44 protein-coding genes, 3 tRNA genes and 2 pseudogenes (1 of these 49 only partly in view) are annotated in these 56,922 nt (G+C 74.2%); 22 read left to right on the top strand and 27 right to left on the bottom strand.

The window, feature by feature from the left end; translation table 11 throughout:
• Window positions 1-521, bottom strand: the 5' portion of a protein-coding gene (locus ACZ52R_RS17905; RefSeq protein ID WP_360497099.1) for a LysR family transcriptional regulator. Its footprint begins 454 nt before the window's first position; the window shows 521 of its 975 coding nt (coding positions 1-521); its start codon is at window positions 519-521; its stop codon lies beyond the left edge, outside the window.
• A gap of 342 nt (window positions 522-863) precedes the next feature.
• Here ACZ52R_RS17905 and snpA (ACZ52R_RS17900) point away from each other — a divergent pair, with 342 nt between their 5' ends.
• The 4 genes from snpA (ACZ52R_RS17900) to ACZ52R_RS17885 all read left to right on the top strand — a co-directional run bounded on the left by snpA (ACZ52R_RS17900) (window position 864) and on the right by ACZ52R_RS17885 (window position 5,563).
• Window positions 864-1,541: a snapalysin gene (gene snpA, locus ACZ52R_RS17900; RefSeq protein WP_465753710.1), complete on the top strand. Its 678-nt coding sequence runs from the start codon at window positions 864-866 to the stop codon at window positions 1,539-1,541.
• Window positions 1,542-1,843: 302 nt separating this feature from the next.
• Window positions 1,844-2,467 (top strand): snapalysin, encoded by a 624-nt coding sequence (snpA, locus tag ACZ52R_RS17895; protein ID WP_360497105.1) that lies wholly within the window; start codon window positions 1,844-1,846, stop codon window positions 2,465-2,467.
• Between the two features lie 163 nt (window positions 2,468-2,630).
• Entirely contained in the window at window positions 2,631-3,290 is a 660-nt protein-coding gene (locus ACZ52R_RS17890; protein ID WP_465620534.1) for a pentapeptide repeat-containing protein, read from the top strand.
• 197 nt (window positions 3,291-3,487) lie between these two features.
• Window positions 3,488-5,563 carry a phosphocholine-specific phospholipase C gene (locus ACZ52R_RS17885; RefSeq protein WP_465620536.1) on the top strand — a complete coding sequence of 692 codons (2,076 nt, stop codon included), beginning with the start codon at window positions 3,488-3,490 and terminating at the stop codon, window positions 5,561-5,563.
• An 87-nt stretch (window positions 5,564-5,650) separates the two neighbouring features.
• Here ACZ52R_RS17885 and ACZ52R_RS17880 read toward each other — a convergent pair.
• Window positions 5,651-5,805: pseudogene (locus ACZ52R_RS17880) on the bottom strand (dihydrofolate reductase family protein); the annotation flags it as partial.
• A gap of 68 nt (window positions 5,806-5,873) precedes the next feature.
• Window positions 5,874-6,356, bottom strand: coding sequence for a MarR family winged helix-turn-helix transcriptional regulator (locus tag ACZ52R_RS17875; protein WP_465663481.1), 483 nt, complete (start codon window positions 6,354-6,356; stop codon window positions 5,874-5,876).
• A 127-nt stretch (window positions 6,357-6,483) separates the two neighbouring features.
• Here ACZ52R_RS17875 and ACZ52R_RS17870 point away from each other — a divergent pair, with 127 nt between their 5' ends.
• Window positions 6,484-7,740 (top strand): alpha/beta hydrolase, encoded by a 1,257-nt coding sequence (locus ACZ52R_RS17870; protein ID WP_465663480.1) that lies wholly within the window; start codon window positions 6,484-6,486, stop codon window positions 7,738-7,740.
• 9 nt (window positions 7,741-7,749) lie between these two features.
• On the opposite strand, the gene ACZ52R_RS17865 is transcribed toward ACZ52R_RS17870, so the two are convergent.
• On the bottom strand, window positions 7,750-7,998 hold the full coding sequence (locus ACZ52R_RS17865) for a hypothetical protein (protein WP_465620542.1): 249 nt from the start codon (window positions 7,996-7,998) through the stop codon (window positions 7,750-7,752).
• Window positions 7,999-8,237: 239 nt separating this feature from the next.
• Here ACZ52R_RS17865 and ACZ52R_RS17860 point away from each other — a divergent pair, with 239 nt between their 5' ends.
• Window positions 8,238-8,465, top strand: coding sequence for a hypothetical protein (locus ACZ52R_RS17860; RefSeq protein WP_465620544.1), 228 nt, complete (start codon window positions 8,238-8,240; stop codon window positions 8,463-8,465).
• 42 nt (window positions 8,466-8,507) lie between these two features.
• On the opposite strand, the gene ACZ52R_RS17855 is transcribed toward ACZ52R_RS17860, so the two are convergent.
• A complete protein-coding gene (locus tag ACZ52R_RS17855) occupies window positions 8,508-11,747 on the bottom strand; it encodes a S41 family peptidase (RefSeq protein WP_465663479.1) in 3,240 nt (1,079 codons plus the stop codon).
• 131 nt (window positions 11,748-11,878) lie between these two features.
• Here ACZ52R_RS17855 and ACZ52R_RS17850 point away from each other — a divergent pair, with 131 nt between their 5' ends.
• Window positions 11,879-13,069, top strand: coding sequence for an MFS transporter (locus tag ACZ52R_RS17850; protein WP_465753709.1), 1,191 nt, complete (start codon window positions 11,879-11,881; stop codon window positions 13,067-13,069).
• A 120-nt stretch (window positions 13,070-13,189) separates the two neighbouring features.
• Here the strand turns inward: ACZ52R_RS17850 and ACZ52R_RS17845 are convergent.
• A tRNA-Lys gene (locus ACZ52R_RS17845) sits at window positions 13,190-13,263 on the bottom strand.
• Between the two features lie 93 nt (window positions 13,264-13,356).
• On the bottom strand, window positions 13,357-14,265 hold the full coding sequence (locus tag ACZ52R_RS17840) for an NADP-dependent oxidoreductase (protein WP_465620550.1): 909 nt from the start codon (window positions 14,263-14,265) through the stop codon (window positions 13,357-13,359).
• Window positions 14,266-14,480: 215 nt separating this feature from the next.
• On the opposite strand from ACZ52R_RS17840, the gene ACZ52R_RS17835 reads away from it, so the two are divergent.
• Window positions 14,481-16,064 (top strand): Na+/H+ antiporter, encoded by a 1,584-nt coding sequence (locus ACZ52R_RS17835; RefSeq protein WP_465620552.1) that lies wholly within the window; start codon window positions 14,481-14,483, stop codon window positions 16,062-16,064.
• Window positions 16,065-16,240: 176 nt separating this feature from the next.
• Window positions 16,241-17,902, top strand: coding sequence for a glucose-6-phosphate isomerase (gene pgi, locus ACZ52R_RS17830; protein ID WP_465620553.1), 1,662 nt, complete (start codon window positions 16,241-16,243; stop codon window positions 17,900-17,902).
• Window positions 17,903-18,012: 110 nt separating this feature from the next.
• Here the strand turns inward: pgi and ACZ52R_RS17825 are convergent.
• The 3 genes from ACZ52R_RS17825 to ACZ52R_RS17815 form a co-directional block, all read right to left on the bottom strand.
• Window positions 18,013-18,086 (bottom strand) — tRNA-Lys (locus ACZ52R_RS17825).
• 68 nt (window positions 18,087-18,154) lie between these two features.
• Window positions 18,155-18,712 (bottom strand): bifunctional DNA primase/polymerase, encoded by a 558-nt coding sequence (locus ACZ52R_RS17820; RefSeq protein ID WP_465663477.1) that lies wholly within the window; start codon window positions 18,710-18,712, stop codon window positions 18,155-18,157.
• Between the two features lie 115 nt (window positions 18,713-18,827).
• Window positions 18,828-19,184, bottom strand: a complete 357-nt coding sequence (locus tag ACZ52R_RS17815) for a hypothetical protein (protein WP_465620555.1) — start codon at window positions 19,182-19,184, stop codon at window positions 18,828-18,830.
• A gap of 240 nt (window positions 19,185-19,424) precedes the next feature.
• Here ACZ52R_RS17815 and ACZ52R_RS17810 point away from each other — a divergent pair, with 240 nt between their 5' ends.
• Window positions 19,425-19,736: a hypothetical protein gene (locus tag ACZ52R_RS17810; RefSeq protein ID WP_360497147.1), complete on the top strand. Its 312-nt coding sequence runs from the start codon at window positions 19,425-19,427 to the stop codon at window positions 19,734-19,736.
• A 12-nt stretch (window positions 19,737-19,748) separates the two neighbouring features.
• Here the strand turns inward: ACZ52R_RS17810 and ACZ52R_RS17805 are convergent, their stop codons facing one another.
• From ACZ52R_RS17805 to ACZ52R_RS17795, 3 genes are read right to left on the bottom strand one after another with little or no spacing between them, the layout of a single operon-like run.
• A complete protein-coding gene (locus tag ACZ52R_RS17805; RefSeq protein WP_465620559.1) occupies window positions 19,749-21,140 on the bottom strand; it encodes an AAA family ATPase in 1,392 nt (463 codons plus the stop codon).
• Entirely contained in the window at window positions 21,140-22,768 is a 1,629-nt protein-coding gene (locus ACZ52R_RS17800) for a hypothetical protein (protein WP_465663476.1), read from the bottom strand. The genes ACZ52R_RS17805 and ACZ52R_RS17800 overlap by 1 nt, the downstream gene beginning before the upstream one ends.
• Window positions 22,765-23,994 (bottom strand): hypothetical protein, encoded by a 1,230-nt coding sequence (locus ACZ52R_RS17795; protein ID WP_465663475.1) that lies wholly within the window; start codon window positions 23,992-23,994, stop codon window positions 22,765-22,767. The genes ACZ52R_RS17800 and ACZ52R_RS17795 overlap by 4 nt, the downstream gene beginning before the upstream one ends.
• Window positions 23,995-24,191: 197 nt before the next feature.
• Between ACZ52R_RS17795 and ACZ52R_RS17790 the strand changes: the two genes are divergently transcribed.
• Window positions 24,192-24,848 (top strand): histidine phosphatase family protein, encoded by a 657-nt coding sequence (locus ACZ52R_RS17790; protein WP_465620562.1) that lies wholly within the window; start codon window positions 24,192-24,194, stop codon window positions 24,846-24,848.
• A 121-nt stretch (window positions 24,849-24,969) separates the two neighbouring features.
• On the opposite strand, the gene ACZ52R_RS17785 is transcribed toward ACZ52R_RS17790, so the two are convergent.
• Window positions 24,970-26,589 (bottom strand): tetratricopeptide repeat protein, encoded by a 1,620-nt coding sequence (locus tag ACZ52R_RS17785; RefSeq protein ID WP_465663474.1) that lies wholly within the window; start codon window positions 26,587-26,589, stop codon window positions 24,970-24,972.
• 260 nt (window positions 26,590-26,849) lie between these two features.
• On the opposite strand from ACZ52R_RS17785, the gene ACZ52R_RS17780 reads away from it, so the two are divergent.
• Both ACZ52R_RS17780 and ACZ52R_RS17775 read left to right on the top strand, forming a co-directional pair.
• Window positions 26,850-27,365, top strand: a complete 516-nt coding sequence (locus ACZ52R_RS17780) for a hypothetical protein (protein ID WP_360497164.1) — start codon at window positions 26,850-26,852, stop codon at window positions 27,363-27,365.
• Window positions 27,366-27,654: 289 nt separating this feature from the next.
• Window positions 27,655-28,560: a spermidine synthase gene (locus tag ACZ52R_RS17775; protein WP_360497167.1), complete on the top strand. Its 906-nt coding sequence runs from the start codon at window positions 27,655-27,657 to the stop codon at window positions 28,558-28,560.
• A gap of 213 nt (window positions 28,561-28,773) precedes the next feature.
• Here ACZ52R_RS17775 and ACZ52R_RS17770 read toward each other — a convergent pair whose 3' ends face one another.
• The 5 genes and pseudogenes from ACZ52R_RS17770 to ACZ52R_RS17750 all read right to left on the bottom strand — a co-directional run.
• Complete coding sequence (locus tag ACZ52R_RS17770; RefSeq protein WP_465620568.1) at window positions 28,774-29,712, bottom strand: hypothetical protein; 939 nt, start codon at window positions 29,710-29,712, stop codon at window positions 28,774-28,776.
• A gap of 110 nt (window positions 29,713-29,822) precedes the next feature.
• Complete coding sequence (locus ACZ52R_RS17765; RefSeq protein WP_360497173.1) at window positions 29,823-30,269, bottom strand: DUF4442 domain-containing protein; 447 nt, start codon at window positions 30,267-30,269, stop codon at window positions 29,823-29,825.
• A gap of 148 nt (window positions 30,270-30,417) precedes the next feature.
• Window positions 30,418-30,493, bottom strand: a tRNA-His gene (locus ACZ52R_RS17760).
• A 157-nt stretch (window positions 30,494-30,650) separates the two neighbouring features.
• Window positions 30,651-31,253, bottom strand: a complete 603-nt coding sequence (gene orn / locus ACZ52R_RS17755; RefSeq protein ID WP_360497176.1) for an oligoribonuclease — start codon at window positions 31,251-31,253, stop codon at window positions 30,651-30,653.
• Window positions 31,254-31,987: 734 nt separating this feature from the next.
• Window positions 31,988-33,118, bottom strand: a pseudogene (locus ACZ52R_RS17750) (helix-turn-helix domain-containing protein); the annotation flags it as partial.
• 953 nt (window positions 33,119-34,071) lie between these two features.
• Here ACZ52R_RS17750 and ACZ52R_RS17745 point away from each other — a divergent pair.
• Window positions 34,072-34,872, top strand: coding sequence for a GNAT family N-acetyltransferase (locus tag ACZ52R_RS17745; protein WP_465620573.1), 801 nt, complete (start codon window positions 34,072-34,074; stop codon window positions 34,870-34,872).
• A 57-nt stretch (window positions 34,873-34,929) separates the two neighbouring features.
• On the opposite strand, the gene ACZ52R_RS17740 is transcribed toward ACZ52R_RS17745, so the two are convergent.
• Complete coding sequence (locus ACZ52R_RS17740; protein WP_465753708.1) at window positions 34,930-36,045, bottom strand: HAD family hydrolase; 1,116 nt, start codon at window positions 36,043-36,045, stop codon at window positions 34,930-34,932.
• A gap of 734 nt (window positions 36,046-36,779) precedes the next feature.
• Between ACZ52R_RS17740 and ACZ52R_RS17735 the strand changes: the two genes are divergently transcribed.
• Window positions 36,780-37,319, top strand: a complete 540-nt coding sequence (locus tag ACZ52R_RS17735; RefSeq protein ID WP_465753707.1) for a universal stress protein — start codon at window positions 36,780-36,782, stop codon at window positions 37,317-37,319.
• 211 nt (window positions 37,320-37,530) lie between these two features.
• Here the strand turns inward: ACZ52R_RS17735 and ACZ52R_RS17730 are convergent, their stop codons facing one another.
• The 4 genes from ACZ52R_RS17730 to ACZ52R_RS17715 form a co-directional block, all read right to left on the bottom strand.
• Window positions 37,531-38,721 (bottom strand): acyl-CoA dehydrogenase family protein, encoded by a 1,191-nt coding sequence (locus ACZ52R_RS17730; protein WP_360497184.1) that lies wholly within the window; start codon window positions 38,719-38,721, stop codon window positions 37,531-37,533.
• Between the two features lie 184 nt (window positions 38,722-38,905).
• Window positions 38,906-39,898 (bottom strand): hydroxymethylglutaryl-CoA lyase, encoded by a 993-nt coding sequence (locus ACZ52R_RS17725; RefSeq protein ID WP_465753706.1) that lies wholly within the window; start codon window positions 39,896-39,898, stop codon window positions 38,906-38,908.
• Window positions 39,895-42,195 carry an acetyl/propionyl/methylcrotonyl-CoA carboxylase subunit alpha gene (locus tag ACZ52R_RS17720; protein WP_465753705.1) on the bottom strand — a complete coding sequence of 767 codons (2,301 nt, stop codon included), beginning with the start codon at window positions 42,193-42,195 and terminating at the stop codon, window positions 39,895-39,897. Before ACZ52R_RS17720 ends, ACZ52R_RS17725 begins: the two co-directional genes overlap by 4 nt.
• Window positions 42,196-42,335: 140 nt before the next feature.
• The gene (locus tag ACZ52R_RS17715) at window positions 42,336-44,048 is read right to left on the bottom strand and encodes a carboxyl transferase domain-containing protein (RefSeq protein WP_465753704.1); all 1,713 of its coding nucleotides are present in this window, start codon (window positions 44,046-44,048) and stop codon (window positions 42,336-42,338) included.
• Window positions 44,049-44,181: 133 nt separating this feature from the next.
• Between ACZ52R_RS17715 and ACZ52R_RS17710 the strand changes: the two genes are divergently transcribed.
• Window positions 44,182-44,868, top strand: coding sequence for an SACE_7040 family transcriptional regulator (locus ACZ52R_RS17710; protein WP_465663469.1), 687 nt, complete (start codon window positions 44,182-44,184; stop codon window positions 44,866-44,868).
• A gap of 291 nt (window positions 44,869-45,159) precedes the next feature.
• Window positions 45,160-49,218: an ABC transporter ATP-binding protein gene (locus tag ACZ52R_RS17705; RefSeq protein ID WP_465753703.1), complete on the top strand. Its 4,059-nt coding sequence runs from the start codon at window positions 45,160-45,162 to the stop codon at window positions 49,216-49,218.
• Between the two features lie 112 nt (window positions 49,219-49,330).
• Here ACZ52R_RS17705 and ACZ52R_RS17700 read toward each other — a convergent pair whose 3' ends face one another.
• Window positions 49,331-50,302, bottom strand: coding sequence for an ATP-grasp domain-containing protein (locus ACZ52R_RS17700; RefSeq protein WP_360497201.1), 972 nt, complete (start codon window positions 50,300-50,302; stop codon window positions 49,331-49,333).
• Window positions 50,303-50,425: 123 nt separating this feature from the next.
• Between ACZ52R_RS17700 and ACZ52R_RS17695 the strand changes: the two genes are divergently transcribed.
• Entirely contained in the window at window positions 50,426-50,971 is a 546-nt protein-coding gene (locus tag ACZ52R_RS17695) for an NUDIX hydrolase (protein WP_465620589.1), read from the top strand.
• 81 nt (window positions 50,972-51,052) lie between these two features.
• On the opposite strand, the gene ACZ52R_RS17690 is transcribed toward ACZ52R_RS17695, so the two are convergent.
• Both ACZ52R_RS17690 and ACZ52R_RS17685 read right to left on the bottom strand, forming a co-directional pair.
• Complete coding sequence (locus tag ACZ52R_RS17690; RefSeq protein ID WP_465753702.1) at window positions 51,053-52,318, bottom strand: DNA polymerase III subunit gamma/tau domain-containing protein; 1,266 nt, start codon at window positions 52,316-52,318, stop codon at window positions 51,053-51,055.
• A gap of 317 nt (window positions 52,319-52,635) precedes the next feature.
• A complete protein-coding gene (locus ACZ52R_RS17685; RefSeq protein WP_465753701.1) occupies window positions 52,636-53,265 on the bottom strand; it encodes an ABC transporter substrate-binding protein in 630 nt (209 codons plus the stop codon).
• Here ACZ52R_RS17685 and ACZ52R_RS17680 point away from each other — a divergent pair.
• The 4 genes from ACZ52R_RS17680 (at window position 53,243) to ACZ52R_RS17665 (ending at window position 56,538) form a co-directional block, all read left to right on the top strand.
• Window positions 53,243-53,380 (top strand): hypothetical protein, encoded by a 138-nt coding sequence (locus ACZ52R_RS17680; protein WP_360497213.1) that lies wholly within the window; start codon window positions 53,243-53,245, stop codon window positions 53,378-53,380. The two genes, ACZ52R_RS17685 and ACZ52R_RS17680, sit on opposite strands and share 23 nt — an antisense overlap.
• 240 nt (window positions 53,381-53,620) lie before the next feature.
• Entirely contained in the window at window positions 53,621-54,679 is a 1,059-nt protein-coding gene (gene trpS / locus ACZ52R_RS17675) for a tryptophan--tRNA ligase (protein ID WP_465753749.1), read from the top strand.
• Window positions 54,680-54,845: 166 nt separating this feature from the next.
• Window positions 54,846-55,808: a S66 peptidase family protein gene (locus ACZ52R_RS17670; RefSeq protein WP_465753700.1), complete on the top strand. Its 963-nt coding sequence runs from the start codon at window positions 54,846-54,848 to the stop codon at window positions 55,806-55,808.
• Between the two features lie 55 nt (window positions 55,809-55,863).
• Window positions 55,864-56,538, top strand: a complete 675-nt coding sequence (locus tag ACZ52R_RS17665; protein ID WP_465753699.1) for a nucleoside/nucleotide kinase family protein — start codon at window positions 55,864-55,866, stop codon at window positions 56,536-56,538.
• Window positions 56,539-56,922: the final 384 nt, after the last annotated feature.

Raw genomic sequence — 56,922 nt, 5'->3', positions numbered from 1 at the left:
TCGCGGGCCATCAGCACCCGCTGCTCGGCGTCCGGCGGCACCCGCAGCGGGAATCCCTCGCTCTCGTGCACGAAGGCCACGTCCAGCTGGTCGGCGGCGACCATCCGCAGCAGCGCGCTGGCCGAGACGTCGACGTGGATGGTGGTGTCGGTGTCGGGCAGCCGGTCGTGCACCCGGCGCAGCCAGGCCGCGACCGCCCGGCTGCCGACGCTGCCGATGCGCAGCCGCCGCTGCCGGCCGGGGCCGGTCGCGTCGCGGGCCTCCTGTCGGGCGGCGGCCACCAGCGCGGCCATCTCGGTGATCACCGGCCGGGCCCGGGAGAGCACCGAGTGGCCGAGCGCGGTGGGCCGGCTGCCGGTCTGCTCGCGGGTGAACAGGGTGCCGCCGATGGCCCGTTCGATGCGGTGCAGCTGGGTGGTGAGGGAGGGCTGGGTCATGCCGAGCTGGAGCGCGGCCTTGCGGAGGCTGCCGGTGTCGGCGATGGCGCACAGCACCCGGAGGTGTCTCACGTCGAGCTCCACGTCGGGAGCATAGACGCCATCGAGCCATCTCGCCAAGGACATGACAGGCAATCAAAGGCCCGCCGGCGGCCCGCCGGGCGGTTCGCACGCCAAACCGCACGGCAGGCCGCGTGACGGACCGTACGGCAGACCGCGTGACGGACCGTACGGCGCAACCCCGCCGGTATGCGGCGGTGCTATCGCCGGTTGACATCATCCGCGACGGGCCCGGGCGGGTCGAAGCTCGGGGGCAGCAACCCGCCCCGGCCACCGGCCGAGGCGGCCCCCCACCGTGCGCCGCCGCCGTTGCCCGGCCCCCACCGGCTCCGGCGAGGCCGCGCACCGCGCATTCGGAGCCCCCACATGAAGCGATCCGTGCTGTCCGCCGCCCTGGGCCTCGCCCTCGCGGCCGGCCTCGCGACCCTGCCCGCCACCGCCGTCGCCGCGCCGGCGGCGCCCGCCGCCCCGGCCGCCCACGCCGTTCAGGGCTACACCCCGGCGACGTACGCCGGTTCGGCCGCGGAGGCCGCGGAGGCCGCGAACAACCGGGCCTTCTTCCAGGCCGTGGTGGCCTCGGTCAAGGCCAAGCGGGCCGCCAACCCGTGGCTGCAGACCGTCACCGTCACCTACGACACCGCCAACGCCCCGTCCTTCACCAGCCAGATCGCCACCGCCGCGCAGATCTGGAACGGCTCCGTGCGCAACGTGCGGCTCCAGGAGGCCGGTGGCAACGCCGACTTCTCGTACTACGAGGGCAGCGACAGCCAGGGCTCGTACGCCAGCACCGACGGGCACGGCCACGGCTACGTCTTCCTCGACTACCAGCAGAACCAGGAGTACGACTCGGTGCGCGTCACCACCCACGAGACCGGGCACGTACTCGGCCTGCCCGACGACTACTCCGGCCCGTGCAGCGAGCTGATGTCGGGCGGCGGCCCCGGCCCCTCCTGCACCAACCCGTACCCCGACGCCAACGAGCGCGGCCAGGTCGACTACCTCTGGGCGAACGGTCTCGCGGCGGCCGACCAGGCTGTCCGGTAGCCGAGTTCGGGGCGCGGCGGGCCGCTCGGCCGGAATCGAGCGGCCCGCCGCTCTGGGTACTTCCCCGCTTCGGAGCCTAGCCGCCGCCCGAACGGAATGCCAGGGGAACGGTTGGGTCAAGGCCAGGGAAAGGCGGCTCGAATCGGCGAGAGCCCAGGGGTATTGCACGGAGCTATCGCGGATTGACATCATCCGCCCGCCCGCCGGGCTGCCCGAAGCTCTGGGGACATCACCCGTTGACCAGGTGTCCCCCCGGGCCGGCCCCCAACCGGCCACGGCACCACAGGAATCGGAGCCCCCACATGAAGCGATCCGTGCTGTCCGCCACCCTCGGCCTCGCCCTCGCGGCCGGCCTCGCCGTGCTGCCCACCACCGCCGCGGCCGCGGCCCCGGCCGCCCCGGCCGTGCAGGGCTACACCGCCTCGACGTACGCCGGTTCGGCCACCGAGTCCGCGGACAACCAGGCCTTCTACCAGGCCGTGATGGCCTCCGCGAAGGCCAAGCAGGCCGCCAACCCGGGCCTGGCGACCGTCGTGGTCACCTACGACGCCAGTTCGGCCCCGACCTTCCGCAACCAGATATCCCAGGCCGCGCAGATCTGGAACAGCTCGGTCGGCAACGTCCAGCTGCGGTCCGGCTCGGCCGCCGACTTCCGCTACTACGAGGGCAACGACAGCCGGGGCTCGTACGCCAGCACCGACGGGCACGGCAGCGGCTACATCTTCCTCGACTACCAGCAGAACCGGCAGTACAACTCGGTGCGGGTGACCGCCCACGAGACCGGGCACGTGCTCGGCCTGCCGGACCACTACTCCGGCCCGTGCAGCGAGCTGATGTCGGGCGGCGGCCCCGGCACGTCCTGCACCAACCCCTACCCGAACGGTACCGAGCGCAGCCGCGTCAACTCCCTCTGGGCGCGCGGCTGACGCTCCCGACGGACCCCGGACCGGCCGCCCCTCGCGGCCGGTCCGGGGTCTCCGCCGTGGGTTCCGGGATCGGTCACTCAAGGGCCTCGTCGCTGCGGGGCGTTGTCGGTGCCGCGTGCGAGCATGCGGCGAGACCGTACGCCCCCGACCGCAAGGTGCCGCCATGTCCCGTTCCGTCCCCGACCGGCTCGACGACCTTCCGTACGCCGAACTGCTGCGCCCGCACGCCGGGCCGCTGCGCAGCGACGAGCGGTACGACACCGCGCACTTCGACGGCGGCGAGCACACGGACGAGTCGGGCGCCGGGGCGGCCTTCCTGGAGTGCGCCTTCACCGGCGTCGCGCTCAGCGGGGTCAAGCTGCGCCAGGCCCGGTTCAACGAGGTCTGGGTGCAGGCCGGCCGCTGGGTGGCCTGCGACCTCAGTGACTCCGAGTGGCAGGACAGCGCCTTCGTCGGCGGTGTGCTGGCCGGGGTCGCCGGGTACGGCTCGGCGCTGCGCCGGGTCGTGTTCCGCGGCTGCAAGCTGGAGGCGGTCAACCTGCGGGCGGCCGTGCTGCGGGACGTCGTCTTCGAGGACTGTCTGCTGCGCGACGTGGACTTCGGCGAGGCGAAGCTGACGGGGGTGTCCTTCCCCGGCTCGACGCTGGAGGAGGTCCGGCTGCGCGGGGCCACGCTGAGCAAGACCGACCTGCGCGGCGCCGTCCGGCTCGGGCTGGCCGACGGCCACCAGGGGCTGCGCGGCGCGGTCATCAGCTCCACCCAGCTGCTGGAGCTGGCGCCCCAGTTCGCGCAGGCGCTGGGCATCGACGTGAAGGACCGCTGACGGCGGGCCGCCTCCGTCCCTCCCCGGCGTTTCCGTCGTGCGTTCAGCCCGGCGTCGCTCGGTGACACCCGGACGAACAGTCCGCCAATCCTGCTGCACGCATCTGGTGGCCGCTCCGTCCGAGGTGGAAACTGCTGCGCGATCGATGAGCCCGACTTGTGTACACAACATCGCCAGCGAAGGGACGGACTGGGCTGATGGCCGAGTTGAGTCGTAGGAAGTTCGTCACGCTGTCCGGCGCCGCCGCGGCCGGTCTCGCCGTGGCCGGCACCGGTGCGGCGGGAGCCGCCCCGGGCGCGCCCGCGGTGGCCTCCACCACCACGCTCCAGCAGACCGGCACCATCACCGACGCGCAGCACGTGGTGATCCTGATGCAGGAGAACCGCAGCTTCGACCACTACTTCGGCACGCTGCGCGGCGTGCGCGGCTTCGCCGACCGCAGCGCGATCCAGATCGCCGGCGGCTACAGCGTCTTCAACCAGCCCAACGGCCTGCTCAGCCGCCAGTACCCGTGGCAGTTCAGCCAGACCAAGCCGGCCGGCGGCGCCGACCCCGAGCGCCTCGCCCAGTGCAACGGCGACCTCAGCCACGGCTGGAGCGACCAGCACAAGGCGTGGAACGGCGGCAAGATGGACTCCTGGGTCGCCGCCAAGGGCAACGTCCGCACGCTCGGCTTCCTCACCCGCCAGGACATCCCGTTCCACTACGCGCTGGCCGAGAACTGGACCATCTGCGACGCGTACCACTGCTCCGTCCTGAGCGCGACCGGCCCCAACCGCACCTACCACTGGTCCGGCCAGATCGACCCGGCCGGCACCGCGGGCGGCCCGGCCTACGACGGCGGCGACGAGAAGGGCCTGCGCTGGCAGACCTACGCCGAGGCCCTGGAGAACGCCGGCGTCAGCTGGAAGGTCTACCAGAACGCCGCCGACAACTACGGCGACAACGCCCTCGCCTACTTCAGCCAGTTCTCCGGCGCCCCGGCCGGCAGCCCGCTGGCCGTCAAGGGCATGGGCTCGGTGCCCAAGGCCACCGGCAAGACCCCGGACGACATCGCCGCCGCGATCAAGGCCGACGTGCTGAACGGCACCCTCCCGCAGGTCTCCTGGATCGTCCCCGACCAGGCCTCCTCCGAGCACCCGTACGCCACCCCGGCCGACGGCGCGCACTTCGTCCACATGGTGATCGACGCGCTCAACGCGGACCCGAACGTCTTCAACTCGTCCGTCCTGTTCATCAACTACGACGAGAACGACGGCTTCTTCGACCACGTCCCGCCGCCGGTCGCCCCGGCCGGCACCCCGGGCGAGTTCTACAACGGCACCAACATCGGCCTCGGCTTCCGCGTCCCGCTGATCGCCGTCTCGCCCTGGACCCGCGGCGGCTGGGTCAACTCCGAGACCTTCGACCACACCTCGGTGCTGCGCTTCCTGGAGACCTGGACGGCCGCCCTCGGCACGCCCGCGCAGTGCGTGAACATCAGCGACTGGCGCCGCCGCGTCTGCGGCGACCTGACCAGCGCGTTCGACTTCGCCAACCCGGTCTACGGCCTGCCCGCGCTGCCGGACACCTCGCAGACCATCGGCCTGTCCGCCTGCGGTCCGCTGCCCAACCCGGCGCCGGTCAACAACCAGCTGCCGCTGCAGGAGAGCGGCACCCGCCCGGCCCGCGCCCTGCCCTACCAGCCGAACGCCAACCTGGACCACCTGGAGTTCGGCTCCGGCGGGGTGATGAAGGTCTGGATCACGATGGCCAACCAGGGCGCGGCGGCGCTGAAGTCCGCGCACTTCGCCGCCTACGCCAACGCCTACCGCAGCGGCGGCCCGTGGCAGTACACCGTCGACCCGGGCGGCAACACCAGCGACTTCTTCAACTGCGGCACCGGCTTCGGCGGCGGGCCGTACGACCTGACGGTGGTCGGCCCCAACCGCTTCCTGCGCCGTTTCAAGGGTGACGCCACCAAGGCGGGCAAGGACGCGGCCGTCACCGCCTCGTACGCGATCGAGCCGGGCACCGGCAAGCTCGCCCTCTACTTCACGCTGGCCAACAACGGCGGCACGCCGCTGACCTTCACCATCGCGTCCAACAACTACCGCACGGACGGCCCCTGGACGTACCAGGTCCCGGCCGGCGGCAGCGTCAGCGACTTCTTCAACGCCGTGGCGTACACCAACGGCTGGTACGACTTCACGGTGACGGTGGACGCGGACAGCAGCTGGTCCCAGCGCTTCACCGGCCACCTGGAGGCGGGCACGCCCAGCATCACCGGCTGACGACCGCCCTCACCGCGTGCAACGGCGGCCCCACGACCCGGTACCTCGGGTGGTGGGGCCGCCGTCGTCCCCGAGCGGGCCCTCCCGTCACCTTCGCCGGAACAGGTGGTGTGCGTCACGCCGCTCGGGCTGGGCACGACCTCCAGGTGGAACCGGTCGAGCAGCCCGTCGGGGGACTCCCAGAGCCGCAGTCCGGATCCGAGCTCCACCGGCGAGACCGCCACGTGCACGGTGGCGACGAGGCTTTCCTGCCGGCGGCCTCTCCCGCGGATGCCCGCCGTCACGGACGCGCGGCTGACTCCGGGCGGCTTCAGAGCCGGTCGTAAATGGTGGCGAGCTGCCGCAGGACGTCGGTCGCGACGTCCAGGGCGGTGGTGTCGTGGCGGGCGAGTGCGGTGTCGAGTGCCCGGACCAGGGCGTCCTGGCGTTCCTGGTGGCGGCTCCGGCCGGTGTCGGTGAGGGCGACCAGCACGGATCTCTTGTCACCGGCGGGGCGCTCGCGAGTGACGTAGCCGGCCGCGACGAGGCCGTTGACCAGCTGGGTGGTGGCGGCGCCGGTGGTCTCGGTGGCGGCGGCCAGTTGGCCGATCGGCAGCGGGCCGGTCTCTGCGAGGGCCCGCAGGGCGCGGGCGTGGGTGAGGGAGAGCGCGCCGGGGGTGCGGGTGGCGCGTCCGCGCAGCCGGGAGTCGGCGGCGCTGAGGCTGTAGGCGGCGCGCGCGAGCGAGTCCAGGGCCCGGTCGCGGGCGGCGCCGGACGGTGGTTCGGGCTCGGGCTGGGCCTGCGGCTGTGACATGGGGTGGTCTCCGTGGTGCGGGCGAGGGGCGAGTTGACAGGAGTTTAGCCTAAGTACTTAATAGATAAGTACTTAGCTAGGCATTGCGGAGCGGGGTCGGGTACCCCGTCGAGAGAGGACACCTGTCATGACCGCACGATCCACCGGCCAGAGCTGGGCCCTGGACATCGCCCTCGCCCAGGGCGGCTTCGACGCCCTGCACCCCCAGGCGAAGGGCACCCTGGAGCAACTGGGCCACGACCACACCGACTTCGACAAGGTCTTCGACCTGGTCCGGAGCGGCGTGATGCTGCCCAAGGCGTGGGCCACCATCGCCGGCCAGGCCGAGGAGCGCGCCGCCCACCACGAGCGCGGCGGCTTCGCGCAGACCGCCGCCGACCTCTACGTGCGCGCCTCGGTGATGTGGGGCCGCGCCCAGTACTCCGTCTTCGACGCCACCGACCCGCGCAAGCTCGCCTTCCGCGAGCGCGCCAACCACTGCGTCGAGCGCCTGGGCGCGCTGCGCGGCAACCGGGTGCGCCGCGTCGTCCTCGACTTCGAGGGCAAGCAGATCTTCGCCCTCCTCCACCTGCCGGCCGGAGACGTCAGGAACGCCCCCGCGGTGATCCTCGGCCCGGGGATGGACATGATCAAGGAGGACTACATCCACGCGGCCGAGCGGTACTACACCTCGCGCGGCATCGTGGCCCTGTCCATCGAGGGCCCCGGCCAGGGCGAGAGCCGGGCGAACGGGCTGACCGTCGACCTGACCAACTACGAGCGTGCCATCAGCCGTTACATCGACCACCTGGCCTCGCTGCCGGAGGTCGACGCGGCCCGGATCGGCATGTTCGGCATCTCGATGAGCGGCTACTGGGGCTCCCGCGCCGCGGCCACCGACCGCCGCCTCGCCGCGCTGGCCGCCTTCGAAGCCGTCACCGGCGACTTCACCACCATCTTCGAGCGCGCCCAGCCCACCTTCAAGAACAACTACATGTTCATGGCCGGCTACAGCGACGAGGACGCCTTCGACCGCGACCTGGTCGCCCGCATGCCGTTGGGCGACCTCGTCCGGGAGATCACCTGCCCGGTCCTCTACGGCATCGGCGAGTTCGACGAACTCACCGTGCTGGAGGAGGCGCTGGCCAACTACGAGCGGGTCCGCGCCCCCAAGGAGATCCGCGTCTACGAGAACGAGTTCCACCCGCTGGGCGGCACCGCCGCCGAGGTGTTCCGGTTCGGCGCCGAGTGGGTCGAGCGCGCCCTGAACGGGGAGTTCGCCGAGCCGGGCCGCGACGTGCGCCACTACGTCCACGACGACGGCCGCACCACCGACGGCACCGCCGACCCCACCTGGTGGCTCGGCACCGTCCCCACCCGGATCAGCGACGCACGCTGGGCGTAGCAGGCAGGCTCAGCCGAACGGGCCGCGCGGGAACCACGGATCGCGGACCTCCCGGGGCCCGTACGGCGTCAGCAGGGTCAGGGTGCACGGCGAGGCCGCGTACTCGGTCAGCTGCACCGCGCCGTGCATCAGCAGCAGGTCGTGGGCGCCGGGCAGCCGCCCGTCCGGTGCGGCGAGCGGGCCGACCCGCCGGCGCGGTCCGTCGTGCGGGTCCTCGGCGGTGCGCCGGGCGTGGCTTCCGGAAGGTACGACGGTCACAGCGGGCTCAAGACGGTGGCGTCAGTTCGGCCGACGGCTCCACCCTGCGCCCGGTCGGCGCCACCCGGCTACGGCCGTTGGGCGCGTCCACCCGGGACCAAAGGCTCAACCCGCGCGGCGCCCTGCCCCCGACCCGTCCACCCGGCCGCCGCTGCTCCCGGCCCGAGGTGCGCCCGTTCGCACCCGGTGTGAGAGTGGGGGCAGCCCGGCATTCCGTCATTCCCTCCGGAGGAGGAGCCATGGGCATCTTCGACAGGTTGTTCCACCGCGCGCCGCACGAGGCCGGCGGGCCGGACGCCTCCCAGCGGGCCGCCCTCGCCCACGACGAGGCCGTCGACGCGTTCGGCGACGAGGTCGAGCGCACCCGCGAGACCCAGGACCGGCTCACCCGGGACCGGCTCTCCCAGGAGGAGGCCGACCGGCGCGCCGCCGAGAACATGACGGCCGAGGGCGATCCCTGGGACTGACTCGCCACCGGTCGTGGCCCCCACGTCCAGCGGCCCCCCGTGTCACCGCTCCCGCGGCGGCAGCGGGGGGCGCCGCAGGTCCGGCCGGGGCGTGGACTCCGGCGGGGGCGCCGCGGCGGGCGCGTCCTCCAGCAGCTCCAGGGCCAGTTGGACGGCGGCGACCAGTTCGGGGTGGCGTCCCCGGGCCCAGTCCCGCGGGGTGCGCAGCACGTGCACGTCGGGCTCGACGCCCCGGTTCTCCACCGTCCAGCCGAGGCCGCCGCCGAACCAGGAGGCGTTCTTCGGCACCGAGATCTGGGTGCCGTCGCCGAGGGTGTGCCGTCCGGACATGCCGACCACTCCGCCCCAGGTGCGGTTGCCGACCACCGGGCCGAGCCCGAGCAGCTTGATCGCCGCGATGATCACGTCCCCGTCCGAGCTGGTCGCCTCGTCGGCGAGGGCCACCAGCGGGCCGCGCAGTGCGTGCCGGGGCCAGCGGACCGGTTGGCGGTCCCGGGTGAAGTCCCAGGCCAGGACGTGCCGGGTGAGCTTCTCCAGGACCAGTTCGGAGACGTTGCCGCCGGCGTTGCCGCGCACGTCCAGTACCAGTGCGGGCTTGTCCAGTTCGCGCCGCAGGTCCCGGTTGAACTGTGCCCAGCCGGAGCCGCCGAGGTCCGGGATGTGCAGGTAGCCGCACCGCCCGTCGCTGAACTCCCGGACCAGGGAACGGCGTTTGGACACCCAGTCCTGGTAGCGGATGGGCCGTTCGTCGGTCAGCGGGGTGACGGCGATCCGCCGCACCGGGCCGTCCGGGCCGCTGCGCAGGGCCAGTTCCACGGTGGTGCCGCCGGTGCCGGCCAGCAGCGGCAGCGGTCCGCGCACCGGGTCCACCGGGCGTCCGCCGACGGAGAGCAGTTCGTCGCCGTCCCGGACGCCCTGGGCGGCCAGCGGGGCGCGGGCGCGCGGGTCGGAGGACTCGCCGGCCAGCACCCGGTCGACCAGCCAGCGCCCGTCGGGGGCCCGGTGGGCGGTGGCGCCGAGCAGGCCGAGCGGCTGCTGGGCGAGCGAGGGCCCTTCGGCGCGCCGGGACGGGGTGACGTAGGCGTGCGAGGTGCCCAGTTCGCCGAGGAGTTCGCGCAGCAGGTCGGCGAAGTCGTCGGGTGAGCAGACGCGTTCCAGCAGCGGCTCGTACTGGGCGACCAGGGCGGGCCAGTCCAGGCCGGACATCCGCTCGTCCCAGAACTGGTCCCGGACGATCCGGGCGGCCTCGTGGTAGGCCTGGCGCCACTCGGCGGCCGGGTGGACGGTGTGGGTGATCCGGCGCAGGTCCACGCTGGTGCCGGCGGAGGGGGCGGCGACCGGGATCACCCGGAGCGTGCCGGCCGAGTAGACGGCGATCGAACCGCCGTCGCCGGAGACCGCGTAGCCGTCCAGCTTGTCCACCAGCGTGCTGCGGGTGCCCCGGGCCAGATCGAAGTGCTCCAGCGAGGGGCGGCCCGAGGTGTCCTCCGGGCTGGCGAAGGTCTGCCCGAGGGTGCCGGCGATCGGCCAGCGCAGCCAGACCAGGCCGCCGCGCACCGCGTCGGTGGCCGAGTACTTGGAGGCGATCACCGGGAACTGCAGCAGCCGTTCGGCGATGCCTTCGGGCTCGACCCGGACGGTGCCGTCGCCGCCGCCGTCCCCGCGCGGGGCGCCGTCCTCGACCGGCGCGGTGAACGGCGAGGGCGTGTCGGCAGTGAGCGGGACGAGGTACGGGCGGCAGCCGACGGGAAAGGAGAGGTCGCCGGTGTGCACGTCGTGGACCGGGTCGAAGCCGCGCCAGGACAGGAAGGCCAGGTATCGGCCGTCCCGGGTGAACACCGGCTGCTCGTCCTCGAAGCGGCCGTCGGTGACCTCGGTGATCGACGCGGGCGCCTCGGTGCGGGTGAGCCGGATCCGGCGCAGCGAGCGCCCGGCGACCGGCTGGGACCAGGCGATCCAGTGCGAGTCGGGGGAGAACCGGGCGCTGGAGACCGGCCCGTACTCGGAGGCGGCGAGCTCGCGCACCTCGCCGTCGGCGGCGGAGACCAGCAGCAGCCGCCCGTCCGAGGCGGCGGCGGCGAGGCGGCTGCCGTCGGGGGAGGCGGTGAGCTCCAGGACGCGGCCGAGCCGGCCGGCGGCGAGGATCCGGTGGCGGTGCTTGTCCCCGCTGCCGGACCCGGGGGTCCCCTCGTGCCCGGGCAGCGGCATCACCTCGATCGCGTCGGCGCCTTCCGCGTCGGTGACCCAGGCCGCCTCGCCGGTGTGCCCGAGCAGCACCGGCAGCCGGGTCCGCACTCCCGGGGTATCGGCGAGCGCGCGGGCCGGGCCGTCCTTGTGGGTGAGCCAGTACTGGCTGCCGCGCACGGTGATCACCCCGGCCCGGCCGCCCTGGTCGCAGGCGAGGTCCTTGACCTGCGACGCGGCGCCGACCTGGTACGGGCGGCGGCCGACCCGGGCGCCGCCGAGCGGGACGTCCAGCCGGCGCGGGGCGGGGGCGTCCAGGCCGTCCAGCAGCCAGAGGTCGCCGGCGTGCTGGTAGACGATCCGGGTGCCGTCGGTGGCGGCTTCGCGGGCGTAGTAGGAGGCGTGGTCGGTGTGCCGGCGCAGGTCGGTGCCGTCCGGGCGGCAGGAGTAGAGGTTGCCGATGCCCTCGTGGTCGGAGATGAAGGCCACCCGGTCGCCGAGGGGCCCGGCGACCGGCATCGGGGCGGCGAGGTGCCCGGTGTGGTCGGGGAGGATCCGCTCGCCGTCCGCCCAGAGCCGGCCGACGGCGCCGCCCCGGTAGCGCTTCCAGGCGGCGGGCTCGTGCGGGGCGGCGCCGGTGAGCAGGACGGTCCGCTCACGGCTCATCTGGGCGTCGCCGACCGGGCCCCAGGGCATACGCCGGCCGGGGGAACCGTCCGGGGGCAGGGCGTGCGCCCAGGTGTAGTGGCCGAAGGGCTCGTGGAAGGAGGTGACGGCGAGCACCTCGCCGTTTGGCAGCCAGCCGCGCACCCGGGTGTCCTGGCTGCCCCAGAAGCTGAGCCGGCGGGCCTCGCCGCCGTCGACCGGGGCGGTCCACACCTCGGGGGTGAGGCTCAGCCAGCTGGTCCAGGCGAGGGTGGTGCCGTCGGGGGAGAAGCGGGGGTGGCTGACCCGGGTACGGTCGCAGGTGACCCGCCAGGCCCGGCCGGTGACGGCGCCGCCGGTGTCCAGCGGGGCGATCCAGACGTCGTCCTCGGCGGTGAAGGTGAGCAGGCCGCCGTGCAGGTGGGGGTGGCGGAGGTAGCCGGGCGGGGTCACCCCTCCATCCTTCGACGGGGTGTCACACCCGGCAACCGGGACGGGCCGCCGGGGGCGCACGGAGCGGGTCCGCACGCCGACGGGGACCACGCTTGCACCTGACACCGGTGTGAGGTCCAACCATGGTCCCCATGGCGACCACACAGCTCCCGACTCCGGTACTCCGCAAGCCCTTCCCGCTCCCCTCCCTGCTCGCCCTGGCCACCGCCGTCTTCGTCACCGCGCTCACCGAGAACCTGCCCGCCGGGGTGCTGCCCGGCATGAGCGAGTCCCTCGGCGTCAGCGAGTCGGCCGCCGGGCAGACCGTCACTGTCTACGCGATCGGCTCCGCCGTCACCGCGATCCCGCTCACCGCGGCCACCGCCGGCTGGGGCCGCAAGCGGCTGCTGCTCACCGCGATGGGCGGCTTCGCGGTGGCCAACACGGTGACGGCGGTCTCCGGCAACTACCCGCTCACCCTGGCCGCCCGCTTCCTCGCGGGCGTCGCGGCCGGCCTCGCCTGGGCGCTGCTGGCCGGGTACGCCCGCCGGCTGGTGCCGGTCGAGCAGCAGGGCCGGGCGATGGCCGTCGCGATGGCGGGGGTGCCGGTGGCGCTGTCGCTCGGGGTGCCGGTCGGCACCTTCCTCGGCCGGATGTTCGCCTGGTGGGTGCCGTTCCTGGCCATGACGGCACTGGCGGTCGGCGTGGTCGGCTGGATCACGGCGATGCTGCCCGAGCAGCCCGGGCAGCCGGACGGCGAGCGTGCCCCGGTCCGGCACGCGCTCACCGTGCCCGGCGTGCTGCCGGTGCTCACCATGACGGTGCTCTACGTGCTCGCGCACACCATCCTGTTCACCTACATCGCGCCCTTCCTCGACGGGGCCGGCCTCGGCGGCGCCACCGGCACCGTGCTGCTGGTCTTCGGCCTGGCCTCGATGGCGAGCATCTGGCTCACGGGTGCCCACATCCACCGTCGGCTGCGGCAGTTGACGATCGGCGGCGCGCTGCTGGTCGCGGTGACGGCGGGCGCCCTCGCGGTGTGGTCCGGCAGCGCGCCGCTGGTGTACCTCGCGGCGCTGCTCTGGGGCCTGGGCTGGGGCGGTGCCCCGACCCTGCTGCAGACCGCCCTCGGCGACGCGGGCGGGGAGCAGGCCGACGCCGCCCAGGCCATGCTGGTGACCCTGTGGAACATCGCGATGGCGGCCGGCGGAGTGGTCGGCGGCCTGGTCCTGAGCGGCCTCGGCACCGGCGCCCTGCCGTGGGCGGTCCTCGCGCTGATGCTCCCCGCCCTCGCCGTGGCCGTCGGCGCCCGCCGCCACGCCTTCCCCCCGGTGCGCGGCTGACGTGCCGGCCGGATCCCGTGGCCGGATCCCGCGGCCCGATCCCATGGCGCGATCCCGGCCGTACACAGCCCGAAGTGCCGGAAGGCCCCTCGCTTTCGCAAGGGGCCTTCCGGTTGTCTGTGCGCCGCCAGGGACTCGAACCCCGGACCCGCTGATTAAGAGTCAGCTGCTCTAACCAACTGAGCTAGCGGCGCCTGCTGACGTGGGAGACATTACCTGGTCAGCGGCCGAAACACACAATCGGCCCGGAGGGTGCCACGGCGGGCCCGGAGTCCTCGGCCCGGGCCTCACATGGTCAGCACCACCTTGCCCCGGACGTGCCCGGTGCCGACCATCCGGTGGGCCTCGCCGGCCCGCTCCAGGGGGAGGGTCTCGGCGATCTCCAGCCGCAGTCCGCCCGCCTCCCACAGCCGGACCAGCTCGGCCAGTCGCTCGGCCGTGCGCGGAGCCCGCAGCTGCCGCACGCCCAGCCGCTGGGCGCCCGGGTAGTCGACCACGGTGCCGATCCGGTCCCGGTCGGCGACCAGCTCGACGGAGGCCTCCAGCGCGCCCCGCCCGGCGGCGTCGAAGGCGACGGTCACCCCCTGCGGCGCCGCCGCCCGGACCCGCTCGACCAGCCCCTCCCCGTACGCGACCGGGATCGCGCCCAGTTCGCGCAGGTAGGCGTGGTTGCGCTCGCTCGCGGTGCCGACCACGGTCGCCCCCCAGGCCTGGGCCAGCTGGACGGCCACCGTGCCGACCCCGCCCGTGGCACCGTGCACCAGGAGGGTGTCGCCGGGGCCGACCCCGAGCAGGGTGAGCGCCGCGTGCGCGGTCTGGCCGGAGGCGGAGAGCGAGCCGGCCAGCTCCCAGGGCATCCCGGCCGGCTTGGCCACCAGCTGGGCCGCGTCCACCGTGACCAGCTCGGCGTGGCTGTCCAGCACCCGGAAGCCCAGCACCTCGTCGCCGACCTTCCAGTCCCCGCCGTCCGGCCCCAGCCGGTCCACCACCCCGGCGAACTCGTTGCCGAGGACGAACGGCGGCTCGACCGCCAGCCCCGGCGGCCGGAACCCCTCCCGGATCGCCAGGTCCACCGGCTGCACCCCGGCCGCGTACACCCGTACCCGCACCTCGCCCGGGCCGGGCTGCGGATCGGGCACCTCGCCCACCCGCAGGACCTCCGGACCGCCGGACCGCGTCACGGTGACTGCCTTCATGTCTGCTCCCCGCCCCTGAACCGAACGTCGAACCTGGACCGAACGTCGAACCTGAACCGATCCTCGAACCGAACTGATCATCGAATCTGAACTGATTCTCGGACCTGAAGTCCGCTTGAGGTCAAGCCGTTATTCGGCGCGTCTTCACTGATGGGCGCATTGTCAGATTTATCCTGGGCGGCGCTCAGCCGTCCGTCGTCGAGAGGAACCTCCCCGTGGGCCAGCTGCCCCTGTTCTTCCTGGTGCTGCTCGCCTCCGTGGTCACCATGCCGCTCGGACGCAGGACGGGCGTGCCGCAGCCGGTCCTGATGACCCTGCTCGGCATCGTCATGGCGCTCGTCCCGCAGATCCCGGACGTCACCATCGAGCCCGAGCTGATCCTCCCGCTGGTCCTGCCGCCGCTGATCTTCGCGGTCGCCCGGCGCTCCTCGGTGCGCTACTTCAAGGCCAACGTCCGCTCGATCCTGCTGCTGGCCGTCGCCCTGGTGGTGGTCACCACGGCCGCCGTGGCCGGCACGGTGCACTGGCTGCTGCCCACCCTGCCGCTGGCCGCCGCGATCGCGGTCGGCGCGCTGGTCTCCCCGCCCGACCCGGTCGCCGCCGTCGCGGTCGCCGGCAGTGTCGGCCTGCCCCGCCGCCTGGTGTCGATCCTGGAGAGCGAGGGCCTGTTCAACGACGTCACCGCGATCGTCATCTACTCGCTGGCCATCGAGGCCGTGGTCAGCGGCGACTTCTCGGTCGGCCACGCGGTGCTGCGCTTCGTCCTGTCCGCGGTGCTGGCCGTGGTTGTCGGCGTCGCCCTCGGCTGGGTCAACGCCAAGCTCGCCGAGCGCCTGGACGACCCGACCCAGCAGGTCGCGCTCAACCTGCTGGTGCCCTTCGCCGCCTACACTATCGCCGAGGAGATCCACGGCTCCGGCGTGCTCGCCGTCGTGGTCTGCGCGCTCTACCTCGCCGAGCGGGCCTCCGACGCCGACGCCGTCTCCTACCGGCTGGTCGGCAACGCCTTCTGGGAGGTGGTCGAGATCCTGATCACCGGCGTCGCCTTCGGCCTGATCGGCCTGGAACTGGCCACCGTGCTCAAGGAGGCCGGCCGGGGCTGGACCGGCTTCCTCGGCGACGCCGCCGTCGTGATCGGCGTCGTCGTGGTGGTCCGGCTGCTCTGGCTGCTGCCAGCCGGCTGGGTGTCCCGGAAGCTGCGCAGCGGCGAGGACGAGGACACCCCGTTCAGCTGGAAGGAGAGCGTGGTCCTCTGGTGGTCCGGCATGCGCGGCGTGGCCACCGTCGCCCTGGCGCTCGCCATCCCGCTCACCCTGCACTCCGGCGCGGACTTCCCCGAGCGCGGCCGACTGGTCTTCATCGCCTTCAGCGTGGTGCTCTTCACCCTGCTGGTGCAGGGCCTGACCCTGCCGTGGCTGGCCAAGCGGCTCCGGCTGGACATCGACCAGGACGCGCACGAGCAGGCCGTCCGGCAGCTCTGGTGGCGGGCCGCCAAGGCCGGGCTCAGCCGACTGGTCGAGCTGGAGGAGCAGGACCGGCTGCCGGCCGAGGTCGCCGACCGGCTGCGGGACCGTCAGCACGACCGGCTGGCCCGGCTCTGCCCGGAGAACTACGCCGAGGAGGAGGCCGCCGAGGCCAAGCTGCGGCTGTCCCAGTGGCGGGCCGCCCGGGACGTCGAGCAGGAGATGATCGCCGCCTCCCGCCGCGAGATGCTCGCCGCCCGCAGCGAGCTCGGCGCCGATCCGGAGCTGGTCGACCGGGTGCTGCGCGGGCTCGACCTGCGCTCGGAACGGAAGTGACGGGCTGTCCGCCGTGGCGGGGCGGAATGTGCGCGACCGCCCCCGGGGTTGCATAGGCTGAACCCGGGCAGGCCGTCAACGGAGTCGGCGCACCACCAGTACCCGCACGACCTCGCGAAGCACCCTCACGCCTGGCCCTGCCGGTTTCTGCACCCAGATGAATCGAGGACCCACCGATGTCGGAGACCCGCGCCGACGCCCGCACCCCGCTGGACCGCACCCCCCAGTGGGCCGCCCTGGCCAAGCACCGGGCCGAGCTGGGCGACACCCACCTGCGCGAGCTGTTCGCCGCCGACCCGGAGCGCGGCCGCCGCCTGACCCTGCGGGTCGGCGACCTGCACGTGGACTACGCCAAGCACCTGGTCACCGACGAGACGCTGGAGCTGCTGCGCGAACTCGCCGCCGCCACCGGCGTCGCCGAGCTGCGGGACGCGATGTTCCGCGGCGAGAAGATCAACAACACCGAGCACCGCGCCGTCCTGCACACCGCGCTGCGCGCCCCGCGCGAGGCCGTGATCGAGGTCGACGGCGAGAACGTGGTGCCCGCCGTGCACGCCGTCCTCGACAGGATGGCCGCCTTCGCCGAGCGGGTGCGCAGCGGCGAGTGGAAGGGCCACACCGGCAAGCGGATCCGCGCCGTCGTCAACATCGGCATCGGCGGCTCCGACCTCGGCCCCGCGATGGCCTACGAGGTGCTCCGCTCCTTCACGCAGCGCGACCTCGACGTCCGCTTCGTCTCCAACGTGGACGGCGCCGACCTGCACGAGGCGGTCCGCGACCTCGACCCGGCCGAGACGCTGTTCATCGTCGCCTCCAAGACCTTCACCACCATCGAGACCATCACCAACGCGGTCTCCGCCCGCGACTGGCTGCTCGACGGCCTGGGCGCCGGCACCGAGGCGGTGGCCAAGCACTTCGTCGCGCTGTCCACCAACGCCCAGGGCGTGCAGGACTTCGGCATCGACACCGCCAACATGTTCGAGTTCTGGGACTGGGTCGGCGGCCGCTACTCCTACGACTCGGCGATCGGCCTCTCGCTGATGATCGCCATCGGCCCGGACGCCTTCCGCGAGATGCTGGACGGCTTCCACCTCGTCGACGAGCACTTCCGCACCGCCCCCGCGGAGGAGAACGTCCCGCTGCTGCTCGGCCTGCTGGGCGTCTGGTACGGCGCGTTCTTCGACGCCCAGGCGCACGCGGTGCTGCCGTACTCGCACTACCTGTCCAAGTTCACCGCCTACCTGCAGCAGCTGGACATGGAGTCCAACGGCAAGTCGGTGACCCGCGACGGCACCCCGGTGGACTGGCAGACCGGCCCGGTGGTCTGGGGCACCCCCGGCACCAACGGCCAGCACGCCTACTACCAGCTGCTGCACCAGGGCACCAAGGTGATCCCCGCCGACTTCATCGGCTTCGCCGAGCCCGTCGCCGACCTGCTCCCGGGCCTGGTCGCCCAGCACGACCTGCTGCTGGCCAACTTCTTCGCCCAGACCCAGGCGCTGGCCTTCGGCAAGACCCCGGAGGAGGTCGCGGCCGAGGGCGTGCCCGCCGAACTCGTCCCGCACAAGACCTTCAAGGGCAACCACCCGACCACCACGATCCTGGCCGGCGAGCTGACCCCGTCGGTGCTCGGCCAGCTGGTCGCGCTCTACGAGCACAAGGTGTTCGTCCAGGGCGCGATCTGGAACATCGACTCCTTCGACCAGTGGGGCGTCGAGCTGGGCAAGGTGCTCGCCAAGCGGATCGAGCCGGTGCTGCTCACCGGCGAGGGCGCCGAGCAGCTGGACAGCTCCACCGCCGAGCTGGTCGCCCGCTACCGCGCGCTGCGCGGCCGCTGAGCCCCGGCCGGGCCGTCCGCTCCGGCGGGCGGCCCGGTCCGGTCCGTTTCTCCCGAGGCCGGAAATGCCGGAAGGCCCCTCGCTTTCGCAAGGGGCCTTCCGGCTGTCGGTGCGCCGCCAGGGACTCGAACCCCGGACCCGCTGATTAAGAGTCAGCTGCTCTAACCAACTGAGCTAGCGGCGCCTGCTGACAGAGAAGACTGTAGCAGCGCCGTGCGGCCGAGCCAAAATCGAATACCGGTCGCTCCGTGTTCACCCGCCGGTCACGACGGCCGCCCCGGCGGGCACCGGTACGCCCGGCTCGCGCGCCGCCCGGACGCAGGCCCACAGCACCACCGAGGCGCCGGGCAGCCAGGGTTCCCGGTCCTCCGGGGCGACGATCCACCGGCCGACGCCCTGGCCGGGGGAGTCCGGGCTGTTCACCATGCGCTGCAGTGGCGGCACGGTCACCGCGTCGCCCTTGCCGTGGCACAGCAGCGGCGGCACGTCCCGCGCCCACTCCTCCCAGGCCAGCAGCCGGCGCAGCCGGGGTGCCGCGCCCGGCTGGACGAACAGCAGGGTCCGCCCCCGGTAGGCCGCGACCGGGCCGCAGCCCGGGCCGGAGGCCCACAGTTCGTCCAGCACCCGGCGGCCGAACAGCGCCGGCATGCTGATCACGTCGAAGGCGCGCCCGCAGGGCAGCACCGAGGGCGCCCACGGGCGGGTCTCCCAGAGGGCGCGCATGCTGCGCGGGTACTCACTGGCGGAGGCGAGCCAGGCCTCCCCGGCCACGCTGACGTACTCCACCGACTGATGCGTCCAGATGTCCACGCACAGCAGCGTGCGCCGTGTGTGCCCCCGGCACGGCGGAAAGCGCGGTTCGCCGGACAGGGCGGCGGGGACTCGCGTACCCTCCGCCGCTGGCATATGCCGGAGGCCCGGGAAGTCAGTCCTCGTGGCGGCGCGGCTGGAGCAGGGTGCGGCCGTACTCGATCATCTTGGCGGCGTAGTCCGGGGTCCAGTCCGCCCGTACGGCGACGTCGGCGTCCGACAGCGCGTCGAACCGGCGCGGATCGGCCAGCTGGGCGGCGGCGACCGCCTGGAAGTCGGTGGCCCGTTCGGCGGCCGCCCGGAAGGCCAGGGCCAGCTCGGTGGAGCGGCGCAGCAGCTCCGCCGGGTCCTCGATCGACTCCAGATCGAAGAATCGTTCCGGCTCCGGTTCGGCGGACTGCGGCTCGAACAGCAGCTGCGCCGGACGCACGCGCCTGGTGGGCTCGGTCGACTCTGTAGGGGAGTCGGGCATGGACGGACACCTCCGGGGTCTCGATGGGGCGGGCGGAGCTGCTCCGGGCTGCGCCGCCCGGGTTGTGGCCGTCGTCCATTGTCTCGCGGCGGCGGCCGGTAACGGAACGGTGCGCGTGCGGGCGCTATTCCCCGGCGCGCGCCGGGGGGCGTGCCTCGTGCGCCGCGTGACCTGGTCGTATGCGAATCGGTTGGCAGGGCGTTCGGTCGTACCAGCCACTCACAGAACCGGGAGATCCGCATGCGTATGCGCAAGGTCCTGCCCGTCGGCGTCCTGCTGGCCACCCCCGCCCTCCTCGGCCTGGCCTCGGCGGCGCCGGCCTCCGCCGCCGAGACGGCGAAGGTCGTGGTCGGGCAGCCGAGCAACCCCGGCGGCTTCTCGACGGCGACCTGCCCGAGCGGCACCCACCTGACCGGCGGCGGCTACCGGCTCCAGCCCGACGCGGAGGGCCCGGTCCGCGCCAACGGGCCGACCCTCGACGCGACCGGGTGGAGGGCGCAGGCCGAGCGGGGGTCCGTCGTGGCCTACGCCGTCTGCGAGACCGAGGACTGACCCGCCGGCCCGCTAGCGCAGGTGGACCCGGTGGCCGCTCAGGTGGTGCAGCACCTGGTGGTTGGCCTCCCAGCCGTCCGGGAAGGCCACCGGGACGCCCAACTGCACCGGCTCGGTCGCCGGGTGCTCGTCCAGCAACTCGGCGATCCCGGCCCGCGCCACCACGATGCAGGCGTGCCGGTGGCGGGAGGCGAGCACGCAGAGCCGGCCGGTCTCCAGGTGGAAGGCGGTCGCGTCCGGGCGGCCGGAGAGCGGGTGCAGCACCACCGTGACGTCGTACTCGCGGCCCTGCAGCCGGTTGGCGGTGTCCACCGTCACGGCGGGCCCGGCCGCGCCGTCCACCGGGACGCCCGCCTTGAGCAGGGCCGCGCGCACCGCCGCCGCCTGGTCGCGGTGGGCGGTGCCGACGGCGATCCGGTCCGCGGTGAGCGGTGCCTCGCCCTGCTCGGAGTGCGCGGTCAGCCCGCGCTCCAGCAGCCGGCGCACGGTCGCCGCGACCGCCGCCACGGCCTGCGGGTCGGTCCGCACGGTGTGCCGGGCGGGCAGCTCCAGCAGCGCCCAGCCGTGCTCGGCGGCCCGGTCGATCGCCGCGTCCAGCGCCGAGCCGTCGGGGCGGACGGCGGCCGTCAGCCGGCGGTCGTCCGGCCCGGTGCCGGAACGGAACGGCGTGTACGGGTAGAAGGCCCGGGAGATCAGCGGCGCAGCGCTGGCGGGCAGCCGCCAGGAGACCGGCAGCCGGTGCGGCTCGATCTGCGGGTTGTGCGCCAGCAAGGTGACCACGGCGCTGCCGGACGGGTCGTACGACAGGCCGGCCCACTGCGCGGTTCCGACCACCGTGAACGGGTCCAACTGGCCCGGGTCGCCGACGAACAGCGCCCGCTCGAACAGCCGGGCCACCGCGAGCAGGGCGTCCGAGCGCATCTGGTACGCCTCGTCGACGATCGCGTGCCGCCACGGCGCCTCGGCCCGCACCCACTGCCACTTGGCGGAGGTGGAGATCACCACGTCGTGCTCGACCAGGTCGGCGACCTTGTCGGAGGGTGTGACGTTGGCGTGCTTCAGCACCTCCGGACCCGGACGGGAATCCGCGGCGTGCAGCCGCCCGATCGTCAACTCCGGCGCCTTCTCGGCCAGTCGGCCCACCAGGTCGTCCACCTGGCCGTTGGTCTGGGCGACGATCATCAGCCGCTCACCGGCCTCGACCAGCTCACGGGCGGCCCGCACCACGAGCGTCGACTTCCCGGCGCCGGGCGGGGAGTCCACCACCACGCCGCGCGGGGCGCCGACCGGCGGGCGGACGGTCGCCGCCAGGATCCCGGCCACGGCGGCGTCGGCGGCCGCGCCCGGGGCCTGCTGGGGCGTCGGCCGGGCTGTCGGGCCCGGCTGGGGGGTCGAGATGGTCATCACTCCCACTCCTCGAAGGCGGACGGGGCGGCGGCGGACGGGCCGGGGACGGACGGGCCGGGGACGGGCGCGGCGCCGGGCGGGCCGCCGTGCGTCCAGGGGGTGTCGTCCGGCTCGGGCAGCGGCGCGGACTGGCGGACCGTCAACTCGAACAGGGTGAAGGTGACCGGCTCGCCGGGCTCGGGCAGGCTGCCCGGCTCCGGCTCCTTCCTGCGGCCCATGCCGGACAGCACCCGCAGCGTGACGGTGCCCTCGGCGGTGTCGACCGCCACGATCTCGGCCTTCTGCGCGGACGGGCCGTGCACCCGGTACGCCTCCCGGCCGAGGTCCGCGTGCGGACGGTCGGCGGTGCGCAGAGTGACCAGCGGGCGGGGCTTGGGGGAGCGGCCGGTGGTGTCCCAGTCCGGCACCACCTCGGTCACCACGCCGCTGAACGCCTCACCGGCGAGGCGGTGTTCGGCCATCGCCAGCGGGTCGTCCAGCGCCTCCTGGACGTCCAGCCGGGCCTGCTCGCGCTCGCGCTGGGCGAGCTTGCGGGCGGCGGTGACGGCGTCGTCCTGCCGGGGCTGCGGCGGCTCGCCGGCCGCCAGACGGTCCCGGTGGCCGGTGAAGGACCAGCGGTCGGCGGTCCAGCGCTCCTCCAGGTGGCCGGCCGGCGGCAGCTCGCGCAGCAGGTCCAGGCCCTGCCAGACGTCCCGCCAGGTGGGCAGCAGGACGGCCGTCAGCGCCTCCTCCAACTGCCCGACCGCGGCCCGCACGGCCGCCCGGGCGCGCTCGGCGGCGGCCTCGTCGCGCTGCTCGGTGCTGTGCTGCAGGGCGCCCACGGCGGAGTCGTAGCGGGTGATCGCCGGGGCGAGCACGGCCTCGTCGAAGCGGGGGTCGGTGGCCGGGCCGGCCGGCGGGTGCAGCAGCTGACCCCGGTCGTCCCGCGCGGACTCGGCCAGCTCGGCCGCCTCGGCACCGGTCAGACCGGGCGGCGGGCGGTGCCAAGCCAGCCGGGCCGCCAGGTGCTGGTCCTCCAGGTGGCTCTGGCCGGTGGCCCAGTGCCGGGCCAGCAGGCCGGTCATCGGCAGCAGCAGACCGGAGCCCGGCACTTGGGCGCGGTCGGTGAGATGGGTCAGCCAGCGGCCCAGCAGCGGCACCCGGACCGGCGCCGGGTAGGGGCCCGGCTCGGCGTCCTCGGCGGTGCGGCGGAAGCGGGTCGAGCGGCCGATCAGGGCGAGGTGCTGCACCCCCGCGCCGTTCGGCACGACCAGCTGCGGGGCGTCCGCGCACAGCTCGCGGAACACCTGGGTCTTCTCGCCGGTCTCCGGGTCCTTCTCGGAACCCTCGACCTGCTCGACGTCGTCGGCGAAGGACTCCAGGTAGGGCAGCAGGTCGGCGGCCAGCGCGGCGAGGAAGTCGAACCGCAGGGTGCGGTTGAGCGGCTGCGGCACCAGGTGCAGCCGGGGCGCGTCCCGGTCGGTGCCCAGCATCACCGCCAGCGGCGCGCCGGCCTCGCCGGCCGCGGTCAGCGGGACCAGCACCATCGGGCGGTCGGACAGGTGCCGGTGCCGGACGGTGGCCAGCGGCTCGGCCCGGCCGCTGCGGACGGCCTCCAGCCGGGCCAGGGTGGTCAGCAGACTCATGCGCCCGCCTCGCTGCGCTCGTTCATGCGTTGATCGCCAGCCAGGGCCAGGGCCTCCGCGCGGAGGGCGGCCGCGTAGGCCAGGCGCTCGGCGGCGTCGTCCGTAGCGCCGGTCTCGGTGCCGGAGGCTGCGGCCAGCGCGCCGGCGACCGTCCGGATGCTGCCCAGCTCGCCGCGCACGCCCCGGCCGAGCTGCTCGACCCGGTCGCCGCAGCGGGCCCGGGCTCGGCAGTGGAAGCCGAGCTCGCAGGTGGAGAGGCAGTCCGGGCTGTACGCGGCGGGCACCGCCTCGACCGAGGCGGTCAGCCGCTCGGTGGACCGCGTCGGCGCGCCCGCCTCGTCGGACGCCAGGTCGAAGTCCGCGTCCGGCGGCAGCGCGTCCAGCAGCCGGCCGATGCCGGTCATCCGGCTCAGCTGGCGGCGGGTGGTGGCCAGCTCGCGGCGGACGTCGACGGCGACCGCGGTCGGCCGGTTGCCGAAGTCCTTGGGGCAGACCAGCAGCACGCTCGTCCGGGGGCTGCCGGGCAGCCGCTGCTCGGTGTACGGGTCGCCGCTCAGGGGCACCCCGGCCGCCGCGGCGGCGGCCTGCTGGAGTGCCAGCACGTACACGGCGGCCTGGCGGGCGGCGGCGCCGACCTTGGCCGGGTCCGCGCTGCCGTCGACCACCGGGAAGGACTTGATCTCGACCACCGTGCACCGACCGCCGTGCACCACGAGCGCGTCCGGCTCCAGGTAGGCGGTGCTGCCGGCCACGTCCAGGCGCAGCAGCGGGTGGTCGAGCAGCGTCCAGGCCTCCGGGTCGGCGGCGGCCCGGGCCAGCGCCTGGACCGTCCGTTCGGCGCGGACGGCCGGGCCGGAGCGCTGCAGCAGGTCCGGCACCTCCAGCGGGGCGTGGCCGTCCGTCGGGACGTCGAGGTGGCGGCGCAGCGGCTCCAGCAGGGCGGCGTAGTCGTCGGCCTTCAGCCGGGACTCGAAGATCACGCCGCGGGCGATCGCGAAGGGGGACTGGCCGAAGGGGGCGGGGCGGCCGAGCCGGGCGGCCAGCGCCGATTTGTCGATCCCGGCCGCGTCGAGCACCGCGCGGCGGTGGCAGCCGGGATTGGCGGCGAGCGCGGCGAGGGAGCGGGCGTTCAGGCTGCGCTGCGGGGCCGGTCCGCGCAGCTCGGCGAGCCGCTGGGCGAGCGGCTCAGCGGACCCGCCGGGCGGGACGTTCGTCGAGACGTTCATGGTGCGGCCCAGTGTCGCATCCGGGTCCGACAACGCGGTGCGGACCGGCCGCCGGGCGACGCGGCGGGTGGCCGGAACCGGTGCCCGCGGCCACCCGCACCGGCCCGCGATCGTGGCCGCAACCCGGGTGGGGGATCATGGAGCCCGGTGCTCAAGGGTGAGACCGACCGTTGCCGCCCCGTTGCGAGGAGCCCCCCATGCCCGCCCGAATCGTGCTGGTCCGCCACGGCGAGACCGAGTGGTCCGCCACCGGCCGCCACACCGGCCGCACCGACATTCCGCTGACCGAGGAGGGCCGCGCGATGGCCCGGGCCCTCGGTGCCCGCCTCGCCAAGGCCCCCTGGAACGGGCTGCCGGAGGCGCTCGTCTACACCAGCCCGCTCGGCCGCGCGAAGGAGACCTGTGCCCTGGCCGGCTTGGGCGATCGCGCGGTGGATCGTCCGGAGCTGATGGAGTGGGACTACGGCCTGTACGAGGGCCGCACCGGCGTGGACATCCGGGCCACCGACCACCCCGGCTGGCTGATCTGGCGGGACGGCGTGCCCGGCGGCGAGAAGCTTTCCGAGGTGGCGGCCCGGGTGGACGCCTTCCTCGCCGACCTCAACCAGGAGCACGGCGTCCCGGAAACGGACACCACCGTGATGCACTGCGCCGACCGGGACGTCGTCCTGTTCGCGCACGGCCACCTGCTGCGCATCCTGGCCGCCCGCTGGCTGGGCCTGCCGCCCGAGTTCGCCCAGCGGTTCAAGCTCGGCACGGCGGCGCTGTGCGTGCTGTCCTGGGAGTACGGCGCCCCGGCCGTGGAGATCTGGAACGACCTCTCCCACCTGGACGGGCTGAACGCCGGGCACTGAACGCAGGGCACTGAACGCAGGGCACTGAGCGCCGGGCCGCGCCGTCCTGCGCCGGCTCCCGGCGCGGGCACTGAACGCCGGGCACGGACGCCCGCGGCGTCCCCGGGCGGCGGCCGCTGGCCTAGGCGGCGGCCGCCCGGTCGTACTCGGCCAGGAACCGGCGCACCTCGGGCACCGCGGCGTGCGGGCGCAGCCGACCGGCGGTGTCCGCCAGCATGCTCCGGATCCGGGCCGAGCGGACGTCGGCGAACAGCGCGACGGCGGACGAGCCGTGGTGTGCGGCGCCGGCCACGTCCCCCCGGCCGAGCCGGTCGTGGGCCAACTCGGCGGTGTACAGCACCCGGTTGCGGACGAATTGCGGCTTCTGCAGCCTTATGGCCAGCCCGGCCTGCTCGCTGGCACGGTCCCAGTCGCCGAGCGCGGACCAGCACTGCGACTGGAGGCCCGCGATCTCGGCCTCGCCGAAGAAGGACATCCACTCCGGATCGGCCTCGGAGGGGCCGTGGTCGAACAGCGCGTACGCCCGGCCGAGCGCGCGTTCGCAGGAGGTGCGGTCCTGCAGCACGGCCCAGGCGCCGGCCTCACGCATGGCCAGCAGGGCGAGCAGCCGGTCGGAGCCCAGCTCCCGGGCGGCGACCTGCCCGGCCTGGGCGGCGCGCAGCGCCTCGCGGGGGCGGCCGGCGTCCCGGGCGAGGAAGGCACTGTTGCAGAAGACGTGCGCCTCCAGCGCGGAGTCCCCGGCCATCCGGGCGGTTGCCAGCGCTTCGGCGTAGAGCGAGCGGGCGTCCGCGAGCCGGTTCGAGTCGTGCGCCAACCAGCCCACCGAGATGGCGAGTTCGCCGGCTCCGGCCTGCAGTCGGCGTTCCGTCTCGGCGCTGTACTCGCCCTCGTTGAGCAGCACGTACGCATTGCGCAGCGACTGCCCGGCGAGCTCGTACAGGGCGTCGGCGCCGTGCGCGTCGTCGGCCAGCCGGATGTCCCGGACGGCCTGTTCGACACCGAAAACCTCGGCGGCGCCGACCCGCCGCAGCGGCGGCACCGGCCCGGGTCGGCCGGGCACCAGGGGGTCGGTCGAGAGCAGCGACGGTGCGGCGAACTCCGCACCGGGAAGGGTGCCTTGGCTGGTGAGCACACCGGAGGCACCGTCGGCACCGGCCTGTCGACCGGCGGCCACGGCCGACCGGTCGATGCCGATCACGGAGGCCAGCGCGGTGGTGCCGCCGGCCAGGAACGTACGGCGACGCACGTCGTCGTTCTCCTCGTCGAGATAGGGCGATCCATCGAGCCCCCGGGGCACCGCGCCAGGGCTCGGCCACGGGGGGCCGTACGGAGCGGTTGGATCCGCGTACGGCGAGGCAGCGTACGGGAGTTGAGTGGAGAGTGGTGAGCGCGGGGCGGGCAGGGGCGGGAACGGCGGGTGGAGCGGAGGCGGTTCGGTCCGTCCGCCGCCGTCCGCCGAGCGGCGGCGGACGGCGGCCCGGGGGGCGAAGCCGAGGTCTTCGAGCGTGTGGCCCGGCCACATGTGCCGGAAGACCCGCTCGTAGGCGTAGTTGGGGCAGCGGATCTCACCGGACTCGACCCGTCCGACGTAGCGTGCGTCGCAGGAGACGTGCTCGCCGATCTCGCGCGCGGCCCGGCGTACCGCCATGGCGAACTCGCCCGGCGAGCGGTCGCCGCGCAGCGCGCGCATCACGGTGTTGGGGAACGGTCGGTTCGGCTTGGCCGGTGGGGTGGCTGCCATGGCGCCGAGAGTACTCGGAGTCACCGACCGGCCACATTGGGTTGGCGGGAGGTGTGCTGACAATCCCGGGCAAAACAGGCGATGTTGCGGGATATCTGCCATGAAATGCCATGCCTTGCTGTAAGGCGCCCCGTGGCCTCAGGTGCATCCTCCGCGTTGTCCTGATACGTGGAAGCCCAGGCCGTCGCCCCGGCCCGTCCCAGCCCGGTGGCCCCTCCGGGCGGCTGTGCTTCCGGATCCGACGAGGTACAGGAGGGCCCATGATGGCCACCGGACTGCCGCAGCACCGACCCGTCGCGGGGGGCGTGCTCGCCGGCGCAGCCCCCGCCCTGCTGCCCGACCCCGCCGACGACCGGATCCCCGGCCGGGGCCCGGTCGAGGGCGGCCGCGCCTCCTGCGGCGGCCCCCGGCGTGAGCGCGCTGTCCCCGACGAGGTCACCCTCGTCACCGCCTGCGACACCGTGACGGTCGCCCTGCGGCACGGCCTGGAGGCCGTCGACATCCTGAGACTGCGCCGCGCCTGCGGGGCCGTGCTGCAGAGCCGCAACGGCAGCACCCTCTCCTTCCTCGTCCCGGCCGGCGCCTGGGAGACCTGGCACCTGCCGGGAAGCTCCTGTACGGCCGGCGCGCTCGTCCCCGCCGCCACCGACCCGCGCTGGGTGATCCCACCCGCCGGCTCCGGCTGCACCGCCCGCCCCACCGACGCCTGGGTACTCCGCTCCGCCCTCTGCGAGGCCGCCTGCACGCTCACCGCGGGCGGCCTCGGCCCGTTCTAGCGGGCGTGCCGTGCGGATCCCGCCGGGCCCGCGAGCACCGCTCGCCCCGCCGGCCGGGTCCCCGTGGCGCGCCCTTGAGCGGGGCTGTATCGCCGTGGTGGCGACTGGTGCCCCGCGCCGGCCGAGACAGGTCCCCCATGCCTGCGGCGGCAGGTGCCCCCGCGCCTGCGGCGGCAGCTCCCCCCGCGCGCCTGCGGCGGCAGCTCCCCCCGCGCGCCTGCGGCGGCAGCTCCCCCCGCGCGCCTGCGGCGGCAGCTCCCCCCGCGCGCCTGCGGCGATAATGGCCCCCATGGGACGAAGCAGCAGAGCCGCGCGCGGCAGCGAGACGGCGGTCACCACCGGCGTGGGCGGGCGCACCCACGCCCAGGGGCCGCTGACCCGTCCCGTCGGCTCCGGCCTGGCCGAACTGCGGCCCGACCGAGACCGCCCGGCCGCCTGGTCGCTGCTGATCGACGGCGCCCCGCAGTCCCTGGTCGACCTCGCCGACCCCACCCACCTCGGCTTCGAGTACCAGCGCCGGCTCGGCCACCTGATCGACCTGGTCGCCCCGCCCGGCCGCCCGCTGACCGTCCTGCACCTGGGCGGCGGGGCCCTCACCCTGGCCCGTTACGTCGCCGCCACCCGGCCGCGCTCCCGCCAGCAGGTCGCCGAGATCGACACCGCGCTCACCGAACTCGTCCGCGCCGAACTGCCGTTGGAGCGCGGCTGGCAGATCAAGGTGCGCGGCGGGGATGCCCGCAGCGTGCTGGAGCGCACCCCCGAGGGCAGCGTCGACCTGGTCATCACCGACGTCTTCTCCGGCGCCCGCACCCCGGCCCACTGCACCACCGTCGAATTCACCTCGCTCGCCGCCCGCGCCCTCGCCCCCGGTGGTTGGTACACCGCGAACATCGCCGACGGCGGCGCCCTCCCCTTCGCCCGCTCCCAGGTCGCCACCCTCGGCGCGGTCTTCCCCGAGCTCTGTCTGATCGCCGACCCGGCCGTCCTGCGTGGCAAGCGCTTCGGCAACCTCGTACTCGCCGCCGCCCACACCCCCCTCCCGGCCGCCGACCTCACCCGTCGCGCCGCCTCCGACTCCGCCCACGCCCGCGTCGAACACGGCCGGACCCTCGGCGACTTCGCCGCCGGAGCCACCCCGGCGACGGACGCCACGGCCGCGCCGTCCCCGGAACCGCCGCCGGGCGTCTTCCACTGACGGACGGCGGTCGCTGTTTCCGCAGGCAGGCACCCCGAGAGAAGGCCCACCATCGGCGGAACGGTGCCGGCAGGGCCGGTTCGCGGGCGCCATCGCGCTCCCTGACGGCCGTAAAGCCATTGGCAGGCGACCGAGTTGCTCGCGGCCGCCCGTTCAGTGCCCGCCTGTTGAGTGCCCGCCTGTTCAGTGCCCGTCTGTTCAGTGCCCGTCTGTTCAGTGCCCGCGCGGCAGCCCGCGGTGCTTGCACATGGCCGCCCCGGTGAGCAGCAGCCCGGCGGCGATGGGGGCGAGGACGGCGGTCGCGGTGGCGGAGCCGTCGGCCACGGCGGTCACCGTGGCGGTGTCGGCGACGACGAGCGTCTCCGGCGTCCCGCCGGCGCCCGGCACGGCGACCGCCGTGGCAGGGCCTGTGGGGGCCGGCGCGCGTTCGGGGTCGGCGGAGGTCCCGGCAGGGGTGTCGGCCTCGGACGTCTCCGGGGCCGGCGGAGCCTCCGAGGCCTCGCGCTGCCGCGGAACGGTGGAGCGGGTGGTGCCGGGCTGCGGCCGCTCGGCGGAGGGCAGTCCGGTGGGCTCGCCTTCGCGGGAGGCGCGGGCCTCGGCGGGCCGGGCCTGGGCGGGGACGGTGTCGAGCAGGCCGGAGGCGAGCGCGAAGGCGTCGGGCACGGCGGCCCGCTGGCCGGGCAGGGGCAGGCCACCGGCCCGGATCTGCTCCTGCAGGGTGTCGCCGACCGTCCCGGGGGCCCCTTCGACGGTGCCGCCGCCGGAGACTTCCCCGGCGAGCCCGGGAGAGCGGCGCGGCGCCCCGCCCGTCGACGGCCCCGGCCCGACGGGGTGTTCGGCTGACTGGCCGTCGAGCGCTGGTCCGTCGAGCGCCGGTGCATCGAGTGTCGGCCCGGCGGGCGCCGGTGCGCCGTACGGGGCGTGGTGCGCGGCGGGTCGGGCAGGTTCCCGCGGTGGGTCGGCGGACGCCGCGTACGCGCCGGCTGCGCCGAGGCCCCAGAGCTGTGCGAGCAGGGCGCCGGCGGCCGCGACGGCGCGGGGGCGGGGCAGCCAGCGGGCGATCCCGCGCCGGTCTCCGGCGATGCCGCGCCGGTCTCCGGCGACGCCGCGGGGGACGGGTTCCTGGGGCTTGGTCGCGTGATTGGCTCGCACGTGAGTTGAGAACGAGCGGACGGGCGGTGAGGTCACGCCCAACCGTCACGGACAGTCATCGTGCGAGCGGCCCCGGGGCGGCGTTCCCGGGGCCACCGACCGCGCGGCGGTCAGGAGTTGGGACGCAGGGTCCAGGTGACCGTCATCACACCGGTGACGGCGCCGTCGGCGCGGGTGATCTCGACGGTGACCGGGAACTCCGGTCGGCCGCCGGCGTCCAGCTCGGCGACGACGTCGGCGGCCGGGCGCCCGAGCACGGCGGTCGCGGTGACCTCGCCCATGGCGAGCTTCTTGTACGCGATCTCGGCGTTCACGGCCAGCGGCACGGCCCGGGACAGCTGGTCGCCGAAGGCGGCGAGCACGATGCAGCCGCTGGCGGACTCGGCGAGCGTGAACATCGCGCCGGCGTGCGGGCCGCCGACGTGGTTGTGGTACGCGGGCTGGTCGGGCAGTCGGAGCACGGCGCGCTCCGGGGTGGTCTCCAGGTACTCGAGCTTGAGGGTGTGTGCCATCGGCACGGTGGCGTCGAGCATCTGGCCGATCGTAGGTGTGGTCATGGCGACGATGTTACTAGCCGGTAGCTTCCGGCGGCAGGGGCCGAACGGAAAAGCCGGGCCACCGGGCGCAGTTGAAGGAGCGCGAAACAGGGGGAACGCGAAAACGCCCGAGGGGCCGACCTCTTGAAGAGATCGGCCCCTCGGGCTCTGGGGTGAGTGACGGGACTCGAACCCGCGGCCACCTGGACCACAACCAGGTGCTCTACCAACTGAGCTACACCCACCATCTGTCCGGTCCGTTCCCGCTCTCGCGTTCCCGTTCCGACAGGAAGAACTCTACAGGATCCGAGAGGGTGCTCGCGCCAGGGTTTCGTTCCGACGGACGCGGGCACCCCCGCGGACCCGCAGCGGGTGCCCGCCGGGCGTCCGCTGCTCCCGGGATCAGCCGGTGGGGGCCTGGTACTTCCCGGCGATGGCACGCGCGGTGTCGGCGTCCGGGCCGGGCTGCGGGACGAACACGGCCTCGCGGTAGTACCGCAGTTCGTCGATGCTCTCCCGGATGTCGGCGAGCGCCCGGTGGTTACCGCCCTTCGGCGGGCTGTTGTAGTACGCCTTCGGGTACCAGCGGCGTGCCAGCTCCTTGATCGAGGAGACGTCCACGATCCGGTAGTGCAGGTGCTTCTCCAGGGCCGGCATGTCCCGGGCCAGGAAGCCGCGGTCGGTGGCCACCGAGTTGCCGCACAGCGGCGTCTTCCCGGCCTCCGGCACGTGCTCGCGCACGTACGCGAGTACCCGCTCCTCGGCCTCGGCCAGGGTCACGCCCTGCTCCAGCTCCTCCAGCAGGCCGGAGGCGGTGTGCATCGCGCGCACCACCTCGGGCATGTTCGCCACGGCCTCCGCCGGCGGCCTGATGATGACGTCCACACCCTCGCCGAGGATGTTCAGCTCGGAGTCCGTCACCAGCACCGCGACCTCGACCAGGGCGTCCCGGTCGAGGTCGAGGCCGGTCATTTCACAGTCGATCCATACCAAACGGTCATTCACGCAACTCACCCTACGGCGCGATCACGTGCCGCGGGGACCGGTGGAGCCGAGCGGGGTGCCGCGGCGGTGGCTTCGGCCTGGTGCTCCTCCGCCCCGTCGTGCGTGCCGCGGCCGTCCGCGTGCTCGTCCTCCCGGCCGGTGCGGACCGGGTGTCCGTCCCGGCCGGGACGGGCCTCGCGCGCCGCCCGGGTGCCGTCGCCCGCGGGCCGAGCGCCCTGGGCACGGACCTGCGGCGCCCGCGCCTGCCGACCGCGGAGCTCGGCCGCCCCTGCCCCCGGCGTCGGCTGCCCGGCGGGTGCCGGCGTCCGTCCGGCGGCCGCGCCGTGACCGCGCCCGGTCGCACCCGGCTCGTCCGCGGGCCGCTCGACCGCGCTCCGGTGCCCCTGGCCCTGACCGCGCGCCCCCGGCTGGGGCAGACCGTCCTCGGCCGCCGCGTGCTCGGCGGTGCGCGGCGGACGTCCCGCCCCCGCACCCGGCCCGGCCTGCGGCGGCACCAGCGGCGGCCGCATCGGACCGCGCCCTGCCGCACCCTGCTGCCCGGGGTGCGCCTGCTGCGCGGCCTGCTGGTGCGGGTACGGCTGACCGGCGCGGGCGTGGAAGGCCTGGGCGGCCGGTGTCCCGGCCTGTCCCGGACCGAACCCGCCCGGCTGGCCGTGGCCGACCGGCTGACCGTGCAACGGCTGCCCGTGCGGACCGACCGGCAGCGGAGCCCCCGGCCCGGCCGGGAACGGCTGCGCCGACTGACCGCCGGGCGCCCCGCCGAACAGCGGACCGCCCGGCGCCGCGCCGGCCGCCGCGTGCGACAGCGCGCCGGGCAGCCGCAGGTCGCCGCCGTGCGCACCGGTCGCCGTGGGCTGCTGCTGCCCGGGGCGGCGCGCCCGGTAGCTGGTCCGGTACGCGGCCGGGGAGACCCCGAGCTGACGGCGGAAGTGCCCGCGCAGCGCTACCGGCGAACGGAACCCGCACCGGCGCGCGACGTCGTCCACCGACAGCTCCGAGGTCTCCAGCAGCCGCTGCGCCTGGAGCACCCGCTGAGTGATCAGCCACTGCAGCGGCGCACTGCCGGTGAGCGTGCGGAACCGCCGGTCGAAGGTGCGCCGGCTCATGTAAGCGCGAGCCGCCAGCACCTCGACGTCGAACTGCTGGTTGAGGTTCTCCAGCGCCCAGGTGACCACCTCGGCCAACGGGTCGTTGCCGATCTCCTCCGGTAAAGACTGATCGATGTACTGGGCCTGTCCTCCACCGCCGCGGCGGCTGGGCACCACCAGGCGGCGGGCCAGCGCGTTGGCCGCCTCGGCGCCGTGGTCGCTGCGCACCACGTGCAGGCACAGGTCGATGCCGGCGGCGGTGCCGGCCGAGGTGAGCACGTCGCCGTCGTCGACGAACAGCTCGCGCGGGTCGACGTGCACCCGCGGGTAGCGCTTGGCCAGCGTCGGTGCGTACATCCAGTGGGTGGTCGCCGGGCGGCCGTCGAGCAGGCCGGCGGCGGCCAGGACGAAGGCGCCGGTGCAGAGGCCGATGATCCGCGCGCCCTCGTGGTGGGCCTTGCGCAGGGCGGTGATGGCCTCGACCGGCGGGGGCTGCGAGATCGACCGCCAGGCCGGTACGACGATCGTGCCGGCCCGGGCGAGGGCCTCCAGGCCGTACGGGGCGGAGAGGGTCAGGCCGCCGGTGGTGGCCAGCGGGCCCTCCTCGCCGGCGCAGACCAGCAGGCGGTAGCGGGGCACCCCGGCGTCCTGGCGATCCACGCCGAAGACCGACAGCGGGATGGAGCTCTCGAAGATCGGGGCACCGCCGAAGATCAGCACCGCGACCGTCTCCCGGCGGCGCCGGCCCGACAGCTTGCGCGGGGCGGCGGCCGTCACCGAGGCCGGGGAGCCGTTCGCACCGGGGCCGCCGGGCGGGCCGCCGACGGCTCCGGAGGCGCCGTTCAGGCCCGGCGCGCCGCCGGGGTAGGCGGGGTGGCCGGCGTAGCCGGAGTGGGCGGGATGGCCGGGATATCCGGGGTACTCGCCGCCGTAGGCCGGGGCGTGGCCGACGAGGCCTCGGCTGACGGGGTGTCCGGCGGTCGGCTGTCCGCCGCTGACGGGGTGTCCGGTGGCGTGTCCACCGGCGTGTTGCCCACCGGCGTGCTGCCCGCTGACGTACTGCCCGCTGCCTGGTTGGCCTCCGTACGGGGCCGCCGCGCCGTGCTCGACGGCGGGGGCCGCGCCCGGGCCGCCGACGGCGGAGTGCGCTGCGGGGTACGAGGGATGCGGGGCAGCGCCCGAGCCGCCGGAGGTGCGGGTGGTGGCGGCGATCGCGGAGGTGCCAGTGCTTCTCGCGGACCGACCTGTGGTGCCGGCCAGCGCCTGGCCGCTGTCAGGACCCGCGTCGCTCCTGCTCACCCTGCTCAAGGCGCTCAAGCCCCCTCGGTGGTGTGGTGTGGGTGGTGCGGCACTGCTAGCCAAGATCGAAATCTATCGGGTGGACCATCACCGTTGTGACAAGTTCACCATCCGACGCTATGTCGACATGGCAATTTGGCGTGATGCATTCGATCACGAAGCGTGGCACCCGTCGACCTTTCTGGGAAGAGGGCCGAGGCAACGGTGGCTGGTTGTCGCAGGGCCGCTCCTGGGGCGTCCGGCCCCCGTGCGCCCGATCGGCGGGTCTGGACTGCGGATTTGCCCAAGCGGGAGGGATCGGCGCGAAATTGACCGAAAATCGGCGGTGCACAAGAGGGCGCACGGGCATGAGTCGTGCGCCTCCCAGGCTTCATCCGGCCAAGCCTGATGCGGGAGAACCGTTATCCGGACTGCCGGGTTACGGTCCTGCCGTGAACACCAACAGCCGGCTCGAACGGGCCAACGACAACGCTGCCGCCTTCTGGCTCGCCCAAGCCCGCGTGCACGGCTGGCGAACCCGTGTCCTCCCGGGCCTGACGGCGGTCCGCTGCGCCCGTACCCCGGACGATGCGCACCGCGTCGTGGTGACCCGTCCCTACACCGAACCAGGTTCGGTGGAAAAGGAATTGGCGGACCTGCTGGACGACTGGGCGACCATACGCTTCACCCTGGAGGACCCGTACGGCGGGCTCGACCTCTCCCGCTTCGGGGCCACCCGGATGCCGATCATGCCGGTGATGGTCCGGGACCCGGGCCCGGTCGAAGGCGTGACGACCGCCCTGCCCGCGGGCCACGAGGCGCACGGGGGCGGAACCCTGACGGTCGATGAGGCGCCGGACCGGGACAGCTTCGCGCTGGTCGAACGGGCGATCGTGGAGGGCTTCCCGCTGCCCGCCCGCCAGCCGTGGGTCCGCGGCGACGCGCTCCCCGAGCAGCTGCTGGGCGAACCCGGGTGGCGGGCGTGGCTCGGCCGCGTCGACGGCGCCCCGGCGGGCACCTGCCTCACCTACGACGACGGACGGGCCACCGGCGTGTACTGGGTCGCCACCCTGCCCGACTGGCGGGGCCGCGGGGTGGCCAGGGCCGTCGTGCAGACCGCCCTGGTCCACGCACACCCGGACCGCCCGGCCACCCTGGTCGCCACCTCGCTCGGCGAACCGCTCTACCGCAAGCTCGGGTTCGTCGAGCAGGCCCGAACCTGCTGGTGGAGCCGCACGTCGGCGGAGGGCTGACGGGCGGGGCGCCCGGCCGGCACCCGGCCGTCGCAGGGGCGCCGTGCCGCCGGGACGCTACCGGGCGACCGCTGCGACCGCTGCCGAGGCCGCTGTGAGGACGGCGGCCGCGGTGGGCTTTGCGGCGAAGGCGGTTCGAGCGGGCGCGACCCCGTCGGCCGCCGTACGGAGGGGCGTCGGAGGTACGACCGGGGCGGCCCCGCGGTCGTCCGCGCCCGTGTCCGATGAGGCGCTCGCCGGTGCCCCGGAGACCGCTCCGGCGCCGGAGCGGGCGTCGGCGATCACGGCAAACCCGCCGGATCGGTTTCGGACACCGGACGCGGCTCCGGCACTCGAAGCGCCGCCCGCCCCGGCGTTCGCGGGAACGGGCGCACCGGGGCCCTCCGGGGCGGCCGCCGTCGGGCGCGCGCCGGACCGTGCGCCGAGCGGCGCCGCCGCCCGCACCGGCACCCCGGGAGCCCTCCGCCGTGCCGACCCGCCGGTGCGGATCCCCGGCCGGGGCGAGGGCGCGTTGCGGGCGGCGAGCACCTGGCCGACGGCCTCCGGCAGCCCGGCCGCCTTCAGCGTCGGCCGGTAGCCGATCTCCGCCCACGGCCGGCCGTGGTGCAGCCAGACACTGCGCAGTCCGGTCAGGTCGGCCCCGGCGATGTCGGCGGGCGCGTGGTCCCCGACCATCCAGGTGTGCGCGGCCCAGTCCCCGGTAGGCGCGATGCCGCAGCGCTGGGCGGCAATCTCGAAGATCAGCGGGTCCGGCTTGACGCAGTCGGCCTCCTCGGAGATGACCCAGCCGTCGACCAGCGGCCCCAGCCCCGTCCGCCGGATCTTCTCCAACTGCGGCCGGGTACCACCGTTGCTGACGATCCCCAGCGTCCACCCGGCCGCCCGCGCCGCCCGCAGCGCCTCGACGTGCCGGGGCGGGCAGTGGATGTGGGAGTTGATGCCGCGTCGGTAGTGGGCGAGCAGGAAGTCGGCGGAGACGTCCAGGCCGTAGCGGCGCCGGACCGCGGACAGTACGGTGCTGCGCGGTACGTAGCCGCCGCCGTCGAGGGTGACGAACCAGTCGAGGTCGCCGGGCGGCAGGTCGTGTTCGGACAGGAAATCCTGCGCCCAGGCCCGGAAAGCGGCGTCCCGGGGGAGCAGCGTGTTGTCGAGGTCGAACAGGAGCAGGGGCATGTCGAGCATGGTGCCAGCGCCCGCGCCTATGCATGTGGCAAATGCCAGAGCGCGTCGCGAAGCCGTACGAAGTGGCTGAATCGGGCTCCGGCACCTGACGTACCGATCCCGCGCGGGGCCGGGTGCGGGTGGTGTACGGGCAGGCCCGTGGGGCGGGCGGGACTGGTGGGGCGTAACGGTTCGCGACGTGTCGCAACGGATCGTCGCCGATCAATGACAGTCCGGTCACGGTGTCCCGCGGGCCTGTTGCGTCGCCCGGTCCGCTCAGTCAAGCTCCAGGGAACCTCCTTTCCGGAGGGGGCGCGATGGCCTGCGGGCAGGGCGCACTGCCGCGGCGGGCGCATCCCTCCTTCGCGGGAACAACGTCGCTCCGGGGCTTCGCCGCTGGGCTGGGCCCCGTGCCCGTCGTACTCTGAAAGGAACAGGTCACATACGGTGCTGCGCGGTGCAGACCGACGTCATCCCGTGGGCGGGCCTGCTGCCCGGGCAGCGTCGTCCTCTCCTGTCGGCCCCTCTCCATCGAAGAGCCGTGAGCCATGGCTGGTTTTGAGCCTCCCCGACCGGTTGAACCGGACACGCCCCGCAGCGCGGGCGCCGCGACCGGGGGAGATGGCGTCCAGGGCCTCGGACGCGCCCTGCGCGGCCTCGCCCGCCGTGGCAACCTCGCCCGCCGTGACCGCTCAGGGCCCCGCCAGCGGCGTGGCGAGCCCCCGGCCGACCCTGCGGGGTCTCCGGTGACGGGCCGCCTGGGCCCGGGCGCGGAGCGTCCCGAGGCGGCCTCCGGCGCGGCCGACGCGTTCGGCGGGCGCACCGAGCCCTCGGCGCAGGACACTCCCGCGCCGCCTCTCGACCCGACGTTCCAGCACGGTGTGGTGGTCGGCTTCGACGGCTCGCTGTCGAGCGAGCGCGCCCTCGCCTACGCGGTCGGGATGGCGCGCCGTTCGCAGTGCGGCCTGGTGATCGTGCACGTCGCCAACCGTCTGCCCGCCACGGTCTGGGCAGGCTGTGAACCTCCCGTCTTCGTCGACCTCCCCGACCATCGGACCGAGGTCCTCGGCCTGGAGCTCGCCTGCGCGGACTTCCTCGCCGGGGTGCCGTGGATCCTGATCGAGCGCGGTGGCGACATCTGCCACGAGATCGAGGAGGTCGGCCGCGAGTACGCCGCAGACGCGATCGTCGTCGGCACGACGCACGGCCTGCTCGGCAAGATCTTCGGCTCGGTCTCCGGACGGCTGGCGCGGCGGGCCAACCGCCCGGTGATCGTGATCCCCTGAGGGTTCGCCCGAGGGTTGTTCCGGTCGTCTCCTCCTGTTGCCTCCTCCGCCGTGGCCCGCTCCGCAACACCGGTTGCGGAGCGGGGCGTTGACCCGGAGGGCTCGGCTCAGGACGTGACCGCAGCGACCACGACCGCGACGGTCACGACCGCGACGGCGACGTAACGGTCACGAAGGTGCCGTCGCGACCGCGCCGGTCACCAGCGTGCGGTCACGAGGTGACGCCGAGCTCCCGGGCGATGAGCATGCGCTGGACCTCGGACGTGCCCTCCCCGATTTCCAGGATCTTGCTGTCGCGCCAGAATCGGGCGACCGGGAATTCGTTCATGAAGCCGTACCCGCCGTGGATCTGGGTCGCCTCGCGGGCGTTGTCGACGGCGGCCTCGGACGAGTACAGCTTCGCGATCGCGGCCTCCTTCTTGAACGGTTCACCGTGCAGCATCCGGGAGGCGGCGTCCCGCCAGGCCAGGCGGGAGGTGTGGGCGCGCAGCTCCATGTCGGCAAGCTTGAACTGGATGGCCTGGTTGGCGCCGATCGGCCGGCCGAAGGCCCGGCGCTCGCCGGCGTACTTCACGGACTCGTCGACGCAGCCCTGGGCCAGGCCGGTGGCCAGGGCCGCGATCGCGATGCGGCCCTCGTCGAGGATCCGCAGGAACTGGGCGTAGCCTCGGCCACGCTCGCCCAGCAGGTTGGCCGCGGGAACGCGGCAGTCGGTGAAGGACAGTTCGCGGGTGTCGGATGCGTTCCACCCGACCTTCGAGTACTTCTTCGAGACCTGGAACCCGGGGGTCCCGGTGGGCACGATGATGGAGGAGATCTCCCGCGTGGGCGAGCGGAATTCGCCTTCTTCACTCGAACGAGCGATCGGTTCGGTGAGCGCGGTGACGGTGACCAGACCGGTGATGTCGGTGCCGGAGTTGGTGATGAAGCACTTGGTGCCGTTGATGACCCACTCGTCGGTGGTCTCGTCGTACCGCGCGGTGGTGCGGGTGGCCCCGGCGTCCGAGCCGCCCTCGGGCTCGGTGAGGCCGAAGGCGCCGAGGAGTTCGCCGGAGGTCAGCCGGGGCAGCCACTCGCGCTTCTGCGCCTCCGTGCCGAAGCGGTAGATCGGCATCGCGCCGAGCGAGACGGCGGCCTCCAGCGTGATCGCGACCGAGGAGTCGACGCGGGCGAGCTCCTCCAGGACGAGGCCGAGGGCGAAGTAGTCGCCGCCCATGCCGCCGTACTCCTCCGAGAAGGGCAGGCCGAAGAGCCCCATCCGGCCCATCTCGCGGACGATCTCGTAGGGGAACTCCTCCCGCTCGTAGAGCTCGCCGATCTTCGGCGCCACCACGTCCTGGGCGAACTCGGCGACGGTGCGCCGGAGTTCCTCGTACTCGCTGCTGATCCGGTGGTCGAGCATGGTGATGATCCTCCTGATGCCCGGCCGGGCCGGCCGCGGGCGTGAACGGGACGACCGGGCGTCCGTCTGACGATCCGACGGTCGCACGGTGTGATTGAGGGATGAGCGGTGCGGGACGGGCGTGGTGCGTGGCGCCGGCCGGATCGTACGGGGCGCGGCCGGCGCCGGAACGGGGGCGGGGCGGTCAGCCCCGGGCGGCGCCGAGCAGCGCCTGGACGGTGCGGGAGGGGCTGGGGCGGCCGAGGCGCTCGGCCATCCAGCCGCTGGTCGCGACCAGGGCGCGCAGGTCCACGCCGGTCCGGATGCCGAGCCCGTGCAGCATCCAGACCAGGTCCTCGGTGGCCAGGTTGCCGGTGGCGCTCTTCGCGTACGGGCAGCCGCCCAGGCCGCCCGCCGAGGCGTCCACCGTGGTGACGCCCTCGCGCAGCGCCGCCAGGGTGTTGCTGAGCGCCTGGCCGTAGGTGTCGTGGAAGTGCACGGCGAGCCGGTCGGCCGGGACCCCGGCCCGGGCGAAGCCGGTCAGCAGGGCGCTCACCTGGCCCGGGGTGGCCACGCCGATGGTGTCGCCGAGGCTCAGCTCCGAGCAGCCCATCTCCAGCAGCTGCACGCCGTAGCGCACCACCTGCGGGACCGGGACGGGCCCCTCCCACGGGTCGCCGAAGCACATCGAGAGGTAGCCGCGGACCGCGACCCCGGCCTCGGTGGCCCGCGTCACGACCGGGCGGAACATCGCCATGGCCTCGTCCGCCGAGCGGTTGAGGTTGCGGCGGGCGAAGGTCTCGGTGGCGCTGGCGAACACCGCGATGTCGCCGGCGCGGTGGGCGAGCGCGCGGTCCAGGCCGCGCTCGTTGGGCACCAGGACCGGCAGCCGCAGGCCGGGGTGGCGCTCCGGCAGGTCGGCGAGCCTGGGCATCAGCTCCTCGGCGTCGGCCAGCTGCGGCACCCACTTCGGGTGCACGAAGCTGGTGGCCTCGATGGTGCGCAGGCCGGCGGCGGCGAGCCGGGCGATGAACTCGGCCTTGACCTCGACCGGCACCAGGGCGCTCTCGTTCTGCAGGCCGTCGCGCGGACCGACCTCGTGGATCCGGACCTCCTCGGGCAGTCCGGGGGCGCGGACGGGGTCGGGCAGGCCCAGGTCGAGGGCGTCGGGCTCGTGGGCGGGGGCGGGGGTGGTCATGACCGCACCTCCGCGGGCTCGGCGGGGGCGGCGGCCGCTCCGGCCGCGGGTCCCCCGGTCGGGGCCTCCTCGACCGGGGTGACCACGACCAGCAGGTCCTCCATGGCGACGGTGGCGCCGGCGGTGGCCCGCAGTTCCGCCACCACGCCGTCGTGCGGTGCGGCGATCACGTGTTCCATCTTCATGGCCTCCAGCACGAGCAGGGGCTGGCCCTTGCGGACCGTCTCGCCCGCCGTGGTCTTGACGACGGTGACGGTGCCGGGCATCGGGGCGGTCAGGGCGCCGTGGTGGGCGCCGGCCCCGGCGGCGCTCTCGACGACCGGGTCGTAGGCGTGCAGCGGCCAGGCGTCGCCCTCGATGCCGAGCCAGGTCACCGGTCCGGCGGCGAGGCCGGGGGTGGCGTCGGTGGCCAGCGAGAACGTGGTCTGCAGGCCGTCGACGGTCAGGTGCAGCCGGTCGCCGGCCAGGGTCGCGCGGGCCCGGTGCACCGGGCCGTCGCCGAGCCGGAGCTCCACCTCGCGGGTGAGCCCGGCGGAATTGTCAGTGGCATCGACTACGTTGCTCGCAGTGATCGAACGGATGCGCAGCGAGACCGGATCCTGGCCGGGGGTACGGAGTCGGTGGGTGGTCCAGGCGGGGGTGCCGCTCAGGCGCCAGCCGGAGGGAAGGGAGAACGGGTCGGTCCAGCCGCCGGTGGTGGCGGTCGGGGTGAGTTCCAGGTGCCGTGCCAGCGCGGCCGCGTAGTAGAGGAGGTGGGCGGGCGACGGCGGTTCGGCCGCTGCGGCGTCGGTCCCGTTCCCGGGGTGGGCGGGCGTCGCGGCCTCGGCCGGGGCGCTCGCGTTGACGGGGGAGTACGGCGCGGTGAGCAGGGCCGGCTGCTGCTGGGCGGTCTGCTCCACCAGACCGGTGTCCAGTCGGCCGGCGACGACCTCGGGGTGTGCGAGGAGCCGGCGCAGGAACCCGGTGTTGGTGGTGACGCCCAGGATGCGGGTGTCGGCCAGCGCGGCGCGGAGCCGGCGCAGCGCGGTCGGGCGGTCGGGCCCGTACGCGATGACCTTGGCGAGCATGGGGTCGTAGGCGCTGGTGACGACGGTTCCGGGGGCGACTCCGGAGTCGACGCGGATGCCCTCGCCCCGGGGCTCGTCCAGGGTGAGGATGCGGCCGCCGGTGGGCAGGAAGTCCCGTTCCGGGTCCTCGGCGCAGATGCGGGCCTCGATGGCGTGGCCCAGGAAGGAGATGTCGGACTGGGTGAAGGAGAGCGGTTCACCGGCGGCGACGCGAAGCTGCCACTCGACCAGGTCGAGCCGGGTCGAGTCGGGGCCGACGGCGACGGCGAGTTCGGTGACGGGGTGTTCCACCTGGAGACGGGTGTTCATCTCCATGAAGAAGAAGTCCCGCACCCCGTCGTCGGCGGTGGCGGAGGCGGGGGCGTCCGGGTCGATGCCGGGGACGATGAACTCCACGGTGCCGGCCCCGGTGTAGCCGCAGGACTCCGCGGCGCGGACGGCCGCGGCGCCCATCGCGGCGCGGGTCTCGGCATTGAGGAGAACGGAGGGAGCCTCTTCGATCAGCTTCTGGTGGCGGCGCTGCAGACTGCACTCGCGCTCGCCGAGGTGGACGGTGGTGCCGCGGGCGTCGGCCAGCACCTGCACCTCGATGTGGCGCGGCCGGTCGACCCAGCGCTCCAGCAGCAGGGTGTCGTCGCCGAAGGCGGTGCGGGCGACGCGGCGGGCGGCGGCGATCTCGGTGGGCAGGTCGGCCCGGTCCCGCACGAGGCGCATGCCCTTGCCGCCGCCGCCGGCGGACGGCTTGAGCAGCACGGGGTAGCCGATCTCGTCGGCGGCGGCGACGAGCTCCTCGTCGGTGGGCGCGGTGGCCTGGCTGCCGGGAACCACCGGGACGCCGGCGGCCCGGACGGCCTCCTTGGCGTTGATCTTGTCGCCCATCAGCTCGACCGCACCGGGAGGTGGTCCGATGAAGACGAGGCCCGCGTCGGCGCAGGCGCGGGCGAAGCCGGCGTTCTCGGCGAGGAAGCCGTAGCCGGGGTGGACGGCCTGGGTGCCGGTGCGGCGGGCGGCGGCGAGGATCTGGTCGGTCCGCAGGTAGGTCTCGGCCGCCGAGCTGTCGCTGCGGTCGGCCGGGCCGAGCCGGACCGCGACGTCCGCCTCGCGGACGTGCGGAGCGTCGGCGTCCGCGTCGCTGAACACGGCGACCGAGCGGACGCCGAGCCGCCGCAGGGTGCGGATCACCCGGAGGGCGATCTCGCCGCGGTTGGCGACCAGAACTGTGTCGAACATGGGAGGCGTTCCTCCGGGTCGAGGGGAGCCGTACGAAGGAGGTGGCGGGCGGTCGGGCGCCGGCCCGGTTCCGGACCGGCGCCGTGGACGTCACACCCGGAAGGGAGGGGTCACGAACGCAGGGGCGCCATGAGGAGGGATCACATGCGGAAGACGCCGTACGGGGCGGGCGGCGCCAGCGGGGCGTTGGCGCAGGCGGTGAGCGCGAGGCCGACGACGGTGCGGGTGTCCATCGGGTCGATCACACCGTCGTCCCAGAGCCGGGCGGAGGCGTAGTAGGCGTTGCCCTGGCGCTCGTACTGCTCGCGGACGGGGCGCTTGAACTCCTCCTCCGCCTCGGCCGGCCACTGCTCGCCGTGCGCCTCGAGCTGGTCGCGGCGAACGGTGGCGAGGACGGAGGCCGCCTGCTCACCGCCCATCACGGAGATCTTGGCGCCCGGCCACATCCACAGGAAGCGGGGTGAGTAGGCCCGGCCGCACATCGAGAAGTTGCCGGCTCCGTACGAGCCGCCGATCACCACGGTCAGCTTCGGGACGCGGGTGCAGGCGACGGCGTTGACCATCTTGGCGCCGTGCTTGGCGATGCCGCCCGCCTCGTACTGCCGACCCACCATGAAGCCGGTGATGTTCTGCAGGAAGAGGAGGGGGATGCCGCGCTGGTCGCACAACTCGATGAAGTGGGCGCCCTTGAGGGCGGACTCGGAGAACAGCACGCCGTTGTTGGCGACGATGCCGACCGGGTGGCCGTGGATCCGGGCGAAGCCGGTGACCAGGGTCGCGCCGTACTCGGCCTTGAACTCGGCGAAGCGGCTGCCGTCCACCAGCCGGGCGATCACCTCGCGCACGTCGTAGGGCGTGCGCGGGTCGACCGGGACAGCCCCGTACAGGCCCGCCGGGTCCACCGCCGGCGGCTCGACCGGGGTGAGCGGCCAGGGCTTGGCCGCGCGCGGTCCGAGGCCGGCGACGATCGTGCGGACGATGGAGAGCGCGTGGGCGTCGTCCTCGGCCAGGTGGTCCGTCACGCCCGAGGTGCGGGAGTGCAGGTCGCCGCCGCCCAGCTCCTCGGCGGTGACCACCTCGCCGGTGGCGGCCTTCACCAGCGGCGGACCGCCCAGGAAGATCGTGCCCTGGTTGCGGACGATCACGGCCTGGTCGCTCATCGCCGGGACGTACGCGCCGCCGGCCGTGCAGGAGCCGAGCACCGCGGCGATCTGCGGGATGCCCGCGGCGGAGAGCCTGGCCTGGTTGTAGAAGATCCGGCCGAAGTGGTCGCGGTCCGGGAAGACCTCGTCCTGCATGGGGAGGAAGGCGCCGCCGGAGTCCACCAGGTAGACGCAGGGCAGCCGGTTCTCCAGCGCGACCTCTTGGGCGCGCAGGTGCTTCTTCACCGTCATCGGGTAGTAGGTGCCGCCCTTGACGGTGGCGTCGTTGGCGACCACCACCACCTCGCGTCCGGCGACCCGGCCGATGCCGGCGATCACCCCGGCCGCGGGCGCCGCCCCGTCGTACATTCCGTCGGCGGCCAGCGGGGCCAGCTCCAGGAAGGGCGAGGCCGGGTCCAGCAGGGTGTCCACCCGGTCGCGGGGGAGGAGCTTGCCGCGCGAGGTGTGCCGGGCGCGGGCCTTGGCGCCGCCACCCAGGGCGGCCGCGTCGAGCTTCGCGCGCAGCTCGGCGACCAGCTCCTGGTGCGCGTCGGTGTTGGCGCGGTAGGCCGCGGAGCCCGGGTCGACGGCGGTGCCGAGCCGGGGCGCCGGTGCGGCGGCTCCGGGCGGTACGGCTGTCGGCACCGCTCCGGTGCCGTTCGCTGCGCTGAACGGGACGCCGGTGGGTACACCGGCGGTTGAGATGACCATTCCCAAGAGCTCCCTTGCCCTCGGCACCAGGTGGGCGCCGGATGTGGTGCGCCCTTGGAATCCCACGTTAATTAACGTTAACTTACGCCGCCCAGGTTAACGGCCGATAACCCGACTGTCTACGATGGGCGGCATGCCGAACGTCCCCGCAGCCTCCGCGCTCCCACGCCGCGACCAGATCCGCCGGGAGGCCGCCCGGCTGTTCGCCGCCCGGGGCTTCCTCGGCGTGGGCGTGGACGAGATCGGCAAAGCCGTCGGGATCAGCGGCCCCGGCCTCTACCGTCACTTCGCCGGCAAGGACGCGATGCTCGCCGACCTGCTGATCGGCATCAGCGAGCGCCTGCTGGAGGAGGGGCGCCGCCGGGCGGGCGGTGGCGACGGTCCGGCCGCCGCGTTGGACGCGCTGATCGGCGGCCACGTCGACTTCGCCCTGAACGACCGCGACCTGATCACGCTGCACGACCGCGAGCTGCTGAACCTCAAGGAGGAGGACCGCCGCACCGTCCGCCGGCTCCAGCGCGGCTACGTCGAGCTGTGGGTGGACGTGGTCCGGCAGGCCTACCCGCCGCTGGCCGACCCCGCCGCCGAGCCGGTGGCGCGTGCCGCCGTGCACGCCGTCTTCGGCCTGATCAACTCGACCCCGCACAGCCTCGGCTCGCACCCCGGCCAGGGCGAACGGTCCGGTCTTCAGCGCGACGGAATGGCCGCCCTGCTGCACACCCTCGCCCACGGCGCGTTCGCCGCTGCCGCGGACGCGGCCACCGCGGGCTCGGCTGCCGCGGACGCGGCCACCCCGGGCTCGGCTTCCGCGAGCGGCTGAGCGAGCCCGCGAGCGGCGAGTCCCGCGCTCACTCCCCGCCCGGAGGCCTAGGCCGAAAGAACGGGGCCGGCCCACCCCCGGCCGCTGGGCGTTCGACGGGCGGTGGGTGATCCTGGATGCGGGCGGTGGTCCATGCCGGCCGTGCGGAGGTCCGATCGGGAATCTCCGTCGGCCGCAGGCTGTTGCCCCGTCCACCGGACCGGACGATCCGGGCTGTTTCGACCCGCCCCGAACCACCCGGGTCGGAAACGTCGTGGCGGCCACTCGACGAAATGGTTAGCATCCCTAAATATGTCTGAGACTCACGGATCCACGGTGGAGCAATCCCCGAGCGGCACACCGGCCGGTCCGACGACCCCGGAGGTCCCCGTCGACGAGCACGCCGCGGGAGCGGACGCCACCGGAGGGGACGCCACCGGAGCGGACGCCACCGACGGGCGCACCGAGCCCGCCGGCTGGCTGCGCCGCCTGGTCGGTTACAGCTGGCGGTCCCGCCGCAGCCTGCTGCTCGCCTTCGGTGCCTCACTCCTCGGCATGGCCGTCACCGCGCTGGTGCCGCTGGTCACCAAGCTGATCATCGACGACGTCATCATCGCCCACACCCGCTCGCTGACCCCCTGGGCAGTGGTGCTGCTGGTGGCCGCCGCCGTGGTCTTCGGTTGCACCCAGGTCCGTCGGTACTACGGCGGCCAGCTCGCCCTGGACGTCCAGCACGACCTGCGCAGCGACCTGTTCCGCTCGCTCGGCCGGCTCGACGGCCACCGCCAGGACCGGCTGGACACCGGCCAGGTGGTCGGGCGCGCGACCTCGGACCTCCAGCTGGTCAACGGCCTGCTCTCGATGGTGCCGATGATGACCGGCTACCTGCTGATGTTCGGGATGTCGCTGGTCGTGATGGTCTGGCTGTCCCCGCCGCTCACCCTGGTCGCCCTGGTCATGGCGCCCGCGCTGTGGTGGGTCTCCGCGTTCAGCCGCAAGCGCCTGTTCCCCTCGACCTGGGCCGCCCAGCAGGAGGCGGCCGAGGTCGCGGGCGTGGTGGACGGCGCGATCGGCGGCGTCCGTGTGGTCAAGGGCTTCGGCCAGGAGGCGCAGGAGCTGGACAAGCTGGAGCAGGCCTCCCACAACCTGTTCGCCGCCCGGCTGCGTTCGATCCGGCTCAACGCCCGCTACAACCCGGCGATGCAGGCGGTTCCGGCCCTCGCCCAGGTCGCCGTTCTGGCCTTCGGCGGCTGGCTGGCGGTCGACGGCCGGGTCACGCTCGGCACCTTCGTCGCCTTCTCGACGTACGTCGCACAGATGACCGGCCCGGTGCGGATGCTGACCATGATCATCACGGTCGGCCAGCAGGCCCGGGCGGGCGTGGAGCGCGTCCTGCAGTTGATCGACGAGCGCCCGCTGGTCCAGGAGCGCCCGGACGCGCTCACCCTGGATCTCGCGGAGGACGGCACCGCGCGGCAGAGCGGCACCCGGCAACAGGACGGCACCCGGCAGCAGGACGGCTCCCCGCACGGCACCACCCGACAGGGTGACACCGCGCACGGCGCCACCGTCGGCCCCCGGACCCCCGACGTCGCCCTGGAGTTCGACCGGGTCGAGTTCCGCTACGACCCCGAGCACCCCGCCCCCGTCCTGCACGGCCTCAGCCTGAAGCTGGCCCCCGGCGAGACCCTCGCCGTGGTCGGCGCCTCCGGCTCGGGCAAGTCGACGGTGGCCCAGCTGGTGCCCCGCTTCTACGACCCGGCCGCCGGTACCGTCCGCCTCTACGGCCACGACCTGCGCGACCTCACCCTGGACTCGGTCCGCGCGACGGTCGGCATCGTCCCCGAGGAGAGCTTCCTCTTCTCCGAGTCGGTCCGCACCAACATCGCCTACGGCCGCCCGGACGCCACGGACGAGCAGATCGTCGCCGCCGCGCGCGCCGCCCAAGCCGACGAGTTCGTCCGCGAGCTCCCGGACGGCTACGAGACCAAGGTCGGCGAGCAGGGCCTGACTCTCTCCGGCGGCCAGCGCCAGCGCATCGCCCTGGCCCGGGCGATCCTCACCGACCCCCGGATCCTGCTGCTGGACGACGCCACCTCGGCGGTGGACCCGCAGGTCGAGGCGGAGATCCACGACGCGCTGCGCTCGGTGATGACCGGTCGCACCACGCTGCTGATCGCCCACCGCCGGTCGACCCTCCAGCTCGCCGACCGGATAGCCGTCCTCGACCGCGGCCGGCTGCTGGACATCGGGACGCACGAGGAACTCGAGGCCCGATGTCCCCAGTACCGGGCCCTGATCACCGACCCGGAGGCGGGCCGCGCCACCCAGCACCCCGCCTCCGCGACGCCGACCGGGAAACCGGCTGAAGCGCAGACCGAAGCCCGAGCCGAGGCGCAAGCCGAAGCACGAGCCGAACCGCAGGCCGGACCGCAGAGCGAGGCGCAGGCCGGACCGCAGCCCGCCCCGAGCGTCCCCGACCTCCCCACCCCCGCCCTGGCCAAGGCCGCCCGCACCGCCGACCCGGACCTGCTGGCCAAGGTCGCCGCCCTCCCGCCCGCCACCGACACCCCGGCCGTCTCCCGCACCGAGGCGGAGGCCGGCGACTCCGACTTCGCCCTGAGCCGCCTGCTGCGCCCCTTCCGCGCCCCGCTGCTCATCGCCCTCCTGCTGGTCGCCCTGGACGCGGCGGCCGGCCTGGTCCTGCCGGTGCTGATCCGGCACGGCATCGACGAGGGTGTCCGCAAGGGCCTGATGTCCGGGGTGGCGGTGGCCTCGCTCACCGCGCTGGTCGTGGTGCTGCTGGACTGGCTGGTGCAGGGCGCCGAGAACCGGGTCAGCGGCCGCACCGGGGAGCGGGTCCTCTACACGCTCCGGCTCAAGATCTTCGCCCACCTCAACCGGCTCGGCCTGGACTACTACGAGCGTGAGCTGACCGGCCGGATCATGACCCGGATGACCACCGACCTGGACTCGCTGACGTCCTTCCTGCAGACCGGCATGGTCACCGCCGTGGTCAGCCTGCTGACCTTCGCCGGGATCTTCGCGGCCCTGCTGATCATCGACGCCGGCCTGGCCCTGGTGGTCTTCGCCGTGCTGCCGCTGCTGGTCATCGCCACGCTGGTGTTCCGCAGGAAGTCCAAGGACCAGTACGAGCGCTCCCGTGACCTGATCAGCGCCGTCAACGCCGACCTGCAGGAGAACGTGGCCGGCATGCGGATCGTCCAGGCCTTCCGCCGCCTGGACACCAACACCGACCGCTTCGTGGCGCGCGGCATCGCCTACCGCGAGGCCCGGGTCCGCGCGCAGCTGTACATCTCGCTGTATTTCCCGTTCGTCCAGTTCCTCTCCAGCGTGGCGGCCGCGCTGGTACTGATCGTCGGCGCGGCCCGGGTCGACGCCGGGACGCTGACGGTCGGCGCGCTGGTCGCGTACCTGCTCTACATCGACCTGTTCTTCGCGCCGGTCAACCAGCTGTCCCAGGTCTTCGACGGCTACCAGCAGGCCTCGGTGGGCCTCGGCCGGATCGGCGAGCTGCTGCGCACCCCGACCACCACGGCCCAGGCGGCCGACCCGGTCCCGGTGCCCAAGGGGCTGCGCGGCGAGATCGACTTCGACGGGGTCGGCTTCGCCTACAACGGCGGCGCGGACGGCGCCCCGACCGTGCTGGCCGACGTGAACCTGCACATCCCGGCCGGGCAGACGGTGGCGCTGGTCGGCGAGACCGGCGCCGGGAAGTCGACGCTGGTGAAGCTGGTCGCCCGGTTCTACGACGCGACCGAGGGCACCGTCCGGGTCGACGGGGTCGACCTCACCCGCTACGACCTGGCGCAGTACCGCCACCGCCTGGGCGTGGTACCGCAGGAGGCCTACCTGTTCGCGGGCACGGTCCGCGAGGCGATCGCGTACGGCCGGCCGGACGCATCGGCCGCCGAGGTGGAGGCGGCGGCCCGGGCGGTCGGCGCGCACGACATGATCGTCCGGCTGTCGGGCGGCTACGGCCACGAGGTGGCCGGCCGCGGCCGCAACCTCTCGGCGGGCCAGCGCCAGCTGATCGCGCTGGCCCGGGCCGAACTGGTCGACCCGGACATCCTGTTGCTCGACGAGGCCACCGCGGCGCTCGACCTGGCCACCGAAGCGGCCGTCAACCACGCCGCGGACCGGCTCAGCGGCGGTCGCACCACCCTGGTCATCGCCCACCGCCTGACCACCGCCGAGCGCGCCGACCGGGTGATCGTGCTGGACCACGGCCGGGTGGTCGAGGACGGCACCCACACCGAACTGCTCGCCCGGGGCGGCACGTACGCCCGGCTCTGGCAGGCGTTCATCGCGGACGGCCACCCGGCGGTCGAGACCGTCGCCGCCGGGTAGGCCGCCAGGCCGGGGGCCGCTCGCACGGGAGGCTGCCTGCGCTGGGGGAGGCTGCCTGCCTGGGGAGGCCGCCCGCCCCGAATCCGCCTGACGGCCCGGCACGCATGGGCCGTCAGGCGGCGATCAGCGAGGTCAGCAATCCCGACGGGTCGATGCCCCGCGGCAGGTCGCTCACCTGTCCGTCCCCGACCTCGACCACCCGCCAGCCGGAGCCGTCGGCCCGGCTGGCGAGGTCGGTGGTGATGAAGCGGCAGCCGAGCGTCCGGACCAGCGCCCGGACGTCGGTGAGGTCGGGCTCGACGTTCCGGCGCGGGGCGTCCGGGTGCGGTCCGACCAGGATCGGCCGGCCGTCCAGCCACCACACCCGCGCCTCGACGGCCCGCCCGCCCGCACCGGGTCCGTCGCCCGCATCCGGCCGCCCGCCCGTACCCGGGCCGTCGCCCGCTTGGCCCTCGGCATCCTCCGCGGCACCGGCGGCGCGCTCGAACTCCTCGTACCGCCGCAGCACCACCCCGCCGGCCAGGAACTCGCCCTGCAGCTCGACGAACCGCTCCACCACCCGGCCGACGGCCCGCAGGTCTGCCAACTCGGGTACGTAGCAGGCCTCGTGCCACTCGTGCTTGCGCGACTTCACGTAGTCCTTGACGATCGCCGGGCCGCTCCCGCCGAGCCGGGCCACGGCCGCTGCCAGCTCCGTCGGGTCAGGCGCCACCGGCCCGTCGGACGGGATCCACGCACTGGCCGGGGTCGCCCCCTCGAACACGCCGTACCAGCCGGGCAGTTCGTGCGCCGCCGCGTAACCGGGCGCGCTGGTCAGCAGGTTGCCGCCCCGGGCGGTGAGCGCGGTGGCGAAGTCGGCGTACCGGGCCGAGGGGAGCATCCAACCCCGGTACCAGAGCGGGCCGCTGTCCTGCGGCACCCGCCGGACCGCCTCCTCGGCCTGCCCGGCGAGCAGCGCGTCGTGGTCGACCAGGTGGTGCTCGCCGCCCAACTCCCGCAGCAGCCTGGCCTCCCAGGCGAAGTGCGGATCGGGCCGGCGCGGGTTGAGCGGATCGGCGGGGAAGATGATCGCGGGTACGGGCATGGCCGTCAGGGTACGGCGAACGGACAGGTCCCGCGCCGCGCCGGGCGGTTCGGAGCTCTCGTCCGCCGGACCGGAGTGTCGAATCCGCTCGACGCCCCCGGCGGCCGCTGCGAGAGTGATCCGATGCGAAATCCGATGCGCAATCTGCTCCGCCCCCACAAGCGCGTGCCCCGGCAGGCCGCCCGCACGGTGGTCCTGGACGAGAACGGCTCGGTGTTCCTGCTCCGTTCGGACAACGACGAGGTCGGCGTCCACTGGACCATGCCGGGCGGCGGACTGGAACCGGGCGAGTCCCCGTGGGAGGGCGCCCGGCGCGAGCTGGGGGAGGAGACCGGCTGGACCGACCTCGAACCCGGCCCGCTGCTCTGCACCTGGGAACACGACTTCACCTGGCACGGCACCCCGGTCCGCCAGCACGAGCACATCTACCTCACCGGCGGACCGCACCGCGGCCCGGTCGGCGACGTCAGCGCGGTGCACGCCGTCGACCGGATCCTCGACTGGCGCTGGTGGACCCCGGCCGACCTCGCCGACGAGAACGCCGACGCGCTGTGGCCGCCCCGGCTGCCGGAACTGCTGGACTCCGTCCGCCAGGGCTGGGCCGTGGACGGACGCCCGCCGGTGCCCGTCGACCTCGGGTACATCCCGAACGCCCCGGTGGTCCGCTGACCGCCGACCGATAGCCGCCGGCCTCCAACCCGCCCACCGCCGGCCGTCGACCCAGGTTCGGGAACCGGCCCGAGGACTGCCTCAGGACCGCCCGCCGCGCCGGCCGCGCGTGGCCGGACCGGGCTCCCAACCGTGCAGTTCCAGCTCCCGGTCGTGCAGCGCGCTCGGGTTCATCAGCACCGTCAGCCGGGCGTCGGCGAGCTGCTCGAAGCCGAGCCCGGTCGCGTACAGCAGCTGCTCGGTCGACACCGAGACGGCGATGGCGGGGCGCCAGGAGGGCAGCACCACCAGGCTGGTGCCGCGCCCGACCCGGATCGGCTCGGCCGCCACCCGGACCGGTGCCCTCTCCTCGGGCCGGCCGACAGCCTCGGGCTGACCGGGGCTGCCGCCGATCAGGATCCCGAGCGGTGGTTCGGCACGCGGTGGTTCGGCGTGCGGCGCCTCGGTGCCGGGGGCGCCGGCGTCGGCACCGGTGTCGGGGGTGATCGCGGTCGCGGTGCCGGCCCCGAACGGCACCCGATCCGCCACCGTCCCTGCCGTACCGGCGAGTTCACCCGTCCACGCGGCGGCACCCGGGAGGCCCACGCCGGCCGGGCCGGTCGCGGCCGTCTCCCGTGCGGTCGCCTCCTGTCCGCTCGGGGTGGCCTGCGGGTGCATCCGGCGCAGTCGGCGCGAGGGCGACGGCCGCCGGGACCCCATGGGCCACAGCTCTTCTCGTACCGGACGCGCCGCCCGCGTGGGCAGGCCGCCCTCCGGCGCGGTGACCGGCGGGAAACGGACGAACCCGACCTCGGCCTCAGCCTCCCCGCCGACCTCGGCACCGCCGTCGGTCTCGGTCCCGCCTCCGGCCTCCCCGTCCTGGCCGTGGTCACGGACGGGCGCGGGCGCGAACGTATCCGCACCGTCCCCGGCCGCCTCACCGAGCAGCGCCCGTACCTCCGCGACCGGCCGACGGCACGCGGCCGCCAGCTCGGCGACCGAGCGGCCCTGGGCGCGTGCGGCCCGCAGCCGTTCGGCGAACGCCGCCCGGAGGCGCGCCGCGGTCGGATCGCCGTCCGTGGTGGAGTGATCCGTCGCGGGGGCTGCTGCCGGGAGGACGTACGCATCCGCGTCGTCCCGGCTGCGCGGCTGCGGCACCGAGTCGTGACGGGACAGGGAGCCCTGGCGGATCACCCCGCCGGAGGAACCGGACGCGGACGCGCCGGCCTCGGCGGCGGTCGCGATCGAGCACATCGGGGCGGCCGTGGCGGCCGTCCCGGGTACGGCGGGTGGGGGTGGGGATCCGGCGCTGTCCCCCGGCGGGCCGGGCAAGGACGGATCGGTCGGGGCGGGGTGGAGCGAGGTCATCGGCGGGCCCTTCGGGGGACGGTCTCGACGATCCTCCCGCACCGCGCGACCAGCTCCAAGCGCCGAACCCGGCGGTGTGCGCGAGACCACCGCGGGACCATCGCGAGCCCGCTGCGGGATCACTGGGGGATCACTGGGGGACCCCTGCGGAGATCATCGTGAGATCACTTCGGCAACCGTCGCGAGATCGTCGTGAGATCGCCAAGGCACCACCAAGGCGCCACCAAGGGATCACCACCACGCCGTCGTCGCACCGCCGTGGCGCCACGTCCGCGGTATCACGGCCGCGCCACCTCGCCCCTTCCCGGGATGCCAGATCAACTGCCGGGTGCGACAAGCCCCTTGAGGTCGGCGAGCACCGCGTTCGCCGCCATGACGCCGAGCCCGAGGAACCACGTCTCGTCCGAAACCGGCCGGGCCTGACCGGACTTGACCGCTCCGAGCGTCTTCCCGAGGGCGCCGCCCAGCATCGCGTCCTGGTTGGTCGAACCGGGGCTGCCGTACACGCCGTAGAAGATCCAGTCGGCGTCGGCCTTGTCGATCTGCTCCGGGCTGACCTCGACCGCGAGCTCCTTGACCTGCTCGATCTGCGGCTGCGGCAGCGGCACGTCGGTGAGGATGGTGCCGTTGAAGGAGGGCTTGGCGTAGAGCCGGGTGCGGCCCGGCATGAGGCGCAGCGGCGTGATGGTGGGCCGCTTGTCGCCGAACATGTCGCCGAGTTTGGCGCCGATCGCGGTGGCCGCCGCCTGGTAGTCGTCGAGCTGCGTCTTGGCCTCGGCTTCCAGGCCGAACGTGCTCGCGTTGAGCAGGAAGTTCTGCTTCCAGGGGTAGCCGGGGCGCAGTGAGAAGACGGTCGGGGCGATCTTGGACAGTTGCGCGTACTGGTCCTGGGTGCGCAGTTGGCGACCGAGGATGAGGTCCGGCTTGAGTGCGGCGATCGCTTCCAAGTTGAGGCTGCTCGGCGCCGCGCTGATGACCGGCTACGGCCTGGTGCGGCCGGAGTTCCTCCGCGGCGAGACGCTGCGCAAGGAAACCCCCGCGCTGGTGGTGGAACGACGCTAATCTTGAGCGCATGAAGCGCTTCGTGGGCCTGTGCTGGTGGCCGTCCTAGGACGGCCACCAGCACTCGCCTGACCAGGGCCGTCCGGGATGGACGGCCCTGTTGCGTTTCCCCGCTCTCCCGCGGGACGGGCCCCTCGCCCCGGACGGCCGCCACCACCGCCGTACCGAGGAGAAACCGTGACCGTCGAGACCATCGCCACTGCCGACACCGCAGCCGCTGCCACCGCCGCCGCCACTGCCGTGGCCGAGCCCGGCGCCGCTACCGCCGCCGCTGCCGGCGCCGATCCCGCGCTCATCGACGACCCGACCGCCCACCGCGTCCTCACCGGGGACCGCCCCACCGGCCCGCTCCACCTCGGCCACTACTTCGGCACCCTGCGCAACCGCGTCCGGCTGCAGGACCAGGGCGTCGAGATGTTCGTCGTGGTCGCCGACTACCAGGTCATCACCGACCGCGACCTCGCCGACCGGCTCGCCGAGCACACCGAGAACCTCGTCCTCGACTACCTCGCGGCCGGCCTCGACCCCGAGCGGGCCACGATCTTCGCCCACAGTGCCGTCCCCGCCCTCAACCAGCTGCTGCTGCCGTTCCTCAGCCTGGTCAGCGTCGCCGAACTGAACCGCAACCCCACCGTCAAGGACGAGATCGCCCACTCCCGCCAGTCCGCCGTCAGCGGACTGATGTTCACCTACCCCGTCCACCAGGCCGCCGACATCCTCTTCTGCAAGGCCGACCTCGTCCCGGTCGGCCAGGACCAGCTGCCCCACCTCGAAGTCGCCCGCACCATCGCCCGCCGCTTCCACGAGCGCTACCCGCACGCCGACGGCAGCGCCGTCTTCCCCCGCCCGCAGGCCCTGCTCTCCGACGCCCCGATGCTGCTCGGCACCGACGGCGGAAAGATGAGCAAGAGCCGGGGCAACGCCGTCGCCCTCGGCGCCACCGAGGACGAGACCGCCCGGATTTTCCGCGGCGTCAGGACCGACGCCGACCGCCGCATCGGCTACGACCCTGTCGACCGGCCCGAGGTGTCCAGCCTCGTCCTGCTCGCCGCGCTCTGCCAGGACCGCGCCCCCGAGGCCGTCGCCGAGGAGATCGGCGACGGTGGAGCCGCCGTGCTCAAGCGCGTCGTCACCGAGTCCGTCAACGAGTACCTCCGCCCGCTGCGCGCCCGCCGCGCCGAACTCGCCGCCGACCGCGGCCACCTGCGGCAGGTCCTGCGCGACGGCGCCGAACGCGCCAACGCCGTCGCGGACGCCACCCTGGCGGAGGTCCGAGAGGTGATGGGCGCGGTGATCTGAAGGGCCATCACCCGGCGGGGCCGCGTCTCGCGGGTGCCGTCCCTTGGGCGCCGACCCGCAGACATCGGCGTAACGATGCGAGGGCATATCGTCACCGGGCGGCCGCGACCACATCGCGGCCGCCCGTGCCCTACCCCGCTCCCGCGCCCGAAAGGCGGCCCGGCCCATGGACCAGAACCCGACCACACCCGGCCAGGGGCTGACCCGCCCGCCGCACCTGCGCCCCGGCGACCACATCGTCGTCGTCGCCCCCAGCGGCCCGATCGACTCCGAACGCCTCACCGCCGGCTGCGCGATCCTCCACTCCTGGGGACTGCGGGTCACCGTCGCCCCGCACGTCCTCGACACCCACCCCACCCTCGTCTACCTCGCCGGTACCGACGCCGACCGCACGGCCGACCTCCAGAACGCCTGGCTCGACCCCACCGTCGACGCCGTCATCTGCGCCCGCGGCGGCTACGGCGTGCACCGCATGGTCGACCTGCTCGACTGGACGGCGATGCGCGCCGCCGCACCCAAGCCCTTCATCGGATTCAGCGACGTCAGCTCCCTGCACGAGGCCTTCGCCCAGCGCCTCGGCCTCGCCACCCTGTACGGGCCGATGGCCGCCGCCGGCTCCTTCATCTCCGACGGCCCCACCGCCGAACACCTGCGCCGCACCCTCTTCGACCCCGCCACGACCACGGTCCTCACCTCGGCCACCGCCGCACCGCTCATCCCCGGCCGGGCCCGCGGTGTCACCGCCGGAGGATGCGCCCATGTCCTCGCCGCCGAGCGCGGCACTCCCGCCGCCCGACCCACGTACGCGGGCAGCATCCTCGTGCTCGAGGACGTGAACGAACACCCGTACCAGCTCGACCGCCTCCTCACCCAGTTCCTGCGCTCCGGCGCCCTCGACGGCGTGGCCGGCATCGCCCTCGGCTCCTGGGAGGGCTGCGGGCGGCCCGAGCGGATCCGCGAGCTGATGCTCGACCGGCTCGGTGGGCTCGGCATACCGGTGCTCTGGGAACTGGGGTTCGGACACTGCCCCTCCACCCTCACCGTCCCGCTGGGCGTCCCCGCCCTGCTCGACGCCGACGCCGGCACGCTCACCCTGGACCTGCCCGCGCTGGCCGAGCGGCCCCGCTGACCGCAGCGTCATCGAACGCCCGGTTCCGCGGACACCCGGTGAGTAAGGTGCGGCCATGAACGAGGACCGCCTCACCGCCCTCGCCCTCGGCTTCCTCCGCGGCCAGGGCAGCAACGCCCGTACGATCCTCGGACTTGCCGGCCCGCCGGGCGCCGGCAAGTCCACCCTGGCCCGCCACCTGGTCGCCGAGGTCGAGCGCGCCGAAGGACCCGGCACCGCCGCCTACGTCCCGCTCGACGGCTTCCACCTCTCCGGCGCCCAGCTCGACCGCCTCGGTCTGACCCACCGCAAGGGCGCCCCGGCCACCTTCGACGCCCACGGCTACGTCGCCCTGCTGCGCCGCATCGCCGCCGACCGCTTCCAGGACATCTACGTCCCGGACTTCGACCGCACCCTGGACGAACCGGTCGCCGCCCGCCACGTGGTCCGCCCGCAGAGCCGGCTCGTCATCACCGAAGGCAACTACCTCGCCTCCGCCGACTCCCCCTGGCCGGACGCCCGCCGCCTGCTGCGCGAACTCTGGTACGTCCACACCGACGACGCCGTCCGCGAGGAGCGCCTGCTCGGCCGCCACCGCGCCGGCGGCCGCGACGAAACCACCGCCCACCAGTGGGTCACCGGCAACGACCACCCCAACGGCGAGTACGTGAAACCCGGCCGGGCGCTCTGCATCCGGACCGTCCCCGGGACCGGTTTGCCTCCGGCGCCGGACAGGCGTAGTGTTCTCTAGTCGCTCGGCAGGGAGCACCGGACACGCATCGGCGCGGACGGTCCCGGGGCGGCCAATCCTCTGAAACACCACTTCCCAGGTTCGGGCTGGGTTGCGTCTGCATTTGTGCGTCGCGGCTCGGTTCTTAATTCGGCGTGTTCGTTTTATCGGATTGCGGCTGGATTCGCTTTTCGGAGCGGGGATCGGCTAGAGTTTGAAACGTCGGACAGGGCGTCAAGCCCCGGAAGACACCGGCGAGTTGGATGAACGAAGCCCCGGAAACGGAGCGGAAAACATCTGATAAGCTGGGAACACGAAAGAACGAAGCCCGGAGGGTCCGCTGGAAGGCGGTCCGAAGGAAGCGTCCGTTCCTTGAGAACTCAACAGCGTGCCAAAAGTCAACGC

The sequence above is a fragment of the Kitasatospora sp. NPDC034023 genome (genome assembly GCF_055575795.1).
Note: the sequence above shows the minus strand (reverse complement) of the source record. Positions and strands in the feature narration are given on the sequence as shown.

Bases quoted from the DNA above. Each gene is read 5' to 3' on its own strand.
- ACZ52R_RS17710 (WP_465663469.1), top strand. From the start codon at position 44,182: ATGCCGAACGTCCCCGCAGCCTCCGCGCTCCCACGCCGCGACCAGATC.
- ACZ52R_RS17740 (WP_465753708.1), bottom strand. From the start codon at position 36,045: ATGCCCCTGCTCCTGTTCGACCTCGACAACACGCTGCTCCCCCGGGAC.
- ACZ52R_RS17805 (WP_465620559.1), bottom strand. From the start codon at position 21,140: ATGACCATCTCGACCCCCCAGCCGGGCCCGACAGCCCGGCCGACGCCC.
- ACZ52R_RS17665 (WP_465753699.1), top strand. From the start codon at position 55,864: ATGAACGAGGACCGCCTCACCGCCCTCGCCCTCGGCTTCCTCCGCGGC.
- ACZ52R_RS17790 (WP_465620562.1), top strand. From the start codon at position 24,192: ATGCCCGCCCGAATCGTGCTGGTCCGCCACGGCGAGACCGAGTGGTCC.
- ACZ52R_RS17870 (WP_465663480.1), top strand. From the start codon at position 6,484: ATGACCGCACGATCCACCGGCCAGAGCTGGGCCCTGGACATCGCCCTC.
- ACZ52R_RS17775 (WP_360497167.1), top strand. From the start codon at position 27,655: ATGGGACGAAGCAGCAGAGCCGCGCGCGGCAGCGAGACGGCGGTCACC.
- ACZ52R_RS17690 (WP_465753702.1), bottom strand. From the start codon at position 52,318: ATGACCTCGCTCCACCCCGCCCCGACCGATCCGTCCTTGCCCGGCCCG.
- ACZ52R_RS17875 (WP_465663481.1), bottom strand. From the start codon at position 6,356: ATGTCACAGCCGCAGGCCCAGCCCGAGCCCGAACCACCGTCCGGCGCC.
- ACZ52R_RS17795 (WP_465663475.1), bottom strand. From the start codon at position 23,994: ATGAACGTCTCGACGAACGTCCCGCCCGGCGGGTCCGCTGAGCCGCTC.
- ACZ52R_RS17810 (WP_360497147.1), top strand. From the start codon at position 19,425: ATGCGTATGCGCAAGGTCCTGCCCGTCGGCGTCCTGCTGGCCACCCCC.
- ACZ52R_RS17850 (WP_465753709.1), top strand. From the start codon at position 11,879: ATGGCGACCACACAGCTCCCGACTCCGGTACTCCGCAAGCCCTTCCCG.
- pgi (WP_465620553.1), top strand. From the start codon at position 16,241: ATGTCGGAGACCCGCGCCGACGCCCGCACCCCGCTGGACCGCACCCCC.
- ACZ52R_RS17670 (WP_465753700.1), top strand. From the start codon at position 54,846: ATGGACCAGAACCCGACCACACCCGGCCAGGGGCTGACCCGCCCGCCG.
- ACZ52R_RS17730 (WP_360497184.1), bottom strand. From the start codon at position 38,721: ATGCTCGACCACCGGATCAGCAGCGAGTACGAGGAACTCCGGCGCACC.
- snpA (WP_360497105.1), top strand. From the start codon at position 1,844: ATGAAGCGATCCGTGCTGTCCGCCACCCTCGGCCTCGCCCTCGCGGCC.
- ACZ52R_RS17885 (WP_465620536.1), top strand. From the start codon at position 3,488: ATGGCCGAGTTGAGTCGTAGGAAGTTCGTCACGCTGTCCGGCGCCGCC.
- ACZ52R_RS17860 (WP_465620544.1), top strand. From the start codon at position 8,238: ATGGGCATCTTCGACAGGTTGTTCCACCGCGCGCCGCACGAGGCCGGC.
- ACZ52R_RS17765 (WP_360497173.1), bottom strand. From the start codon at position 30,269: ATGACCACACCTACGATCGGCCAGATGCTCGACGCCACCGTGCCGATG.
- ACZ52R_RS17785 (WP_465663474.1), bottom strand. From the start codon at position 26,589: ATGGCAGCCACCCCACCGGCCAAGCCGAACCGACCGTTCCCCAACACC.
- ACZ52R_RS17720 (WP_465753705.1), bottom strand. From the start codon at position 42,195: ATGTTCGACACAGTTCTGGTCGCCAACCGCGGCGAGATCGCCCTCCGG.
- ACZ52R_RS17890 (WP_465620534.1), top strand. From the start codon at position 2,631: ATGTCCCGTTCCGTCCCCGACCGGCTCGACGACCTTCCGTACGCCGAA.
- ACZ52R_RS17840 (WP_465620550.1), bottom strand. From the start codon at position 14,265: ATGAAGGCAGTCACCGTGACGCGGTCCGGCGGTCCGGAGGTCCTGCGG.
- snpA (WP_465753710.1), top strand. From the start codon at position 864: ATGAAGCGATCCGTGCTGTCCGCCGCCCTGGGCCTCGCCCTCGCGGCC.
- ACZ52R_RS17695 (WP_465620589.1), top strand. From the start codon at position 50,426: ATGCGAAATCCGATGCGCAATCTGCTCCGCCCCCACAAGCGCGTGCCC.
- ACZ52R_RS17780 (WP_360497164.1), top strand. From the start codon at position 26,850: ATGATGGCCACCGGACTGCCGCAGCACCGACCCGTCGCGGGGGGCGTG.
- ACZ52R_RS17725 (WP_465753706.1), bottom strand. From the start codon at position 39,898: ATGACCACCCCCGCCCCCGCCCACGAGCCCGACGCCCTCGACCTGGGC.
- ACZ52R_RS17715 (WP_465753704.1), bottom strand. From the start codon at position 44,048: ATGGTCATCTCAACCGCCGGTGTACCCACCGGCGTCCCGTTCAGCGCA.
- ACZ52R_RS17815 (WP_465620555.1), bottom strand. From the start codon at position 19,184: ATGCCCGACTCCCCTACAGAGTCGACCGAGCCCACCAGGCGCGTGCGT.
- ACZ52R_RS17705 (WP_465753703.1), top strand. From the start codon at position 45,160: ATGTCTGAGACTCACGGATCCACGGTGGAGCAATCCCCGAGCGGCACA.
- ACZ52R_RS17700 (WP_360497201.1), bottom strand. From the start codon at position 50,302: ATGCCCGTACCCGCGATCATCTTCCCCGCCGATCCGCTCAACCCGCGC.
- ACZ52R_RS17800 (WP_465663476.1), bottom strand. From the start codon at position 22,768: ATGAGTCTGCTGACCACCCTGGCCCGGCTGGAGGCCGTCCGCAGCGGC.